A 55918-nucleotide genomic window follows, 5' to 3' on the forward strand; every position below is an offset into this window, starting at 1 on the left:
CTGGTGCGGCGAGACGATCGTGCGGAACTGCACCTCGATCGGCTTCGGCGCGCGCTTCCTGCCCCGGGCGCGGCGGGCGGCCGCCCCGGCTCCGACAGAGATCACGCCTTGTCCTCCCTGGTCAGACGGAGCTGGAAGGCGGCGAAGACGAGCAGCACGAGCATCAGCATCATGCCGAGCGCCCCCGCCGAGCCGTAGTCCTGCAACGTGAAGGCGTTCTGGAACATCAGGTACGCCACCGTGACCGTCGCGTTCTCCGGCCCGCCGCCGGTCAGCATGTACGGCTCGATGAACACCTGCATGGTGGCCACGATCTGCAGCATCAGCATGAGCAGCAGGATCAGCCGGGTCTGCGGGATCGTGACGTGCCTGATCCGCTTCCAGATGCCGGCGCCGTCGAGCTCGGCCGCCTCGTACAGCTCGGGCGGTATGTTCTGCAGCGCGGCCAGGTAGATCAGCGTCGCGCTGCCCATGTTCATCCAGGTCGAGACGATGACCAGGGAGATCAGCGCGGTGGAGGAGCTGTCGAGCCAGGCGAGGCCGGGCAGGCCGAAGAAGTCGAGCACCTGGTTGAACAGCCCGGGCCCCGGGTCGTAGAACCACCGGAACAGCAGCACCGCCACGATCGGCGGCAGCATGACCGGCAGGTAGACCACGAACCGCAGGTAGGCCCGGGCGTGGCGCAGCTCGTTCAGGACGAGCGCGACGACGAACGGCACGGCGTAGCCGCACAGCAGGGCGAGGAGCGTGAACTCCAGGGTGTTGAGCCAGGCTTCGCCGAAGGCCGGATCGAGGAAGGCCGTCGTGAAGTTCTGCAGCCCGACCCAGATCGGCTCGTTGATCAGGTCGGTCTTCTGGAAGCTCAGGATGAACTCCCTGACCATGGGATACCAGGCGAACACCGTGAAGCAGAACAGCGCCGCGCACAAGAACCCGTAGGCCGTCAGGTTGCGCCTCAAGATCTGCATGGAGGTCAACCCTTGGCCGCCAGCAGCGAGTTCACCTTCGACTCGGCGTCGGCGAGCAGCTGGTCGATGTCGGCGTCCTTACGGCTGAGCACGCCCGACATCGGCACGTCGAGGACGGCGTACAGCTCCTGGGCGTGCGCCGGCTCGGCCTTGGGCGGGACGGTGCCGGCGGCCTTGACGTAGGAGTCGTAGTTGGCGACCGGCAGGGTCGCGTTCTTCACCCGGTCCTCCTGGAGCGCCTGGCCGGTGGGCGAGTCGCCGTACACCGCGTTGTCGGGCACGCCGACCGGGTTGCCGATGCTCTTGCCGCGGGCGAAGTCGAAGCGGCCCTTGCCGACGGTGTTGTAGCGGAAGTCGAGCCACTCGAGCGCGGCCTTGGCCTCCTCAGGGGTCGCCTTCGGGTTGATCATGAACGCCTCGCCGCCGCTCAGCGACGCCTTGGCCTCGGGGAAGCCGGTGATGCCGTAGTCGTCGACGTTGCCCTTGAACTTGGTGACGACGTCGGTCACGACGTCGGGGGCGCCGAGCATCATGCCGACCTTGCCGCTGCCCATGGCGACCATCAGCGACTCCCAGCCGACCAGGAGCCTGGTGCCCATGCTGTCGTCCGCCCAGCGCATGTCGTGCAGCGTCTGCAGCACGGCCTTGCCCTCGGGCGAGTTGAAGGCGGCGCTCTTGCCGTCGGGGGTCAGGACGTCGCCGCCGCGGCCGTAGAGCGCCTGGGTGAAGTGCCAGCCGCCGGTGTTGCCGCCGGAGTACTCGCCGTAGCCGATGTGGCCGGCGCCCAGCCCGGCGATCTTCTTCGCGGCCTCGCGCACCTCGGCCCAGGTCTGGGGCGGGGCGTCGGGGTCGAGCCCGGCCTTGGTGAACAGCGCGCGGTTGTAGACCAGGCCCACGCTGTAGTGCACGTTGGGGACGCCGTAGACCTTGCCGTCCTTGGTGAGCAGCTCCTTGTGGTCGGCGCGCAGGTCGTTCCAGTTCTTGATCAGGCTCGTGTACGGCGTGATGTCGAGCGCCTGGCCCTTGGAGATCACGTCGGCGTAGTTCGTCATCGGCACCATGAACGCCGTCTCCATCTGGCCGCCCGCCAGCTTGGGTCCGAACGTCTTGGGGTCGAAGCACGGCTGCTGGTCCGTGCTCTTGACCGTCACGCCGGGGTGTTCCTTCATGAACGTCGCCACGTCGTCGTCCCACGCCTGGCGTTCCTTGGGCGCGGACTTCGCCGGCTGGCAGGCCACCGTGATCGACACGGCCTTGGCGCCGCCGGCGGACGGGGTGGCGGGCTCGCCGCCGGAGCCGCATGCGGTGGCCGTGAGGCTCAGCGCGGTTACGAGCAGGAGTCCGGTGGATCTCTGCATGGTCTGACCCTTCTTGATGCGAGGTGCCCACACCATAGGTTCCTCGACCGAAGGGCGCAAGATTTCGACTTCAAGTTGCAAGATAACGACTGCATCACATGGCAGGTCAGTCCTTGGCGCGGGCCGTGGAGGCGCGGACGACCAGCTCGGGCTCGAACAGCAGCTCGTCGGCCGGGACGACGGCCTTGTCGATCTGCGCGACCAGCAGGTCCACCGCCGCCCGCCCCATGGCGTCGATGGGCTGACGGACGGTGGTGAGCGGCGGCTCTGTGCAGTTCATCAGGGCCGAGTCGTCGAAGCCGATGACCGAGATGTCGGCGGGCACGGCGAGCCCCGCACGGCGCGCGGCGCGTACGGTGCCGAGCGCGAGCAGGTCGCTGGCGCAGACGACGCCGGTGACGCCGCGCCTGACCAGCCGCGCGGCGGCGGCGTGCCCGCCTTCGAGCGAGAACATGGTGTGCTCGACCAGCTCGGCGTCGCCGCCGGACGCGAGGAACGTCTCCAGCTTGCGCCGCGACGGCATGTGGTCCTTCGGCCCGAGCACCATGCCGATGCGCTCGTGGCCGAGGGCTCGCAGGTGGGCGACGGCCATCTCGGCGGCCACCACGTCGTCGCAGGAGACCTGGGGGAAGTCGAGGCGCTCGACGGCGGCGTTGACCAGCACGGTGGGCAGCTTGCGCTCGTGCAGCAGCTCGTAGTGACCGTGGGAGGCGTCGGCCTGGGCGTACAGGCCGCCGGCGAAGACGACGCCGCTGACCTGCTGCTGGAGCAGGAGATCGACGTAGTCGGCCTCGGAGACGCCGCCGACCGTGCGGGTGCACAGCACCGAGGTGAACCCCTGCTGGGCCAGCGCCCCGCCGACGACCTCGGCGAAGGCGGGGAAGATCGGGTTCTGCAGCTCGGGGAGCACCAGGCCGACCAGCCTGGCGCGGTCGCCGCGCAGCTGGGTGGGGCGTTCGTAGCCGAGCACGTCGAGCGCCGTCAGCACCGCCTCGCGGGTCGCGTCGGACACCCCGGGCTTGCCGTTGAGCACGCGGCTCACGGTCGCCTCGCTCACTCCGACTTTCTTGGCCACCTCTGCGAGTCGTCGAGTCATGCGCAAACTATACGGCCTTCAGCGCAAGCGCTTGCAACGGCTTACGTAGACCGTACGTCGTGCGTTGCGCGGCCCTCACGGCGGCTTCACGCCTGTGCTGGTGCGCTGACCAGCGCGGCTTGGCGGAATTCGACAGCGTGAGTCAGTCCATCGTTTGCGCAATGTCGTCGAAATATTGCGGCCACCTGCTCGACATCTTATGGTTCGGCCATCCGCCCCACCCTCGAAGGGCCACCCCTCATGAGAGCACTGTTAGCCGCCCTCACGTTACTCACCGGGCTCCTCGTCGTCCCCCATCCGGCCGCTCAAGCCGCTTCTGAGAGCAACCTCGCCGCCGGCCGGCCCGCCACCGCCAGCAGCCACACCGACGTCTACCGGCCCGCCAACGTCACCGACGGCGACCAGGCCACCTACTGGGAGTCGGCCGGAAACGCCTTCCCCCAGTGGATCCAGGTCGACCTCGGCGCCACGGCCGCCCTCTCCCGCCTGGTGCTCAAGCTCCCCGGCGGCTGGCCGAACCGTACGCAGACGCTCGCCGTCCAGACCGGCACGAACGGCACCACCTTCACCACCGTCGTGCCCCAGACGACCTACGCCGTCAACCCCGCCACCACGATCACCCTCCCCGCCGGCACGACCGCCCGCCACGTGCGGCTGCACATCACGGCCAACAGCGGCTGGCCCGCCGGGCAGCTCTCCGAGCTGGAGGTCTGGGGCACCGCTCCCGACACCCCGCAGGACGGCGCCAACCTCGCGCTCGGCAAGCCGATGACCGCGTCGTCGCACACGCACACGTACGCCGCCGCGAACGCAGGCGACGACAACCTCAGCACCTACTGGGAGAGCGCCGCCTACCCGGCCACCCTCACCGCCCAGCTCGGCGCCGACGCCACGCTGACCTCCGTCACCCTCAAGCTCAACCCCGACGCCGTCTGGGCCCGCCGCACCCAGACGCTCACCGTCCAGGGCCGCGTCCAGGGCGCCACCGCCTTCACCACCCTCGTCCCCCAGGCCGCCTACACCTTCGACCCGGCCACCGGCAACAGCGTCACGATCCCGGTGAGCGGACGGGCGGCCGACGTCCGCCTCCAGGTCACGGCCAACACGGGCGCGCCCGGCGGGCAGATCGCCGAGTTCCAGATCTTCGGCACGCCCGCGCCCAACCCCGACCTCACCATCACCGGCCTGACCTCCTCGCCCGCCTCGCCGGTCGAGACCGACGACGTGCGGCTGTCGGCGACGGTCAGGAACGCGGGCAGCACCGGCTCCGCCGCGACCTCCGTGACCTTCTACGCGGGCGACACCAAGGTCGGCACCGCCGCCGTGGGCGCGCTGGCCGCCGGGGCCTCCGCGACCGTGTCGGCGGACATCGGCGCGCGGGAAGCGGGGACGTACGAGCTGTCGGCCAAGGTGGACGAGGACGGCGAGGTCCCCGAGCAGAACGAGGCCAACAACACCGCCACAGGCACCCTCACGGTCCGGCCGGTCGACACGGCCGACCTCATCGCCTCCCCCGTCTCCTGGACGCCGGGCAACCCGGCGGCGGGCGGCACGGTGACGTTCTCGGTCGCCGTCAAGAACCAGGGCACCGTCGCCTCCGGCGGCGGCTCCCACGGCATCACGCTCACCGTCGCCGACGCGTCGGGCACCGTCGTCAGGACGCTGACCGGCTCCGTGAGCGGCACGATCGCCCCCGGCGCCACCACGAGCCCCGTCAACCTGGGCACGTGGACGGCGGCCGACGGCAGGTACACGGTCAGGACCGTGCTCGCCGCCGACGCCAACGAGCTGCCGGTCAAGCGGGACAACAACACCAGCACGCTGCCGCTGTTCGTCGGGCGGGGGGCGAACATGCCGTACGACACGTACGAGGCCGAGGACGCGGCCATCGGCGGCGGCGCCATCCGCGTCGGCCCCAGCAGGGAGATCGGCACGATCGCCGGCGAGGCGTCGGGACGACGGGCGGTGACGCTCGGCCAGACCGGCGCGTACGTCGAGTTCACCGCGAAGGCCCCGACGAACACCCTGGTCACCCGCTTCTCGATCCCCGACGCGCCGGGCGGAGGCGGCATCGACACCACGCTCAACGTCTACGTGGACGGCACGTTCCGCAAGGCCATCCCCCTGACCTCGCGTCACGCCTGGTTGTACGGCCCCGAGGACAGCCCGACCAACAACCCGGGCGCCGGCCCGCCCCGCCACATCTACGACGAGGCGAACCTGATGCTCGGCACGACCGTCCCGGCGGGGAGCAAGATCAGGTTGCAGAAGGACGCGGCCAACTCCTCGACGTACGCGATCGACTTCGTGGACTTCGAGCAGGTCGCGCAGGTGCCCAACCCGGATCCGGCGAAGTACGCCGTACCGGCCGGCTTCACCCACCAGGACGTGCAGAACGCGCTGGACCGCGCCCGCATGGACACCGACCTCACCGGCGTCTACCTCCCCGCGGGCGACTACCAGACGAGCAGCAAGTTCCAGGTGTACGGCAAGGCGATCAAGGTCGTCGGGGCGGGACCGTGGTTCACCCGCTTCCACGCGCCCGCCGGGCAGCAGAACACCGACGTCGGCTTCCGCGCGGACGCCACCGCGAACGGCTCGTCGTTCACCGGCTTCGCCTACTTCGGCAACTACGTGGACCGCATCAACGGCCCCGGCAAGGTCTTCGACCTCACCAACGTCGCGAACCTCACCATCGACGACATCTGGGTCGAGCATCAGGTCTGCCTGTTGTGGGGCACGAACGTGGACAACCTGACCATCAAGAACTCCAGGATCAGGAACGTGTTCGCCGACGGCCTGAACCTCACCAACGGCAGCACCGGCAACCGCGTCAGCAACATCGAGACCAGGTCCACGGGCGACGACAGCTTCGCGCTGTTCTCGGCCACCGACAACAACCCGGGTGAGCAGTTCGGCAACGTCTACGAGAACCTGACCTCGCTGCTGACCTGGCGGGCGGCCGGCCTCGCGGTGTACGGCGGCTACGACAACACCTTCAGGAACATTTACGTGGCGGACACGCTCGTGTACTCCGGCGTCACGATCTCCTCGCTGGACTTCGGCTACCCGATGCACGGCTTCGGCGCCGGCCCGCCCACGCGGTTCGACAACATCTCGCTGGTCAGGGCGGGCGGTCACTTCTGGGGGCAGCAGACGTTCCCGGCGATGTGGCTGTTCTCCTCCTCGAAGGTGTTCCAGGGCATCCGCGTCAGCAACCTGGACATCGTGGACCCGACGTACAGCGGGATCATGTTCCAGACCGGCTACCAGAACCCGAGCACGCCGCTCAACCCCGTGCAGGACACGGTCTTCACGAACGTGTCGATCAGCGGGGCCAGGAAGAGCGGTGACGCCTTCGACGCCAAGTCCGGCTTCGGGATCTGGGTGAACGAGCTGCCCGAGCCCGGTCAGGGCCCGGCGATCGGGTCGGCCACCTTCAACAACCTGCGCTTCAGCGACAACCACCAGAACGTCAGGAACACGACCTCGACGTTCACCCTCACCATCGACTAGAGCTCGGCCCTGGTGGGCATGCCCTGCCAGTCGCTCACGCTGGTCACCGCGGCGGCGCTCAGCAGCGCCCCGCGGTGCAGGCGTTCCTGCGGGGTGAGGCCGTCGAGCGCGGCGCTGATGTAGCCGGCGGCGAACGCCTCGCCCGCGCCACAGGTGTCCACGATCGGCACCTGCCAGCCCTGGACGTCGTAGCGCATGCGGTCGGCGCGCACGCTCGCGCCCTTCGCGCCCCGGTCCACGATGACCTCGCGCTCGGGGGTGAGCGCGGGCTTGACCAGGTCCAGCTCGTCCTGGCGGAGGAAGAGCAGGTGGGAGGCGCGGGCCAGCTCGCCGAGCACCTCTTCCGCCTCGCGTACGGACGGCCACAGCTCGGGGACGTACTCGACGGCGAAGGAGATCATCACCCCGGCGTTGCGCGCCGCGTTGACGGCCGTGCGCACGGCTTCGAGCGGGTCCCTGCCCAGAGCGGCGGTGATGCCGGTCACGTGCACCATCTTCGCGGCGCCGATCCGGTCGATCGGGACGTTGCCCGGCGCGAGCAGCGAGCCCGCCGAGCCCGCGCGGTAGTGGGAGACGCCTGTCGGCCTGGCCACGCGGGTGTCGCGGAGCAGCATCCCCGTACGCGTGCCGGCCACCACCCGCGTGTCGGCGACGTCCACGCCCTCGCCCCGCAGCACGGTCAGCGCCCTGGCGCCCAGCTCGTCCTCGCCGACCTTGCCCAGGTAGGCGCAGTCGTGGCCGAGCCTGGCGAGTGCGACGGCGAGGGTGAACTCGGGACCGCAGACGTCCAGCCTGGCCTCGCTCTCATGGCGGACTCTGCCGCTGGAGACGACGCCCAGTGGCTCTCCCAGGGTGTAGACGTCCGTCATGGCGCCAGAGCGTAGTCGATCACGTGTCCTAAATCCCATTTTTCCGCATAAGTCCTGGTTAAACCTTGATCGAATTTTTTTCGGAACTTTGGCCCAACCTTTTCCCGATCCCGTGCCTCAAAGTAGTAGAGGGAGCGCGGCACCCCCAGGCCACGCTCTGAAGTCAATACGGGGAGAGGAATCAGCACCCTCATGAGGAAGATCGCAGTAGGCATCCTGACCGCCATGGTCGGCGGCACCATGTTGGTTTCGGGCGCGGGCGTCGCTTCGGCGTCCACCGCCGCGAGGCCCCACACCAAGCTCCACATCCGGGACATCAGCCCGAACCCGGTCCTGGTGAAGAAGGGCTCCGAGACCACGGCGCACTTCAACGTCCTCGCCAGCCGCAACGTCGAGCGCGTCGAGCTCAGCGTGGCCCCCGCGGGCGTGCGCACGCTCGCCGCCAAGGACGTCAAGGGTCTTGAGGGCTGGCGCTTCGCCGTCGCCTTCAACGACAACGACGCCCAGGGCAAGTGGAAGGCCACCGCCGTGGCCTTCGACCGCCGCGGCAACAAGATCGCCACGGACTCGGCCTACTTCTACGTGAAGCAGGTGAAGAGCAAGGACGACACCCGCATCTCGCGCTTCTACGCCAGCCCCGGCAAGGTGCGCAAGGGCAAGACGATCACCTTCACCGGTCGTCTCGAGGCTCGCGACGGCCGTGACTGGGACGGCGTCCGCAACGAGCGGGTGAACATCTACTACAAGGCCTTCGGCTCCAGCACCTGGAAGTACGTCGCCTCCGACCGTACGTCGTGGGGCGGCAAGTTCTACGCCAAGACCCGCGCGTACAAGAGCGGCTCCTTCCGCGCCGTCTTCAGCGGCGACCGCCGTCTTGAGGACACCACGAGCCGTACCGACTACGTGCGCGTCTACACCTGGCACCGTCACTGACCACCTGGGCAGGGCCTGGTGAAGGTCCCGCTCATGTGATCCAGGCCGAGAAGCCCGGTCCCCCTCGTGGGGCCGGGCTTCCGGCTTTTTTTACCGTCCGGGAGGTTTAGCGATCTTGATATCGCCGCATGGGACCACCCATTGCGACGGCCGACCCCTGAAGGAGCTCCCCGGATGCCGCACTCCGTGATCGCCCTCGTCCTGAGCATCACGAGCGCCCTGGGAGCGGCACCCTCACCCGAGGTGTCCGTACGCTACGAGCAGCCCTCCTCCAACAGCGCCGAGCAGGCAGAACGGCTGCTGAAGAAGAGCGAGGCACTCAAGACCGACATCATGCCGCCGCGCGACGTGAAGGTCGTCGCCCGAGACTGCGACTCCCCCGAGGCCACCTGGAGCTCCGGCAAGCGCCGCATCACCATCTGCTACTCGCTGGTCGACAAGGTGCACCGCACGATCAAGGGCATCTCCGAGACCGAGGAGGCCGACGCTAAGGCCACCGGCGCCCGCACCGACGGCGCCCTCGCCATGCTCTTCCACCGCCAGCTCGGCCACGCGCTCACCACGCTTAACGGCCTGCCCGACAGCGTCGCACAGGCCGACCAGTTCGCCGCGCTCACGCTGCTCGCCGACGACCCCGAGCACGTCGTGGCCGCCTCCGAGGCCCGCCACCTGCTCGCCGGCCACGACGGCGCCGAGCACCTGAAGGAGTCCGCCGCGTTCGCCTGCCTGCTCTACGGCTCCGACCCGGCCAGGTACGCCTCCATCGCCAAGGGCGGCTGGGTGCCGCCCGAGCGGGCGCCCTCCTGCCCCGCCGAGTACGAGCGGGTCAGGTCGGCCATCGGGGGCGCCGTCCGTACCGGGCCGTGAATCGTCGGATCTGACGGGTAGCGTCCCCGGTATGTCCGAGGACCTGCTCAAAGACTTCAACCCGTTCGACATCTTCGACGCCGAGGCCGCCAGGCTCGACCGCTTCTTCTCCGGCCTCGACGAGGCCGGCTGGGCGCGGCCGTCGCGCTGCTCCGGCTGGTCGGTCCGCGACGTGCTCGCGCACCTCGCGGGCGAGGAGCTCTACAACCACGCCTGCCTCGACGGGACTGTCCCGGACCTCATGGCGCGGCTGGCCACCGAGGGCGTGAGCGACTACAACGACTTCAACGAGCTGTCCGTACGCCAGCGCAGGAACCTGCCGATCGGGCAGGTGCTGGAGGAGTGGCGCACCAAGAACGGCGAGACCCGGGCGCGCATGCGGGCACTGGGCTACGACGGCACCCTCGACACCCTGGCCGGGCCCTACCCGGTGGGGCACCAGACCTTCCACTACGACTCCGAGTACGCCACCCACGCCGACGACGTGGGCGCGCCCGTCTCGTCCGACGAGGCCGCCGGGCGGACGGCGTGGCGGGTGGCGGTGAGCCGCTTCGTCCTGGCCGAGCAGGAGGCCAAGGTGCGGGTGGAGCCTGCTGACGGGCAGGTCAGGGCGTCCCTGAACGGGGTCAGCGCGACGCTTTCCTCCTCGGACTTCGTGGAGGCCACCGTGGGCCGGCTCCCCACCGGCCACGACCTCGACCCACGGCTGGCGGCCGCCCTGCGCTGCCTGGCCTGAACCCTCACTCGGAGAGGACGGATCCCCATGTGGCTGCGTGATCGCGAGGGCACCGAGCCGGTGACGGCCCGCAGCGCGCTGGGCGTGCGGCGGGTGCTGTCGATCATCGCCTTGGTGCTGGGGGTGGTGGCCGCGGTGTTCTTCACCGTCCAAGCCATGCGGACGGGCGAGCAGGTGTGGGTGTGGGAGGCGGCGATCGCCGCCGCAGTGGCCGTAGTCGCCGCCATCGACCTCCTGATCATCCGCCACCGCCGAGCTTCCCGCCGCCCGAAGACCCACCAACACCGCTGACCAACGCCTCAGAGACCACCCGCCCCCACGCGGGCACACCCCATAACGCCGCCCGTCCCAGAACGCGGCAACTCTGCACGGCGCCGCGCCCCCGCCCACGCCACCCATCCGCGGGAACAGCGCACCCCAGGACGCCCGCCCTTACCAAGTCTCGCGTCCCACCACATCGCCCCTCCCGCTACGCCGCGCGCCCGCCCACGCCACCCATCCCGTCCTCCTAAACCCGTCCTCCGCCGCGCGTCCCACCACGCGCGTCCCTGCGATGCCGCCTGAAGCGTCACAGGCCGTCTCAGGCGGCCGCCCGCCCCGCGCGGACCCCTCCACGCGTGTCCCACGACACCGCGCGTCCCACCACGCGCGTCCCTGCGATGCCGCCTGAAGCGTCACACGTCGTCTCAGGCGGCCGCCCGCCCCGCGCGGACCCCTCCAGGCGCGCCACATCCTCCCCTCCCCCCGAACGCAGTGCGCCCGCGCGTCCTGGGTGTGGCCCAGGGCGCGCGGGCGCCATCACGATTTCTTCGGATATTTCAGGACGTGGCGCGGCCATAGCGCTGCTTGAAGCGCTCGACGCGGCCGGCCGTGTCGAGGATGCGGCCCTTGCCCGTGTAGAAGGGGTGGCTCGCGGACGACACGTCCACGTCGATGACGGGGTAGGTCCTGCCGTCCTCCCACTCGACCGTCCTGTCGCTGGTCAGCGTGGAGCGGGTGAGGAAGGCGTAACCGGCGCTCGGGTCGCGGAAGACGACCGGGCGGTACGCGGGGTGCAGGTTCTTCTTCATGCCCCCTGCAACCCATTGGCAACGGTTTTCATTCCCGAGCTTCAGGGTCGAGCCCCAGCACCGTACGACCCCCGTCCACCGGCACCGTCACCCCGTTGACGAAGGACGCGTCGGGCGAGAGCAGATACGCCACGACCGACGCCACCTCTGCCGGCGTGGCGACCCGCCCCAGCGGATGCAGCCGAGCCAGCTCGGCCTCCACGGCCGCAGCCCCCTCGGGACTCTGCTCCGCCAGGAACCGCTCATACCGTTCGGTCGCCACCGAGCCGGGCGCCACCGCGTTCACCCGGATGCCACGCCGGCCGTACTCCACGGCCAGCGCCCTGGTCAGCCCCTCCGTGGCGGCCTTGGCCGTCGCGTACGGCAGACTGCCGGGCACGGGCCTGGCGGCCTGGTGCGAAGTGACGTTCACGATGGCGCCGGGGGTGCCGGCGGCCAGGAAGTGGCGTACGGCGGTCGCGCACCCCACCACCGCCAGATCGAGATTGGCCGCGATCAAGGCCCTGACCTCGGCGATCGGCGACGAGTCCACGGAGGCGTCACGGAAGATCGCCGCGTTGTTGACCCACCCCGCCAGCGTGCCCGACTCCTGCGCCAGGTCGGCGGCCCACGCGGCGACCTCCTCGTCGGCCGCGTCCCCGATGACCGGCACGATCCGCCGGCCGTCCGCCCAGGACAGCGCCTCCTCGTCACGTTCGACGGCGATCACGGTGGCCTCCTCGTCGCGCAGGAGCCGCTCGGCCACGGCCCTGCCGATGCCTCGTCCGCCACCGGTCACTACGTAGGAAATGCTCATAATGCTTACGCTATGCGGCCATTCGATCATTTGTAGTGCGCGAAGTGACACGCGTCACGCCATTCCCGCAATTCCCGCGAGAATGGCCGGAAACGCACTAGTTCGCGATCACCGGTGGGACGTTCCACAAACGATTGATCGGCACACCGGCGGTCACTCGGACGGCCGGCTACGGCGCGCTCAATCGCATGCATCGACCGGCGCAGGGCGTACGGGAGAGGCGACCGCCTGAGTACGGTAGACGTGCAGCACGATCCCTCGGCCACCCCCGGTCGACAGGTGGGGCCGTACCGCCCCTCGTGACGGTCTCGGCCTCTGGGGAGGTCGAGACCCCCGTATTTGGGCGGTTTCGTAGGCTGCTGCCCGGCTCCGCCGTCGGCGGAACCGGCCATCCGCCCGCCACCGAACACGTAAGGTAGCCGCATGGATACCCCCACCGACGTCCTGCACCGCGTGTTCGGCTACGACTCCTTCCGCGAGGGCCAGCAGGAGATCATCGACCACGTGGTCGCCGGGGGTGACGCGCTCGTCCTGATGCCCACCGGCGGCGGCAAGTCGTTGTGCTACCAGATCCCCGCCCTGGTGCGCCGAGGCGTCGGCGTGGTCATCTCCCCCTTGATCGCCCTGATGCAGGACCAGGTGGACGCGCTCAGAGCGCTGGGCGTACGCGCCGGGTTCCTCAACTCGACGCAGGACTTCGACGAACGCCAGCTCGTCGAGTCGGAGTTCCTGGCCGGCGAGCTCGACCTGCTCTACCTCGCCCCCGAGCGGCTGCGCGTCGAGGCGACGCAGCGGCTGCTGGCCAAGGGCGACATCTCGGTGTTCGCGATCGACGAGGCGCACTGCGTGGCGCAGTGGGGCCACGACTTCCGTCCCGACTATCTGGAGCTTTCCCGGCTGCACGAGCTGTGGCCGGAGGTGCCGCGCATCGCGCTCACCGCCACCGCCACGCCGGCCACCCACCGCGAGATCTCCTCCCGGCTCAACCTCGACCAGGCCCGCCACTTCGTGGCCAGCTTCGACCGCCCCAACATCCACTACCGCATCACCGCCAAGAACGACCCCAAGCGGCAGCTGCTGGAGTTCCTGCGCACCGAGCACGACGGCGACTCCGGCATCGTCTACTGCCTGTCCCGCTCGTCCGTGGAGAAGATCGCGGAGTTCCTGGCCGACAACGGCATCGCCGCCGTCCCCTACCACGCGGGCCTCGACGCGCGCACGCGCGCCCACCACCAGGCTCGCTTCCTGCGCGAAGACGGGCTCGTGGTGGTGGCCACGATCGCGTTCGGCATGGGCATCGACAAGCCTGACGTGCGGTTCGTGGCCCACCTCGACCTGCCGAAGTCGGTGGAGGGCTACTACCAGGAGACCGGGCGGGCGGGGCGCGACGGGCTGCCGGCGACGGCGTGGATGGCGTACGGGCTGCAAGACGTCGTCCAGCACCGGCGCATGGCCATGGAAGGCGACGACGCCCACCGCCGCCGCCAGGTGCTCCACCTCGACGCGATGCTCGCGCTGTGCGAGACGGTCGGCTGCCGCCGCACGATGCTGCTCGACTACTTCGGCCAGGATGGCTCGCAGCCCTGCGGCAACTGCGACACCTGCCAGGCCCCGCCCGAGTCGTGGGACGGCACGGTCCCCGCCCAGAAGGTGCTGTCCACCGTGCTGCGGCTGGCACGTGAACGGCGGCAGAAGTTCGGGGTGGGGCAGGTGGTCGACATCCTGCTCGGCAAGAAGACCGCCAAGGTGATCCAGCACGACCACGACACGCTGACGGTCTTCGGCGTGGGCACCGACCTGGGCAACGCGGAGTGGCACGGCGTCGTACGCCAGCTCCTCGCCCAAGGTCTGCTGGCGGTGGAGTCCGACTACGGCGCCCTGGTGCTCACCGACGCCAGCGCCGACGTGCTGCGCGGCCAGCGCGAGGTGCGGCTGCGCCGCGACACCCTCCGCCCGGCCCGCGCCAAGGTGGCCGGCTCGGCGAAGTCCGCGAAGGCGGCCGTCGAGCTGTCCGCCGAAGCCGCCCCCCTCTTCGAACGCCTCCGCGCATGGCGCGGCGCCACCGCCAAGGAGCAGGGCGTCCCCGCCTACGTCATCTTCCACGACGCGACCCTCCGCGAGATCGCCACCGCCCGTCCCACGTCCCTGGCAGAGTTGAGCAAGGTCAACGGCGTAGGCGAGAACAAACTCGCGAAGTACGGCGAACAAGTCCTGGAAGTCCTGCAGGAGGACACCCCCGCTCCGTAACCGCGAGCGTCCGGAAGCCACGCGGCCACAACACTCGGGGGCCGAGCCCCTAGGCCGACCACCAGCGCATCGCCCAACCAACCGACCCCACCACGGACAGTGACGTGAGGAGCGTTCAGCCACCGGAACCCGGCTGCACAACACCACCCCACACGTCGTACGATCACTTTGTACGGAAATGTCAAACCGCACACCGTGACGCGGCTCTTGGTAGAACCCGACGACGTTCCGACCGATACGGTGAGAAGATCGGTTAAGGTATCCAGCCACGGCTGGAAGGCCACCCAAGCCACACCGTGCCGGAGGGACGGTAACCCGTCCGGTCTGAGTCCGCGAGGCGACCCCTTCGTCCACCGCGGACCGGCCGGCCAACGTGGTGGCGACGACCGTTCTTCGTGCGGCCGTCGCCACCACCACGAGCCCCCTCACCACCCACCGCGCCACAGTCTTCTCGAACGCCCAGCCAGCAAAAACCCGCCACCTTTGGCCCTTCGGAGCAGAGCCCACAAGCGGAACCTTCGGCCCAAACCCGCGCTCTCCAAGCCCGTGGACGAAGCCACTGACGAAGACGCCGCAGCCACGACGGAGACCCTGTGCGCAGGTGGCGAAGGGCTTCGGCGCAGGTGGCAGAGAACGCAGGTGGCGGAGGGCTTCGGCGCAGGTGGTCAGCGGAAAGGGGTCCAGGTGGGGTCGCGGCCGAGGTAGGCGAGGAGGTGGTCCTGGGCGGGGGCGTGCGGAGGGACGGGGAGGGGTAGGGCGAAGCGGGCCGGGCGCTCCTGAGCGGTGACGAACAGCCGGGCCAGGTCGAGCAGTTCTTCGGCCAGGAGAGGCGGAAGCGGGTGGCGTTCACCGCACGCCATGGCCACGTCCCAGCCGTGGACGGCGATCTCGATCGCGCCCACCGCCGCCACCATCGGACGGGTCAACCTGCGGTCGCCGACGGTGATGAGGGCGTCCCCCGACAGAGCGACCCACCGCCCGAGCACCTCGGTGGCGCTGTCCCTCAGCAGCAGAGCCGGGTTGCGAGACCCGGGCGGACATTCATCCCCAAGCCTGTCTCCAGGCTCCAATCCCTGCGCAAACCTGTCTCCAGGCTCCAGTCCCTGCGCAAGCCTGTCTCCAGACTCCTGTCCGTGCGCAAGCCCTGGGCCTTGGCCAGGCCCGGGCTCATAGCCGTGCACGACGCCCAACCCGCGCCCCTCTTCAGGCCCGGCTTGGTGCACAGGGTCAGAGCTGCGACCGGCCCTCGGCCCGTATCCATGCGCTCGACCGAACCCGCGTCCGTCCCCAGGCCCACGCCTGTGCCCGTTCCCGGATGTAGGGCCGGCTCCGAGCCCCGGCCCGAGCTTGGGGCCGAAGCCGGGGGCGGGGAGTGGGGTTGGGCGGTGGGGGGTGGGGGTCAGGGGTGGGCGTTCGTGTTCCTTGCTCTGGGGTGTGAGCGAGACAGAGGTGCCTGCGGCTTCGGCGAGGGTTTGGAAGGAGTCCGTCAGGTGGGTCAGTAGGTGGTGCAGGGTCCAACCTGTGCAGGGGGTGGGGCGGCAGAGGGTGGCCGGGGTGACCAGGCGCAGGCTGCCGAGGGCGTACGTGATGGCTCTTTCCAGCAGTGCCACCCCTGCTTTCAGCGCCTGCTCATGCTCGCTCATATCGCCTCCTCGTAGAGGGAGACCCGTGGCGAGGCCAGAACTCATCGGGGACCGGTCAGGGCGGGTCGTGAGCTCGGCCGGGGCTGGAACCTTGTGGCGGGATTCGGAGTAGTGGGGGTGGTACGAACGACACGGACAGCGAGTAGAGGAGGGCCCAGTGAGAGTGTGGTGCGGGGTTGTGGGCGTTGCGGTCGCCATGGTGGCGGGTGGGTGTGCGGGGCAGGGTCTTGATCCGAAGGGTGAGGTTGGTGGTGGCCCTCCGGCTACGGGGGTGATGGCGGAGGACGGGGAGTCGGAGCGGGTGGTGGCCAGTCCGGCGCGGACTGGGGTGGGGTGTCAGGGGACGCCGGTGTTCCTCGGTAAGGGGTATCCGGAGGTGCGAGGGACCGCTCAGGAGGCTGAGTTGTGGGGGTTGTTGTTCGTGGCCAAGACTCCGTTGAAGCGTGGGGGCGAAGTCAAGATCGTGTGGCGGATGACCGGGGAGGGGCCACTGGAGGTTCGGGCCGGCCTGGGCGACGGTACTCACGCCAAGCTGGTCTGGGGGCCTGAGGAGCATGGCGGGTCCACTTGGCGCAGGCCGGGGCAGGAGTGGGGCACCGGGTTCGTGTTCCCGAAGGCGGGGTGTTGGAAGATCGAGCTCAGCCGCACGCGTGGCTCAGGACATGTCTGGCTTCCGGTGGAATGACACCCCGGCTCCGCCATGCCCGATCGCCTCCGTGTGCCGGCGTGGAGCGGCGCCCCTGGCGTGATGGTGACTGTTCGTACTGGATGTTGATGGTGTTATGACAGGGACTGGTCGATGAATGCGGTGACGTCGTCCAGCACCTCGTCCTTGTTCGTTTCGTTGAAGATCTCGTGGCGGGCGCCTGGGTAGATGCGTTCGGTCAGGTTCGTGCCGCGGATGGCGGTCATGCCGGTGCGGGTGCCTTCCAGGGGGACTAGCTGGTCGTCCTCGCCGTGGGCCCAGAGGGTGGGGAGGTGGCCGAGGGGGGCCGGTCTTGGTGATGACGTCGAGGGTCGTGGCGAGGGCTTCGAGCGTGGCCCGCTTGAACGGGCCGTGCCAGACCAGCGGGTCGGCCGCGTACGCCTCCCCCACCGCCGGGTCGCGGGACAGCGTGGCCGGGTCGATGGGTGTGTCGGGCGGCTCCGGGTAGGCCAGCAACTGCGGCACGACTGCCCACTCCCCGAGCACCGGCCCCGACAGGACGAGCGCGGCCAGGCCGGTGCCGTAGCGCTGGGCGTAGCGGGCCGCGATGAGGCCGCCCATGGAGTGGCCGATCATCACCACCGGTACGTCCGGATGCGCCGCCCTGGCCTGCTCCTCGAGGGTGTGCACGTCGGCCACCACGTCCTCGTAGTCCGCGATGAGCACCCGGTCGCCCTCGGACCTGCCGTGGCCCATGTGGTCGAGCCCGTAGACGGCGGCGCCGTGGCGGACGAGCCGGTCGGCCACGTACTCGTACCGTCCGATGTGCTCGCCGTAGCCGTGCACGAGGAGGGCGACGTAGCGCGGCCGGTCATGGGGCCATTCGCGGACGTGGTTGACGACTCGGGTGCCGGTGAAGGTGTACTCGCGCGACGCGGCCATGCCTACTCCCTGGGTGTTCACTCCTGGGTCCGGAGTGCGGTGAGCGTACGACGTCCGGCCCCCGCGATCAAATAGCCGGGCGCGAGGTCCGAAAACTGCCGAGTTCCGGCGTCGCGGCGGTGTTGGGAAAGGCATGGACATCGTGACGGACGAGCGGCTGGCGCGCGAGCTCGACGCGTACGGCTGCGCGCTGACCCCGCAGGTGCTCACTCCGGAGGAGTGCGAGCAGATCGCCGGCCTGTACGACGAACGCGGGCACTTCCGCGCCACCATCGACATGGAACGGCACCGCTTCGGCGCCGGACAGTACCGATATTTCGGTCACCCGATCCCTCCTGTGATCGCACGGCTGAGGGCCGCGTTCTACGCCCGCTTGCTGCCGATCGCCCGGGATTGGGCGGCCCGGCTGGGGCAGCCCGCGCCCTGGCCAGACGATTTCGGTGAATGGCTGGACATGTGCCACCGCGCTGGGCAGACCAGGCCGACCCCGATCCTGCTCCGCTACCGCGAGAACGACTGGAACGCCCTGCACCGCGACCTCTACGGCGACCTGGTGTTCCCGCTGCAGGTGGTGATCGGGCTCGACCGGCCCGGTCACGACTACACGGGTGGCGAGTTCCTGCTGGTGGAGCAGCGGCCGCGGGCGCAGTCGCGGGGCACGGTGACGCTGCTGCCCCAGGGTCACGGGCTGGTCTTCACCACGCGCGACCGGCCGGTGCGGTCGTCGCGCGGCTGGTCGGCCGCGCCGGTTCGGCACGGCGTCAGCACCGTACGCTCCGGCCTGCGCCACACTCTCGGCCTCGTCCTCCACGACGCCACATAAGCCCCCGTCACGCCTCACGCCAATGGGACGGGCCCCACGAGGCCGAGCGGGTTGCATAGGGCGTCCTCGGGAGAATGGGGGCATGTGGTGCACGAGCCCCCACCGAGTTACGACCCCAGATCAGGAAATATCGTGATCCCGCTGCCGTTCCGAGAGATCGCCCCGGGCGCGGTGCACGTGCCCGGCTGGCTCAGCCTCGACCAGCAACGCCACCTCGTCCAAGCATGCCGGGAATGGGCGAAGGGCCCTGTGCCGATCCGGCACACCGTGCTGCCCGGCGGCGGCGTCATGTCCGTGCGGACGGTCTGCGTCGGCTGGCACTGGCAGCCCTACCGCTACACCCGCCTGGCCCACGACGTGAACGGCCGACGGGTGGCGGAGTTCCCGGCGTGGCTCAAGGAGCTGGGCCGGCGGGCCCTGGCCGACGCGTACGGGAAGGAGATGCCGTACGACCCCGACACCGCCCTGATCAACTTCTACGACGGTCAGGCGCGGATGGGTATGCACCAGGACAAGGACGAGCGCGCGGACGCCCCCGTGGTCTCGCTCAGCGTCGGCGACGCCTGCCTGTTCCGGTTCGGCAACACCGAGACGCGCGGCAAGCCCTACACCGACGTGCGCCTCGAATCGGGTGACCTGTTCGTGTTCGGCGGGCCGTCGCGGCTGGCCTATCACGGGGTGCCGAAGGTCTATCCGGGCACCGGCGACCCGGCCACGGGCCTGGCCGCCGGCCGGCTCAACCTCACGATGCGCGTCACCGGCCTGGGCTGACGCGCCTGGATCACTGGCTCGCCGGGACGTAGCCGAACTCGTCGTCGGAGAAGCGGCGCCGCAGCGTGCGCAGCACCTTCGCGGTGTCGTCGTCGGGGCCCTCGACGTAGAACGGCCTGCCGTCGCGGCCGAACGTGATCGCCGGCTCCTCCTCCCACTTGCCCAGCACGTCGGCGCCGAGCGAGAACAGGTCGTTGGGCTCGAAGCCGAGCGACTGGGCGTAGTCGATGGAGCCGAACACCAGGTGCCTGGCCAGCTCGATCGGGGCCTCCTGCCAGCCGGCGTATTCGCCGAAGAAGTATTCGCGGAAGCGCGCGAGGTCGCGGTCGTCGAGCACGTCGGGGCCGATGACGGCTTTGACGCCCTGGCAGTAGACGTCGGCCAGGTAGCCGCAGACCGTCAGGCGGTCCCAGTTGTAGCGCCGGGCGACCAGCACGCACACGTTGCCGCCACCGCCGGAGCCGGGGGCCTCGTCGACCCACCCGCGGGCCGGGTCGACGCCAAGCCCCTCGCTCCAGCCGACGTTGATCCAGCAGCCCATCACCTCGGCCTCGCCGGGGCCGGTGGCCTGAGCGGTCTCCTCGGCGATGGCGCGCACCAGCGGCGCGACGACCGACGGCGAGACCTTGAGCGCCCGCGCGATCTGCTTGGGCGACATGCCCTGCTCGCGCAGCTCGCGTACCTGGTCCTTCAGTTCCATTGCGGCAGCCTACTGGACCTCGTCTGCGGTGAGGCGGCGGGCGAGCCAGGCAAGGGCAAGTGGATAGCGGTATTCGATGCCCCCGTGACCTGCGTCGAAGAGCTCGAAGGCGACCCGGTCGGCAGGCACGCCCGCCGCCTCGACCGCGCGGCGGAAGGCCACGGCGCCGAAGTCGAGGAAGTATTCGTCGCGGCGGCCCGCGTCGATCCAGATCGCCCGCTGGGAGCGCAGCGCCTCGGCGTGGCGCGGCTCGCCGGCCATCACGACCGGGTCGTGGGTGAGCCAGCGCTGCCACACCTCGGGCACGACCGCGCCGGTGTCGTCGAACGGCAGCCGCACGGTGCCGTCGTCGTCGGCGGAGTAGGCGGCCGCGTAGGCGTACATCTCCAGCAGCTCCAGGTCGCCCTCCTTCGTGCCGGCCGGCCGGCCGCGGAAGTCGGTGAGGAAGGCGTCGTAGGAGCCGTCGTACATGTCGCGCAGCCGCCGCGCCAGCACCGGGAACGTGCGCCGCATGCTGACCTCGAACAGCGCGTCGCCGGCGTGGGTGGCCAGCGCGCCGAACACGTCGGGCGCCAGCATGGCGGTCACCATCGCGCCGTAGCCGCCGCTGGATTTGCCGGTGATCGCGCGGTGGTCGCGGTCGGCGAGCGTGCGGTAATGGGCGTCGACGTAGGGGACGATCTCGTCGCGCAGGTAGGAGTGGTAGCGGCCGGTGGCGGGCGAGTCGAGATATTGGCTGCCGCCGAGCGAGGTCCAGGCGTCGACGTAGACGACGATCGCGGGCGGCACGTCGCCCGCCGCGAACAGGGCGTCGGTCAGCTCGGGGTAGGGCTGGCGGAACGGGGTCCTGTTGAACCACATCGCGACGTGGCCGGTGTAGCCGAGCAGGACGTAGATGGTCGGGTAGCGGCGGTCGGGCGCGTCGTCGTAGCCGGGCGGGACGTAGACGACCAGCGGCCGCTCGTGCGGGTCGCCGAGGGGATTGTCGCGCAGCAGCGCGCTGTCGACGACGTGGTGGTCGAGACGACCGGCGAGGTCGGCGGACCAGGGCAGCATGCGGGCTCTCCTCGGGGAACGTGTGGTGAGATCAGGATGCCGTACGGCACCGACAGTTCAGCCGACCGACAAGGTGGTGGTGTCGACGCCCGCCTGGGTCACGGACCGGCCCGAGACCAGCACGAGCGAGAGGTTGCGCAGGTCGGCGATGCGTTCGAGGGGGTCGCCTGCGACCGCGATGAGGTCGGCCCGCTTGCCGGGGTCGAGGCTGCCGGCCACCTCGCCCACCCCGCAGGCGTCGGCGGCCAGCACGGTGGCCAGCTCGATGATCTCGGCGTTGCGGTAGCCGGCCATCGCGAACACCTCGAGCCCGCCCACGTACCCGTCGGTCGGGTTGGCCACCTCGCCCACCGCGAACCCGGCGTCGGTGCCCGCGATCTGCCGCACCCCCGCCTCCCGCATGCGGGCGACGCCCGACAGCCAGGCGTCGAGCGTCTCCTCCCCGTGCACCCGCCTGAGGCGGTCGAAGACGCCGTGCACGGTCGGGCAGACGTACGTGCCGCTGGCCGCCACCAGCTCCACCAGCTTCGGGTCGTAGCGGTGGCCCGACGGGGTGAAGAACGTGCAGTGCTCGATCGTGGTGACGCCGGCCTCGACCGCGCTGCGGATGGCGGCGTGCGCGTGGGCGTGGGCGGCGACGCCCTTGCCGCGCGTGGCGGCCTCCTCGACGACGGCGCGGAGCTGCTCGGTGCCGTACTGCGGGACCCAGCTCGGCGGCGCGCCCGGCGTCATCTGGCCGCCGGAGGCCATCACCTTGAGGCAGTCGGCGCCGGCCCGCAGATTCTCCCTGGCCACGCGGCGGATGGCGGCCTCGTCGTCGGCCTCGCCGCCCATGTACCAGCAGTGGCCGCCGGTGATGGTGATCGGCCTGGTGGCGGCCACGATGTGCGGGCCGACGGCCAGGCCCTCCTCGACGGCGTCGCGCAGCGCCAGGTCGAGGAAGCCGCGCGCGCCGAGGTCGCGGGCGGTGGTGACGCCGGCGGAGACGAGCTTGCGCGCGTTCTCGGCCATGCGCAGCAGCAGGTGGGCGTCGCTCTCGGCGCTGCGCCGCGTCACCGGGTCGACCTGGGGGTCGAAGCCCAGGTGCACGTGCGCGTCGACCAGTCCTGGCAGGACGGTGTGTCCCGGCAGGTCGAGCACCTCGCCTGCCTCTCCGGCGCTGCCGCGTGGCCCCACGGAGACGATGCGGGGCCCGTCGATGAGGATCTCGCCGTTCTCGATCACCTCTCCTGGACGTCCGGTGAGCACCTTCGCCGCCCGAATGATCCGCATGCGTCCCAGCGTGCCACGGGCCTGAAGGCGGCGAGAAGGGGATCGTAAGAACGGCGTCGCACTCTGGGAGCATCGTCACCTCCGGAGGGCAGAGCGCATGTCCGTGACCGTCGCCTACGACCTCGTCCATCTCCTCGGCGCGCCACGCCCGCTGGTGTGGGCCGCCTGGACCGAGCCCGAGCGGTTCTGCCGCTGGTTCGGGCCCGCCTGGATGGCCACGCCGCTGGGGCGGGTCACCCTCGACGTGCGGGCGGGCGGGGCGTGGGGGGTGACGCTGGTCGGCGAGGAGGGGTTCGAGATGGCGGTGGGCGGGCGCTATCGGGAGGTGGTGGCGCCGGAGCGGCTGGTGTTCACGACCGGTGCGGGCGATCGGGCCGCGTCCGTGGTGACGGTGGTGTTCGTCGCGGCGGGCGCGGGGACCGAGCTGCGGGTACGCGAGATCGGCGTGGGCGTCGGGCGTGAGGGGTGGGAGGAGTTCTGTGCACGGCTGGCCGCGTACCTAGAGCCCTAGCAGGGTGAGTGCGTCTTCCAGCTTGTACGTCTCCCCCTCCGCGTACGCCGCCGCGTACGCCTCCTCCCCCAACGCCTCCCGCGCCCGCGCGGCCGTCCTGCCGACGTCCTCCTGCTCGGCCGGCCACGCGGCCAGCTGGTGGTGCCGGCGGGCGGCGGCGGCCAGCCCCAGCAGCCGCGCCCCCTGCTCAGTGGGCCCGGCCGCGGACGCGGCGGCCTCCACCGCGTTCACCGCCGTCCGCGGGTCACCGATCCTGCGGATCGCGGCCAGCGCCTCGGCGTGCAGCTCCAGCGCCCCCGCCCGGTCGCCGCGCAGCTCCAGCAGCCGGCCCAGCTCGACGAGGACGTCGGGCAGGTGCATCGCGGGCTCGGCGGACGGGTCTCTGGACACGCCGTCGAGCAGGTGGCGCAGGTGCCGCTCGGCCAGGTCGAGCCGGCCCGACCGGCGCGCGGCGAAGGCCAGGCCCATCTCGGCCATCGTCGCGCCCTTGCTGTATCCCTGGGCGGTGGCCTGGGCGAGCGCGCGCTCGCTCAGCTCGATGGCGCGCTCGTACGCGCCGCTCTCCAGCGCGGTCCAGCCCAGCCAGGCGATGTACGTGACCACCTCGGGCCACAGCTCAAGCTCCTCGGCCATCCGCAGGTTCGCGCCGAACAGCCGGTCGGCCTCCTCGGTGTCGTGCTCCATCTGCGCCAGCGAGGCCAGCCACTCGGTGGCGCGCAGCAGCCCCCACCGGTCGCCCAGCTCGGTGAACAGCCGGGCGCTCTCCCCCGCGACGCGCCGCAGCGCCTCGGTGTCGCGCAGGGTGAAGGCGTCCATGGCCTGCCTGGTGAGCGCGGTGGCGACGCCCCAGCGGTCGCCGACCTCCCTGAACGTGGCCAGCGCCCGCTCCCCCAGCTCCTGCCCCGTCGTCATGTCTCCGACGTGCAGGGACATGAACAGCTCCGCCCTGGCCCGCGCCCCGGGGTCGGCGATGGCCGCCACGACCGGCTGCCAGTCGGGCTCCTCGCCCATCATGAGCGCGAAGCCCGCCTCCCAGGCCGCCGCCCTGGCCCGCTCGTCCCCCTGCTCGTCCCCCTGCCCGCCGCCCGGCACGGCGAGCGCCGTCGCCAGGGCCCGCCTGCCCTCGGTGAGCCGGCCGCGCAGGAACCAGTACCAGGTCAGCGCGTTGACCAGCCGGGCCGCGCCGTCCGCGTCGCCCGCCGCCGCGGCGGTGTCGAGCGCCGCGCGCAGGTTGGCCGACTCCGCGTCGAGGCGCAGCAGCCATTCGCGCTGGTCGTGGCCGTACAGCTCGGGCTCGGCGCGCAGGGCCAGCTCCAGGTAGTGGCGCAGGTGCGCCTGGCGTACCCCGTCCAGCTCGCCCGCGTCGGCCAGCCTGGCCAGGCAGTACGCCGACACCGACTCCAGCAGCCGGTAGCGCACCCCGCCGGGGGCGTCCACGACCGTCACCAGCGAGCGGTCGACCAGCCTGGCCAGCAGGTCCAGCACGTCGAGCGGGTCCAGCCCGCAGACGGACTCGGCGGCCTCCAGCGTGCAGCCGTCGGCGTGGACGGCCAGGCGGCGCAGGACCACGCGCTCGTCCTCCGACAGCAGGTCCCAGCTCCAGTCGATGACCGCGGTGAGCGTCTGCTGGCGGGCGGGGGCGCCGCGCTGCCCCGAGGCCAGCAGCCTGAACCGGTCGTCGAGCCTCGCCACCACGCCGTGGACGCCGAGCGCGCGCACCCGGGTGGCGGCCAGCTCCAGCGCCAGTGGGATGCCGTCGAGCCTGCGGCACAGCTGCGCGATGGCGGGGGCGTTGCCGGCGTCGAGGACGAACCCGCGGGCGGAGGCGGCGGCCCTGGTCACGAAGAGGCGTACGGCGTCGGAGCGGGCCATGGCCGCGAGGTCCTCCCCGGTGGGCACGCCGAGCGGCGGCACATTCCACAGCACCTCGCCCTCGACCGCCAGCGGCTCCCTGCTGGTGGCCAGGATCCGCAGGTCGGGGCAGGAGCGCAGCAGCGACTCCGCCAGCTCGGCCACCTGCTCGACCAGGTGCTCGCAGTTGTCCAGCACCAGCAGCGTGCGCCGCTGCCGCAGCACCGTGGCGAGCCTGGCGGGCGCGGCCTCGGGGCCGGCGTCCTCCCTGATGTCCAGCGCGGCCATCACCGCCTCGGCCGGGGTGCGGGACGCCTGGTCGAGCGCCACCAGCCAGGCGCCGCCCGCGAACTCCTCCGCCAGCCGGTTCGCCACCTCAAGCGCGAGCCTGGTCTTGCCGACGCCGCCGCTGCCGGTGAGCGTCACCAGGCGTTCCTCGCCCAGCAGGGCGCCGATCTCGGCCAGCGCCGCGTCACGTCCGATGAGCTTGCTGACCGGGGCGGGCAGGTTGGTGGACGGCCGCTCGGCCGGCACGCTCAGCGCCGGGTCCTGCCGCAGGATCGCCTGGTGCAGCGCCACCAGCTCAGGGCCGGGGTCGAGGCCCAGCTCGTCGGCCAGCCGGTCGCGCAGCTCGGCGTAACCGGCCAGGGCCTCGCTCTGCCTGCCGGCGCGGTACAGGGCCCGCAGGTGCACGGCGCGCAGCCGCTCGCGCAGGGGATGGCGGCGTACGAGGTCGCTCAACTCGCCCACGAGCAGCCCGTGCTCTCCCAGCTCCAGCCGGGCCTCGGCGTGCTGCTCCAGCGCGGACAGCCGCTGCTCCTCCAGGCGGTGCACGGCCGCCCTGGTGAACTCCTCGTCGGCGAAGTCCGCGTACGCCGGGCCGCGCCACAGCGCCAGCGCGTCGGCCAGCAGCCCCGCTTTGGTTTTGGGGCTGTCGGCGGCCTCGGCCCTGGCCAGTAACTCAGCGAACCGTACGGCGTCCACCGCCCCCTCGTCGGCGCGCAGCAGGTAGCCGGGCGCGCGGGAGACGACGAGGTTCTTGCCGCCGCTCTCGGCGTCCTCGAACGCCTTGCGCAGCTGCGACACGCGCACCTGCAGCGCGCCCGCCGGGTTGGCGGGCGGGTCCTCGCCCCACAGGTCGTCGACCAGCCGGTCGACCGACACGGGATGCCCCTCGTGGACCAGCAGGTCCGCGAGGAGCGCGCGTACCTTGAGCCCGGGGATCGTGACGCTCTGCCCGGCATCCGTCCACACGGCCAGCGGGCCGAGCACGCCGAATCGCATGCCCGTCACCCTATGCGGGAGCGGGGGCCGTCAGGTCGTGTCCCCGGGGTCGCGTGACTGCCCGCATCCGTGCGTCTTGGCGGTGGGGTGGCACTCGCGTACCGCCTTGATCTCCTCGCCCGCCTCGACGGTCATGAGCCAGATCGCGCGGCCCTGGGCGTCGTGGTCGGTGGCGTCGGAGGAGAAGGCCACCGCGCCCGTCGCACCGTCGAAGCTGAGGCCGCGCAGGTTGTAGTGCACGCCGGCGCGTACGGCGAGGGCGTCGGGGCTCTGGTCGCGGTAGGTGTTGAACGCCATGGCGACGGCCTGGACGGCGTCGTAGGCGAAGGCGGCGTGCACGTACGAGAAGGTCTTCGACGTCTTGTCCGCCCATCGCCACAGCACCTCCTGGCTCTGGTTGTCGGAGGGGTTCCTGGCGTCGGTCAGGGAGACGAACGACATGGTCACGGTGTGCTTGCCGGGGTTGCTGTGCACGTCGTTCGCGATCGCGCCGGTCACGTCGTCGGACGCCAGCAGCCGTACGCCGCGCCGCTGGCACGCCGTGCCCCAACTGCGCTGGACTATGGCCAGGAAATCGGCTCTGCCGGTGTAGTAGAGCACCTTCGCCTTGGTGCGGCACGCCTTGCGCACCGCCGCTTCGAGCGAGGCGTCGTCGGTGAAGGAGTGCTCGGTCTTCTCCCCCTGGTACGCCGCCCAGAACAGGTCCCGCAGGTCCTTGCTGTAGAGCTCGCCGGGCTGGTTCTGCCAGACGACGGCCACTTCGGGTCTCGTGCCCACCTCAGGGTCGAGCCCGATCTGCTCCAGCCAGTGGACGGTGGCCTTCACCTGCAGCGTGTCCACGACCGCCAGCCGGTAGAAGTAGGGCGAGCGCCTTCCCTTGTCGTCGACCGCGATCTGGTGCACGGTGCTGACCGTGCCGACCATCGGCATGTCGACCTTCGTCAGCCGCGTGATGGCCCGCCGCACCTCGTCCCTGCTCCAGGCGAACCCGACGACGGCTGCCAGGGAGGGATCGTTCTTCGCGTGCCCGGCGATCTCGCCGGCCGCGAGCTCGGCGCCGAGGAAGTCCTGGCCGGTGTTGGCGAACAGCACCTTCATCTTCCAGTCGGACTTGCTCTTGTTGAACTCCGCCTGGTACGCCCCGAGCCCGGTCAGCTCGCCCGCGACCGCCGTCATCTGGCCGTCCTTGAACTGGGCGCCCGGCTGCGTCGTCAGCGGGCCTAGATAGGCGACCTTGATGACCTTGGCGCCGAAGGGGATGGCGGCGTTCTGCTGCTCGATCTTCTCCGTCACCGGCCGCAGGGTCGCGTGCGGGGTGATCTTGTCCAGCGAGCCCAGGCCCACGCACTGGTCGGCCAGCTCGTGCAGGCCGGAGCCACAGCCCAGCGCGTTCGCCGCCGTCACCATCACCGGGGCGGCCACCAGCGTCAGCACGAACGCCCAGAACACCATCGCCCTGACGGGACGCAGCCGCCGTTCGGGACGCCGCCGCACCGTCCCCGGCTCCACCGGACGCGTCGTGTCGATCACGAGGTACGGGCTGGGCTGGAACCGGCGCATGGCCCTGCCCCATTCGGCGTACAGCTCGGCCGGGGCGTCGATGCCCCCGCCGTCGAAGCGGGCATGGTGGGCGGGCGGCGGCACCGACGTGGAGACGACCAGCAGCAGCGGGCCCCGCTGGCCCGTGCCGACCCTGATCTCCTCGACCAGCTCGACGAACCGGCGCCCCGCCGTGCCGGGGTCGGCGTGCTTGATGCCCACCACGGGATAGGTGTGGCGGCCCCAGCCCGGCCACGCCCACGGGAACAGGCGGCGCCGGTAGGCCTGGCGGAGGTCCTCCAGCAGCGCGGCGACGAGCAGGCGTTCTGCCTGCTCCCCGTGCTCGTCCTCGTGCCCAGGCGGGAGCTCGGTGCCCGCGATGCGCATCGCGTAGTCGATGAGCGGCTCGCCCGCCCGGCGCGGCAGGTAGGGCGCCCGGCGGAACCAGCGGTAGGAGAGCAGGCCCCTGACCAGCAGCGTGGCGTGCAGCAGGGCGAGGACGACGGCGACGGCCGGGCTGATCAGCCAGAGCAGCAGATTGACGCCGTCCATGAACTGCTGCAGCCCGAAGGCCGTCAGCCCCGAGGCGGGCAGCCACGTGGTCATGGTGCGGCTGACGTAGTCGGCCCAGCTGCGCAGCGCGGGCCCGGTGAACGTCTCCGCCTTTCGCCACGCGGCATGGGAGCGCGCGTAGTCTTCGCGGGTCGGCGTTTCCCGGTGTTCTCCGCTCGCCGCTGGGTGCGCTTCCCGCCAGGCCCAGAGAATGAATCGGGTCAGCAGAAAACGGGGCGGCGGAAGCAGCGTGCCCCCGACCCACCGTGTCAAAAGGCCGTCGCGAAAGGTCAGCTTCTCGATGACGCCCGCGACGTCGGAGGCGGCCGTCGCCTCTATGCGCGCATGGGGCGCCCAGCGGCCGACTTTGTCGACGTCGTCAACGGCCTCGTCGGCCGCGCGCAGGTCGCCGGTGAAGACCAGGATCGGGCGGCCGTCTTCTCTGGCCAGTGGGGAGGGGCGGCGTACGGCGTCTACTATCAGGGGATATGCGGGGGCATATGCCATGAGCGATCAATCCTCCCCATTGATGCTCGCCTGCGCGACTCGGTGGAACGAGGCTACTCAAGTCGCGCCTCCGCATGTCGCAGCCTTGACGATCGAATATGACTGTCGCACTTATGTGGTCGAGCCTATAGCGCCAAGGTCAGATATATGCCGTAAAAATACCCGTTGGCATAATTGCTCCGTTGGAAGGCAATTCCGGACGGTCACGGACCGCTCGGTGGCGCTTTTCTGGCCGAGCCGCGGTAACGCTCGGCGTCGTAGCGGCGGTCGTTGTCCTCCAGCTTGGCCTGCGCCGCCGCCATCAGATCGACGCCCAGCACGTCGGCCAGGCGTACGAGATAGAGGGTGACGTCGGCCAGCTCCGTACGCATGCGGTCGAGCGTCTCCCGATCGGGGCTCGCCGACTCCTCCGCCGTCAGCCACTGGAACTCGGCCACCAGCTCGCCGACCTCGCCGGCCAGCGCCATCGCGAGGTTCTTCGGCGTGTGGAACTGCTCCCACTCCCTGACCCGGGCGAACTCGCGCAACCGCGCGGCAAGGCACTCCAACTCGCTCGTCACGTCTCAGGACCCTACCGAGCCGTACCTGTATGTTGCTGAGCGTGAATGGGGTGGAATTGTTCCTGTTGGGCCGGGCACTGATGAAGATCGGCGAAGAGGCGATGCCGACGGAGGGGATCGGTGATCAGCCGACGAGCATGCGTACGGTGCTGATCGTGGTGAGCGATCTGCGGGCGCACCCGGACACGACGGTGGGCGAGATCGCCGCGCGTACGGGCCTGCCGCAGAGTGCCGTCTCGGCCGCGATCGCCCGGCTGCGCACGGCGGGCGCCGTGACGACCGCCACCGACCCCCGCGACCGCCGGCGCACGATCATCCGCGAGGCCCCCGAGGTCTCGGAGCGCGTGACCCGGGTCCGCGACACCCCCATCGACCACGCGCTGGCGGCGGCCCTGCGGACGGACGACCCCGAACGCGTGCGCAAGACGGTCGCCACCCTGGAAGCCCTCGCCGACGACCTCATCCCCGACCGCCGCACCTGAGCCCCCGGCCGATCCCCGACCGCCGCACCCGACCTCCGGCCGATCCCCGACCGCCGCGCTGCGCCGGTCGGCACCGCCCGCCCTGGTCGCCTACTGCGTCGCCGCTCGCAGCAGGTCGCGCAGGTGGGCGATCAGCTGCACGTCGCCTGAAACGTTCAGCGAAGAGGCGTCGCCGCGCCCCCACAGCCACAGCAGCGTCTCCTGCGGAGCGCCCGTGACCGACGCCTGCGCCTCCCCGTCGCCCTGGGCGACCTCGACGCCGGACGGAGCCATGCGGACCACCCACCGCCGCCCGCCCGCCTCGATCGCCACCGACCGGCCGTCGACGGCCTTGAGCGCGTCGCCCAGCTCCTCGGGCCAGGAGGCCGAGATGTAGGCCAGGAAGGCCACCAGCACCTCGTCGATGCCGTCGAGCGCCAGGTCGTCGGGGACCGGCGTGACGGGGCCGCCCGCCGCCAGCTCGGCGTCCACCCGGTGCACGACCACCTCCTGCGCCATCCTGCGGATCCAGAACCCGACCGTCTGGTCAGGGTTGTACCAGGTAGGCGTGGCATCCTCGGGCTTGCGCGCGGCGAACTCCGCCTTCAGCTCCCGCACGGCGCGGTCGAAGTATCCGGCGGGCTCGGCGGGGTCGGGCTCCGGCGGCCACGGGTCGGGCCAGGCGCCGGTCCGCATGACCTCGATCTTGTGCAGGAACACCTCCCCCGTGTGGAAGAGCACGTCGGAGGTCGTCCATCCGGGGCAGCACGGCACGGGCGCGGCGAGATCACGCACGGCGGCGGCCCGCAGGAGAGCGCAGTCGGCGTCGAGCAACTCGAGGTATCGCGGGAAGTCCATGCGGAGAATTCAAACACATGATCGAGTCAGCGCGCGACGCTCTCCGCGACACCCGGAAACGGGACTACCCGTGGCGGGCCGTGCTCTCCCTGACGATCAGCTCCGTGGCGAGTTCGACCCGCTTGGTCTCCGGCACCTCTCCATGACCCATGGCGAGCACCGTCTTGGTGGCCAGCGCGGCCATCTCCTGGAGCGGCTGGCGGACGGTGGTGAGCGGCGGCCAGGCGGACTTGGCCAGCGGCAGGTCGTCGAAGCCGACGACGCTCAGGTCTTCGGGGACGCGCAACCCGCGCTGCCGGGCGGCCTCGAAGACGCCGAAGGCCATTAAATCGCTGGCGGCGAAGATGGCGGTGGGCGGCTCGGACAGCGACAGCAGGGCGTGGCCCTCGTCGTGGCCGGACTCGACGAGGAAGGTGCCGCGCCTGATCAGCTCGGGCTCGACGGGCAGCCCGGCGGTCTCGAGCGCGGCGCGGTAGCCGTCGATGCGGGCCTGGCTGCACAGCATGTCGGACGGCCCGCTGATCATGCCGATGCGGCGGTGGCCCAGCTCGATGAGGTGGCGGGTGGCGGCGAGCCCGCCGTTCCAGTTGGTGGCGCCGACGGAGACGACGCCGGGCGCGGGCTCGCCCTCGGGATCGACGACGGCGAACGGCAGCGACCGGGCGCTGAGCTGGGCCTGGATGCCGGTGGACAGCCGGGAGGCGACGATGACGACGCCGTCGGTCCGCCGGGCGGCGAGCCGTTCGAGCCAGTCGCGCCCTGGACCGGCATGGGTGTGCAGAACGGAGATGACGACGCTGGCGCCGGCGTCGTGTGCGGCGCTCTCGGCCCCGCGGACGATCTCCATGGCCCACGGCGACTCGATCTCGGCGAAGACGAGGTCGACCAGGCCGGCCGGGGTGTCGTCCTGGCTGATGCGCCGCTGGTAGCCGTGCTCCTGCAGCAGGCGTTCGACACGATGGCGGGTCGCCGGAGCGACCTCCGGGCGCCCGTTGATGACCTTGGAGACCGTGGGGATGGATACGCCGGCCTCTTCCGCGATCAGTGCGATCGTGACCCGCCTCTTCGCTGACACAAATCGGGAGTGTATCCGAAAGTTTCGGTTTGGGATCGCTCCCAAAGGGGGTGTTGACGCTTTACCTGGCGTTTACCTACGATCACGGCAGCGAAACTATCGGGGGGTTCTCGAAACTTTCAACAGTCAGCTGAGGAAGGAACCCCATGAAACGCAGTCTGGTGGTGATCGCAACCGCCGTGCTCGTGGCCGGTTGCGGTAGCGGTGGAGGGGAGTCCGCTCCTCAGGAGAGTGGCGGAGCTCCCCAGAAGGTGACGCTTGAGTGGTGGCACCTGTCGACGGCCGACCCGCTCAAGACCCTGTGGGCCAAGCGGGCCAAGGAGTTCGAGGCGGCGAACCCGCACGTCACGATCAAGGCGACGGTCCTGGAGAACGAGGCGTACAAGGCCAAGCTCACCACGATCACGCAGTCGGGCAAGGCGCCCGACATCTTCGCCTCCTGGGGCGGTGGCGTGCTCAAGCAGCAGATCGACGCCGGTCTGGTCAAGGACATCTCGGCCGACGTCGCCGACGTCCTGCCGAACTTCACCCCCGCGTCGCTGAGCGCGTACCAGGTGGACGGCAAGACGTACGGGCTGCCGACCGACATCGGCCTGGTCGGCTTCTGGTACAACAAAAAGCATTTCGAGCAGGCGGGCATCACGGAGCCGCCCGCCACCTGGTCGGCGTTCCTTGACGCCGTCAAGAAGCTGAAGGCGGCCGGGATCACCCCGATCGCCCTCGCGGGCAAGGAGAAGTGGCCGGGCCACTACTACTGGGCCTACCTCGCGCTGCGCATCGCCGGCATCGAAGGGCTCAAGCAGGCGGAGACCGACCATGACTTCACCAAGCCCGACTTCATCGCCGCGGGCCAGCAGGCGAAGGCGCTGGCCGACCTGCAGCCGTTCCAGAAGGGCTTCCTCGGCGCGGCCTACTCGACCCCCGACGGCCAGGCCGCGCTGGTCAGCAACGGCAAGGCGGCCATGGAGCTGATGGGCCAGTGGGCGCCCGTCACCCAGGCGGACGCGGGCAAGGGCCTCGGCGACGACCTCGGCTTCTTCCCGTTCCCCGCCGTCGAGGGCGGTAAGGGCTCGATCGACGACGCGTTCGGCGGCGGCGGCGGGCTGGCCGTGGGCGCGGACGCCCCGAAGGAGGCCGTGGACTTCGTCAAGTTCATGACCCAGATGGACAAGCACTCCGAGGCCGTGGAGTCCGGCGCCGTGCTGCCGGTGCTCAAGGGCGAGGAGAGCGCGGTCAAGGACGCGAACCTCAAGGAGGTGGCGACGCAGCTGGCCAGCGCCACCGGCTACCAGCTCTACCTGGACCAGGCTTACCCGCCGGCCGTCGGACAGCAGGTCAATGACAGCGTGGCCGAGCTGTTCGCCGGGACGAAGACACCGGAAGAGGTCGGCGCCGCCATCACCGAAGTGGCCAAGAGCGAAGGATGACGACACTCACGAGAGGGCCGGAAGCGGTCAAGCTTCCGGCCCCCGCCCCTGTCGGGAGGCGCCGCGGGCGCTGGGTGGGCATCATGCTGTTCCTGCTCCCCGCGCTCGTGCTGTTCTTGATGCTGGTCGTGACCCCGATGCTGGTGGCCCTGTACGCCAGCGTCTTCAAGTGGAACGGCTTCGGCGGCCTGCCGACCGACTTCATCGGGCTGGACAACTTCACCCGGCTGCTCACCAGCGAGATCTTCGCCCAGGACCTGTGGCACCTGCTGGTCCTGGTGCTCTTCTCGATCCTCGTCCAGCTGCCGTTCTCGCTGGCCATCGCCATGCTGCTGAACCAGCGCATCCGTGGCAGGGCGCTCTACCGGGTGCTGTTCTTCGCCCCGTACGTGCTCAGCGAGGTCATCACCGGCGTGCTGTTCTCGCTGATCCTCTCGCCCGGCTCGGGCATGGCGAACCAGATCCTGGGACTGGTCGGGCTGGAGTCGGAGTTCCTGGCCAACCCCGACACCGTCATGCCGTCGTTGTTCGTGGTCATGACGTGGAAGTACTTCGGCTTCCACATGATGATCTACCTCGCGGGGCGGCAGAACATCCCGAACGAGCTGATCGAGGCCGCCCAGATCGACGGCGCCACGGGCTGGAAGACCTTCAGGTACGTGACGCTGCCGCTGCTCGGCCCGACGATCAGGATCAGCGTCTTCCTGTCGGTCATCTACACGATCCAGCTGTTCGACCTGGTCTGGATCCTGACCGGCGGCGGCCCGTCGCACTCCTCGGAGACGATGGCGGTCACCATGATGGAGTGGGGCTTCAAGCGTTCCCAGGTCGGCTACGCCAGCGCGATCAGCGTCGTGATGTTCGCGCTCAGCCTCATCTTCGCCCTTCTCTACCAGCGCTTCGTGATGCGCCGTGACCTGGAGGGCGCGACGACCTCGATGGGAGGCCGGCGATGAACCACAGGACCCGCAGACCGCTCAAACGGCGCCGCAACACGCTGCCCCTGCACGTGATCGCGGTGATCGTGGGCGCCTTCATGGTGGCCCCGGTCATCTACGCGCTGCTCGGCGGCTTCAAGGACAACAGCGAGCTGTCGGAGAACCCGTTCGGCCTGCCCGAGGCGTGGATCACCGCGAACTACACCGACGTGCTCGCCTCGGGCGCGTTCTGGCGGCAGGTGTGGAACAGCACGTTCATCGCGGTCGCCACGACCGTGCTGACCGTGGCGGTGTCGGCGCTGGCGGGGTTCGTCTTCGCCCGGTTCGCCTTCCGCGGCAGGGAGCTGTTCTTCATGCTGTTCACGGCGGGGCTGATGTTCCCGTTCGCGGTGGCGATCCTGCCGATCTTCGTCCTGCTGCGCACGCTCGGGCTGCTGGACAGCCCGCTCGGCGTCATCCTCACGCAGGCGGCCTTCGGCCTGCCGCTGACGATCATCATCCTGCGCGGCTTCTTCCGCAGCATCCCGGGTGAGATCGAGGAGGCCGCCACGATCGACGGATGCTCGCCGTTCGGGTTCTTCTGGCGCATCCTGCTGCCGATGGCCAGGCCCGCCATCGCCACCGTCTCCGTGCTGGCCATCGTGGGGAGCTGGAACAACTTCATGCTCCCGCTGGTGGTGTTCAGCGAGGAGGCGAGCTGGACGCTGCCGCTCGGCATCCAGCAGTTCCAGGGCCAGTACGCCTCCGACACCGCGCGCATCCTGGCCTTCCTGATCCTGGCCATGGTGCCCGCGCTCGGTTTCTACGCCATTGCCGAACGACACCTGGTCGGTGGGCTCACCGCCGGCGCGACTAAGGGGTGAGTCCATGCTGCATGTGTCCGGAACCCAGCTCGTCACCGAGGACGACGCACCGGTACGACTGCGGGGGGTGGGTCTCGGGGGCTGGATGAACATGGAGAACTTCATCACCGGCTACCCGGCGAACGAGTCCGCCATGCGGCAGGCCGTGCGCGGCGTGCTCGGCGACGACCGGGCGGAGCTGTTCTTCGACCGGCTGCTGACCTCGTTCTTCACCGAGCGCGACGCCGACCTGCTGGCCGAACTCGGCATGAACTGCGTGCGCATCCCGGTCAACTACCGCCACTGGGAGTCCGACGACCGGCCGATGGAGATCGATCCGCGCGGCTTCCGCCATCTCGACCGGGTGATCGGGCTGCTCGGCGAGCGCGGCATCTACAGCGTGATCGACCTGCACGCACTGCCGGGCTCGCAGAACCAGCACTGGCACAGCGACAATCCCACCCACGTCGCCGCGTTCTGGCAGCACCGGCACTTCCAGGACCGGGCGGTGCATCTGTGGGAGGTCATCGCCGACCACTACCGCGAGAATCCGTGGGTCGCCGGATACAACCCGGTCAACGAGCCGGGTGACGTGTCGGGGAAGGTGATCGGGCCCTTCTACGACCGGCTGGTGAAGGCGATCAGGGCGGCGGATCCGAAGCACGTGCTGTTCCTGGACGGCAACACGTACGCCACCGATTTCTCGATATTTCGGGAGGTGTACGAGAACACGGTTTTCGTCCTGCACGACTACGCGCTGGCCGGCTTCGCGCACGGCGGCCCGTACCCCGGCTACACGCGCGGCGAGTGGTGCGACCGCGACGAGCTGGAGCGCACCTTCGCCAAGCGCTCCCGCTTCCAGCGGGAGACCGGGACGCCGCTGTGGGTGGGCGAGTTCGGGCCGGTCTACACCGGCGACCCCGAGGTGGACGGGCAGCGCTACCAGATCCTGCGCGACCAGCTCGCGATCTACGACGCGCAGGACGTGGGCTGGTCGCTGTGGACGTACAAGGACGTCGGCCTGCAGGGCCTGGTACACGCCTCGGGGGCGTACCTGGACCGGTTCGGCGACGTCATCGCCAAGAAGCGGCGGCTCGGCGTGGACCGCTGGGGCTCCACCATGGAGGAGGCGGCCGACGTGCTGGCTCCGCTGCACACGCTCATCGAGGGCGAGTTCTCCGGCTGGGACCCCTACCCGTGGGGCGCCCGCTACCAGACGGACGACCTGATCAGGCACATCCTGATGGCGCAGGCGCTGCTGCCGGAGTACGCCGAGCGCTTCCGCGGGCTGAGCGACGACGAGCTGGCCGAGCTGGCCGACTCGTTCCTGCTGGAGCGGTGCGTACGCAGGGAGCCGCTGCTCGACCTGCTGTCCGCGAACCTCCAGGGCTGAGCCGATGCGGAATTGTCGGGTGGATCTAGTAGAACAGGAGCCGCTGCATCCCCCCGACATCTAGGACCGTCCGTGACCTTCGACGACCAGCCCAGCCACTACGACACCTACCACGACTCCTACGCCGGGCTGCCGGTGTTCACCGTGCTGTGCGAGGAGAGCGAGGTCGAGGCGCCGCCCCCTGACCCGGGGGCGGTCGCCTGGAAGCTCGAGGCGAGCGAGTGGAACGACGACGCCCCCGAGGAGATCGCCGCGAGTGTCCAGTGGTTCTTCGAGCACGTCGACACCACGAAGGTCACGGCGATCGTCCTCGGCGAGTGGGAGGACAACTACGAGGACAGCTGCGAGCCGGTCATCGCGGCGCTCGCCGGCAACGCCGACCGGCTGCCCGAGCTGCGCTCGGTGTTCCTCGGCGCGATGTCGCCCGAGCAGTCCGAGATCTCCTGGATCCAGCAGGCCGACGTCACCCCGCTGCTGGCCGCCTTCCCCCGGCTGGAGCGGCTGGAGGTGCGCGGCGGTACGGGGCTGGAGTTCCCGGCGGTGCGCCACCAGTCGCTGAGCGTGCTCAGGTTCGAGACCGGCGGGCTGCCCGCCGAGGTCGTCCGCGGGGTCGGCGCCTCCGACCTGCCCGCGCTGGAGCACCTGGAGCTCTGGTTCGGCGTCGACAGATACGGCGGCGACTCGACGGTGGCCGACGTCGCGGGCATCCTCAGCGGTGAGCGCCTGCCTGCTCTGCGTCACCTCGGCCTGCAGAACTGCCCCTACGCCGACGAGCTGGCCGGCGCCGTGGCGGCCGCCCCCGTCGTGGCCCGGCTCCAGACGCTGAGCCTGTCGATGGGCTCGCTCGGCGACGAGGGCGCGACGGCCCTGCTCAGCGGCCAGCCCCTCACCCACCTGCGCCGCCTCGACCTGCACCACAACTACCTGAGCGAAAGCATGGCCGCCCGCCTGCCGGCGGCGCTGCCGGGCGTCGAGCTCCGCCTCGACGACCGCCGCAGCCGCGAAGAGGACTGGCATTACGTCGCGGTGAGCGAGTAACCCCACGTGACCACCGATCCCACCCCCATCACTCCGGGGGCCACATCCCCCACCGCCACGCCCACCGGCCCTGGCCGCACCTCCTCCGGCGGCACGGCCACCGATCCGGGCGTCACCTCCCCCACCGACCCGGGGGCGAGCTTTCTCGCCGATCCCGACCTCTACGGGGGCGATCGGTTCGCCGGTCTGCCGGTCGAGCAGGTGGGTGAGACCGTCCCCTTGTCCCCCGAGCTGGTCGCCTGGGATGTCACCGACTCCGTCGAGCCAGGCGAGCGGGGTGAGAGCGCCCTGCCCGGTGAGCTCGACGCGCTGCTCGACCGCGTGGGGCCCGAGCGTGTGCGGGCCCTGGCGGTGAGCGGCTGCAGCGTGTCCCACGCGCCGGAGATCCTCGCCCGCTACGCCGACCGGTTGCCCGCGCTGCGCGCCGTCTTCCTGGGGTTCACGCCCACCGAGCGGTGGGAGATCTCCTGGATCGGCCACGGTGACATCACGCCGGTCCTGGAGGCGTACCCGCTGCTGGAGCGCCTGGAGGTGCGCGGCTCCGACGAGCTGGCGCTGCGGCCGGTCGCCCACGACCGCCTCAGGGTGCTGCGCTTCGAGAGCGGCGGCCTGCCCGGCGCCGTGGTGAGGGCGGTGGGCGCGAGCTCGTTCCCCGCGCTGGAACACCTGGAGATGTGGCTCGGCACCCCCGCCTACTTCGGCGACAACACCATCGGCGACCTCGACGAGCCGCTGTCCGGCGCCCGGCTGCCCGCGCTCAGGCGGCTCGGCCTGCGCAACAGCGAATACCAGGACGACATCGCCGCCGCCGTCGCCGCCGCGCCCGTGGTGGCCGGGCTCGACGAGCTCAGCCTGGGCCGGGGCGCGCTCACCGACCACGGCATGGAGGCACTGCTCAGCGGGCAGCCGCTGACCCACCTGCGGGTGCTCGACCTGCACCACCACTTCCTCAGCGACCCCATGGTGGCGCGGGTGCGCCGGGCGCTCCCCGGCGTGACCCTCGATCTGACACGCCCACCCGGCGCCCTCGACCAGCCCTACATCGCGGAGTGGGAATGACGGCGCACGTCGCCCTCGCCGGCACGCCAGACGACCGACGGCGGGACACCCTCCACCTCGCGGAGCGGGCATGACGGTGCGCTTTGCCGTGGTCGGCACGCCGGGCGATCGGCGGGTCACGTTGTTTCGTGACGCGGTCGTGGCGCGGGGGCTTGCGGAGCCGCACGTCGTGCCGTGGCAGGACGTGCTTGCCGGGCGGGAGATCAGCGTGCCCGAGGGGACGCTGCTGCGCATCGACTCGCCAGGGGAGGACGCGCGGGCGGACGAGCTGCTGCGCGGCCCCGGCGATCCGGCGCGGGCAGGAGGTGGCGCGGCCTGGTACGCGTCGTTCTGTGCCGGGCTCGATCGGGTCGCGGCGATCCCCGGCGTGCGGCTGCTGGGAGACGTGGGCGAGATCAAGGTGATGTTCGACAAGCGGCGCTGCCACGCGGTGCTGGCGGCGGCCGGGGTGCCGGTGCCGGAGGCGTTCGAGGCCCGCTCGTACGACGGGCTGCGGGAGGAGATGGCGCGGCGGGGCTGGCAGCGGGTGTTCGTCAAGCCCGCCCACGGCTCGTCGGCGTCAGGCGTGATCGCCTTTCAGACCCATGGCAGCCGGGTCCACGCCGTCACCTCGGCCGTCTGGCTGGACGGTGTGCTGTGCAACTCCCTCCAGGTCAGGACCGTGACCGAGGAGGCCGAGGTGCGGCGGCTGGTGAACGTGCTGGCGCCCGGCGGGCTGCACGTCGAACGGTGGTTTCCGAAGGCGATGACCGGCGGGCGGGCGTTCGACCTGCGGGTGGTGACGGTGGCGGGCCGTCCGACGCACGCCGTCGTCCGCACGAGCCGCTTCCCCATGACGAACCTGCACCTCGGGGGCGCGCGGGGCGACCTCGATGTCGTACGCCGGAGGGCCGGGCTGTGGGAGCGGGTGCTGGAGGTGTGCGCCGCTGCGGCACGGTGCTTTCCGCGGAGTTTGAGTACGGGGGTCGACGTGATGGTGGGGACCGATTGGCGGTCCGTGGTGGTGGCGGAGGTCAACGCGTTCGGCGACCTTCTCCCGAGGCTGGGGGATATTTCCGGACATGGTCGCGACACGTACGCCGAACAGGTCGAGGCGGTCCTGAATGACCACCACTGACCGCGGCGGGCACCTTGCCACCGGCATCGACATGAACGCCGTCGTGGGGACGCACGATCTGCTCATGGTCACCCTCGACACGCTGCGCTACGACGTGGCCGTTGCGCAGGCAGAGGCTGGGCTGTTGCCCGATCTGCTGCCGGACGGTGTGCGGTGGGAGCGGCGGCACAGTCCGGGGAGCTTCACCTATGCGGCCCACGCCGCCATGTTCGCCGGGTTTCTGCCCACGCCGGTCACGCCGGGGCCGCATCCGCGGTTGTTCGCGGCCACCTTCCCCGGGAGCGAGACGACCGGGAAGGGCACGTGGGTGTTCGATGCGCCCGATCTGCCCACCGGGCTGGCGCGGGCGGGCTATCACACCGTCTGCATCGGCGGGGTCGGGTTCTTCAACAAGCTGACCCCGCTCGGGTCGGCGCTGCCCGGCCTGTTCGCGGAGAGTCACTGGGAGCCGGAGTTCGGCGTGACGAACCCCGAGTCGCTGGAGCGCCAGATCGACCGCGCCGCCGAGGTGCTGGCCCGTGTGCCCGGCCCGGTCATGCTCTTTCTCAACGTCTCGGCCCTGCACCAGCCCAACCACTTCTACCTGCCCGGCGCCGGGGAAGACTCCCTCGACAGCCACGCCGCCGCCCTGCGCCACGTCGACCGCCACATCGGCCGCCTCTACGCCCTCATGCGCCGCCGCCGTCCCTGCCTGGCCATCGTCTGCTCCGACCACGGCACCGCGTACGGCGAGGACGGGCACACCGGTCACCGCATCGGCCACGAGGTCGTCTGGACCGTCCCCTACACCCACTTCGTCCTGGAGAGTCATGCGGCCGTATGAGGGCTACGTCTACGCCTACCCGCACAAGACCGCCTACCGCCCCCTCGACCCGCGCCCGCACCTCAAGGAGGTCTGGGCCGGCGAGCGCCCCGGCGCCCTCTACGTGCACATCCCGTTCTGCGAGATGCGCTGCGGCTTCTGCAACTTGTTCACCCGCACCGGCGCCCCCGAGGAGCTGGTGACCGCCTACCTCGACACGCTCGAACGCCAGGCCCGCCAGGTGCGCGAGTGCCTGGAGGAGACCGCGTTCGGCACGGCGGCCTTCGGCGGCGGCACCCCCACCTACCTCAGCGCCCGCGAGCTGACCCGGCTGTTCGACCTGACCGAGCAGGCGATGGGCGTGGACCTGGCGCGGGTGCCGCTGTCGGTCGAGACGTCGCCCGGCACCGCCACCCCTGACCGCCTGTCGGTGCTGGCGGAGCGCGGCACCGCGCGGGTCTCGATCGGCGTGCAGAGCTTTGTACCGGAGGAGGCGCGCTCGGCCGTACGCCCGCAGAAACGGGCCGAGGTGGACGCCGCCCTCGACGCGATCAGGGCCTCCGGCGTGCCCGTCCTGAACATCGACCTCATCTACGGCATCGACCGACAGACGCCGCGATCGTGGCGGTACTCGCTCGACACGGCGCTCGGCTGGCGTCCCGAGGAGATCTACCTCTACCCGCTCTACGTGCGACCGCTGACCGGGCTGGGCAGGCAGGGCCGCGCCTGGGACGACCAGCGGCTGGAGCTCTATCGGGAGGGCCGCGACCACCTCATGGCCGCCGGGTACGAGCAGGTCTCGATGCGCATGTTCCGCCTGCCCGGCACCCCGTCCGCCGGCACCGGCTACTGCTGCCAGACCGACGGCATGGTCGGCCTCGGCTGCGGCGCCCGCTCGTACACCAGTGGCCTGCACTACTCCTTCGAGTACGCCGTCGGCGCCCGCCACGTCCGCTCGATCATCGACGACTACGTGACCAGGACCGACTTCGACGTCGCGAACGTCGGCTTCGCCCTCACTCCCGACGAGCGCAGGCGGCGGCACCTCATCCAGTCGCTGCTGCGCGCCGAGGGCATGTCGCGCCCCCAGTACGCCGCCCGCTTCGGCACCGACGTGCTCGACGACTTCCCGCTCGACGCGTTCGCCTCCTGGCTGACGATCACCGGCGAGACGATCACGCTCACCCCCGAAGGGCTCGCCCACTCCGACGCGATCGGCCCCGCCCTGTTCTCGCCGCGCGTGCGGGCCCTCATGGAGGCGTACGAGGCATGCTGACCATCCTCTATCGCGGTCCCCTGGCCAGCTGCGACTATGACTGCGCCTACTGCCCGTTCGCCAAGCGCCGCGACACCCCCGAGCAGCTGCGCGCCGACCGGGCCGCGCTCGAACGCTTCACCCGCTGGGCGGCCGGGCACGACGGCGAGCTGTCGGTCCTGTTCACGCCGTGGGGCGAGGGGCTGGTCAGGTCGTGGTACCGGCGGGCGCTCGTCGAGCTGTCGTGGCTGCCCAACGTCGCCAGGGTCGCCATCCAGACGAACCTGAGCTGCCGTACCGAGTGGCTGGCCGAGGCGTCGGAGCGGGCCGCGCTGTGGGTGACGTATCACCCGACGCAGGTGCCGTACGAGCGTTTCCTGGCCAAGGTGCGCTCACTCCCGGTGCGCCACAGCGTGGGCATCGTCGGCGACCCCGCCCACCTGCCGGACGCCCGGCGGCTGCGAGCCGACCTGCCGACGGAGACGTACCTGTGGGTCAACGCCGAGGAGGGCCGCCACTACACCGACGAGGAGGCCGCCGACTGGACGGCCATCGACCCCCTCTTCCGCCACAGCCGCTTCCCCCACGCCAGCGCCGGCCTTCCCTGCCGCACCGGCGACACGGTGATCTCGGTGAACGGTGACGGCACCGTCCGCCGCTGCCACTTCGTCCCGGACGTCTTGGGCAACCTGTACGACGACTCATACCGCGCCGCCTTACGCCCCCGCCCCTGCCCCGCGGCCCTGTGCGACTGCCACATCGGCTATGTGCACCTGGAACCGCTGGGCCTGTACGACGTCTTCACGGGCGGCGTCCTCGAACGCATTCCTCACGCCTGGTGAGGATGGTCAGGTCTCTCGTTCGGGGTGGTAGTCGTCCTCGGCGACGCCGAAGGTCCAGGCGACGCCCTGCCGGGCCCGCTCGGTCCACGGCGGGACGCGGAGGAAGTAGGTGCGGCGGGTGCCGTCGGGCTCGGGAGTGGAGTTGACCACCTCGACCATGGTCAGCGGCTCGTCGCCCGCCAGCTCGACCCGCCACAGCACGCCCGTCTCGTCGGAGTGGAGCGGCTCGGCGCCGGACTCGGCGAGGTAGCGTTCGGGGCCGAAGTGCTCCAGCATGGCGCGGCGCAGCTCGGCGTTGGGCTCGGCGCGGATGCGCTCGGGGGTGAGCGCGGTCATCGCGGCGCCGAAGCCGGCCGGCACGGGCATGCCGTGCCAGGCGTGCAGGGCGAACCCGTCGGCGAACGCCAGGGCCGGGCCCTCGGCGCGGTGCAGCCGTCCGAGGTCGTCGAGGTGCAGCTCCACGGGACGCTCGGTGACGACGGCCACCCGTTCGTACGGCCACCACCATCCCGCCTGCTCGGCCACCCGCTTCAGCCCGTCGAGCCCGTCGAGCCCGTCGTGCCCGTCGAAGGCCGACAACCAGGGCGCGTCGTGCTGCCCGAACACGGCGTCGAGCGTCACCTCACGCAACACCGCCCCAAGCTCCCGCCCGCCCTCGCCCTGGGCCGCGCCGTCCTGCTCGCCATGCCCGCTCAGCTCGCCGATCGCGCGGCGAATGTCGTTGATCAGGCGTTGGGCCTGGGGCCAGAGGCGGCCGCCCGTGTCGGCCCAGAGGGCTGCCCAGCCGGCCGGGCCACACTCGGCGTAGACCGCCGCTCTGGCACGCGCCCACGGCTGGGTGCGGAGGTCGTCGCGCACCGAACGTCCGGGGCCGTCGGGCAGCAGGGCGGGCAGGTCCGGGATCGGAAAGGCCCCCGCAGGACTCTCCGGCCCCAGCCCCGCCACAGTGCCGGGTTGAGCACCGGCCCGGCTCGACGGCCCCAGCCCCGCCGCAGTGCCAAGTTGAGCACCGGCCCGGCTCGACGGCCCCAGCCCTGCCGCGGCGAGCGCCGCGCGAGCCTGCGGGTCGCCCGTCAGCCAGGCCGCCGTGACCGCGCCCGCCGCCGGGGACGGCAGCACCAGGATCAGCTCGGGCTCGGCCAGCCCTGCCTCCCTGTACGCCTGACGCACCGCCGCCTCGGCCCCGTCGCCCGGCCCGGTGGCGAGCGCGACCTGCTCCCATGTCAGCGTGGCCATCAGTCGGCCACCACCCGGTAGGAGCCGGGCACGTATTCGCGCTGCCTGACCACGCGGTACCAGCCCTTGGGCAGCGAGATCGCCGCGTGCTCCTCGTGCTCGAGCCGCCCGCCGTCGGGCAGGTGCAGAAACCCGTGGGACAGCGTGCCAGGACCGGGGATGGCGTGCGCGTGCCCGGTCGCCTCGCCGTAGGCCAGCACCAGCCGCCCGCGCGCGTCACGCGGCTCGGGACGCGTCTTGGCGGGCGCGGACGCCTCTGGCACGGGGACGAGCAGGATGTCGCCCTGTCGGTACATCGACCAACCTCCATCGTTCGGGGGGATGATCGAAAACTAGCGGGCCCCACCGACAAAACCCGGGACCCCTCAGGGCATCACGTAGGGGGTGGTGCTGGTGTGGCCGGCCTCGTTCGTGGCGGTGACCGGCGTCCAGGGGGACGTGGGCTCGTAGGGGGCCCAGGCCGTCTCCAGGCGGGAGCGGGCGTACCACTCCTGCTGCACCGACGTCTCACCGAAGGTCAGCGTGCCGCCCCGCAGGTTGTAGCCCTCCACCTGCACGCCTGGCCGCCCGTTCACGGCCTTCCGGTACGCCGCCACGATGATCGGCTGCTGCCACCCGGCCGCGATGTCGTCGGCCAGCGAGGGCGTGTCGTGGCGGGCCTGGCAGGTGAAGAACGGGTCCCAGCCGTACGAGATGATCTTGGCGGGGTGCCGCCCGGCGGCCATGACCTGCTGGTCGAGCCGGGCCTTCGTGGTACGCCCGCGCAGCGGCAGCGGGTCCACCCGGCCGCACTCCCCCGCGGCGGGCGTGGGCTCGAAGCCTTCCACGTTCACCCACAGCTCGACCCCCTCGGGCACCTCGCGGGCCGCCGCCTCCACGTAGGAGGCCGTGGACCCGTAATAGGCCTGCCCATTGCGCACCGCGCCGACGACGGGCACCAGCCGCGCGGCCACCGCGGCCTCGGCCTCGTGCGGGCCGTGCACCGGCACCTTGCCCGTGCCGCGCCCGTCCTGGACGGCGATCGCCATGGGCAGCCCGTGCCGGGTGCCCGCGATGTCCGCGATGCCCTCAGGCACCTGCGACGGCGGGAACCCGCGCCCGCGCCGCGCGTCGATGTACGGGCTGACCACGATCTTCTTGCCCGGCAGCGCATCGGCGACGACGGCGTGCTGGGCGGCGTACAGGGAGATGATCGGATCACGGTCGGACCGGGCCCGCGCGGCCAGCTCGAACGACTGGTACACCCCGCCGAACGCGGCCCCGAACCGCGTCCGGTAGTCGGCGAGCACGCGCGCGGTGAACGCGTTGAGCGCGGCGGTGTGGGCGAGGTCGGGCTCCCACGGCTTGCCCGCGCGCTGCGGCGCGGCGGGCAGCCCGGGGAAGACGGTCATCCCGTACGCGGCCGCCTCCCGCATCAGGTTGCCGAGCCCGTCGCCGTCGGTGGCGACCAGCACCAGGTCGTGCGCGGGAGCGGCGCACGAGCCGGCCAGCGTCAGCCGGTAGAAGATCCGCCCGTCGCTCTCCACCCGCCGGTCGAGGCCGGGGCAGCGCAGCAGCCCTTCGCCGAACTCCTCGCTGGTGACGTACGTGTAGACGCGCCGCACCCCGGGCACCTCGGCGCACGGCCGCCCGTCCACCCGGCAGGCGGCGAAGTCGGGATCGGGCGGCCCGGCCGCGAACCTGGGCCCGAACGTGATCAGCGTGTCGCCCCCGATGGCGTGGATCGCCTCGACCATCCGCCGCGTGACGCACGGGTCGGCGCGCGGCATCACCCAGTAGCCGGTCACCGCGTAGGGGGCGGACACCCGCAGGTCGCGCGGCGGGCACGCGTCGTCCTTCCGCACCGGTTCGTCGGGCACGACCAGGCCGGCCACGAAGGCGGCCGCCACCACCAGCCACAGGATCCGGTGCACCCACACCCCTTCCACGCACCCTCCAGACTACGCAGCACCCCCGCATGCGGGCGATCACCGGCGATCACGGAGAATGGCCGGCAAGGGGGTACACCACAGTGCGCATCGATCTCACAGGCAAAACCGCTCTCGTCACCGGTTCGACCCAGGGCATCGGGGCGGCCATCGCCACCGGGCTCGTGCGGGCCGGCGCCCGCGTAGGGATCAACGGCCGCGGCGAGGGCTCGGTGGCGGCGGCCATCGAACGGATGGACGACGAGCGCATCGACGCCGGGCGCGAAGCCGGCGAGCACCTGCGCTACGACCTGGTGGCCGCGCCGGGCGACGTCTCGACCGACGAGGGCTGCGAGCAGGTGCTGCGGATGCTGCCGCACGTCGACATCCTGGTCAACAACCTCGGCATCTTCGGCGCCAAGCCGCCGCTGGAGATCGAGGACGACGAGTGGCGGCGCTATTTCGAGGTGAACGTGCTGGCCGCGGTCCGGCTGACCCGGGCGTACCTGCCCGGCATGAGGGAGCGGGGCTGGGGCCGCATCCAGTACATCGCGAGCGACTCCGCCGTCGTCATCCCGGCCGAGATGATCCACTACGGCATGTCGAAGACGGCGCTGCTGGCCGTCTCCCGGGGCTTCGCCAAGGAGGCGGCGGGCAGCGGGGTCACGATCAACTCGGTGATCGCGGGGCCGACCCACACCGGCGGCGTCGAGGACTTCGTCTACCAGCTCGTGGACCGCGACCTGCCGTGGGAGGAGGCGCAGCGCGAGTTCATGCGGCTGCACCGGCCGCAGTCGCTGCTCCAGCGCCTGATCGAGCCCGAGGAGATCGCGAACCTGGTCGTCTATCTCAGCTCGCCCTTCGCCTCGGCCACGACGGGGGCGGCCGTGCGGGTGGACGGCGGCTACGTGGACTCGATCATTCCCTGACGATCTCAGTACGACTGCAGCTCGATGAGGGTGCCTTCCGGGTCGCGCAGGTGCGCGGTGCGCAAGGTGGGGCCCCAAGCCGGGCGGTCCTGGGGCGGGGCGGCCACGGTGGCGCCGTGCCGCTCCAGGCAGCCGGCCGCCGTGTCCACGTCGTCCACCTTCATGACCAGCATGGCCCGGTCGCCGTCGCCGTCCGTGAGCACGTCCAGCCGGCTCCTGTCGAACAGGACCAGTCCGGCCTCTCCTGAGATGTCCCAGTTGGCGTAGCCGGGCAGGACCTTGACCGGCTCGACGCCGTGCAGGTCGCGCAGGACGGCCTGGTAGAAGGCGAGGCTCGTGTCGAAGTCGCGGACCAGGAGCCGGGGGTAGAGGGCGTCCATGGGGATCCTCCCGTCTAAATAGTTGGTGAGAACCAATGATTGGTAGAACCCTACACTTGGCCCCATGGACTTTCCTCCCACCCTCATGGCGGCCACGACGTTCGTGCTGCACAAGGTCGGGACGAGCAGCCGGCGGGCGCTGGCCGGGCGGCTGTCGGACGAGGCGGGGGTGAGCTTGTGGGAGTTCGCGGTCCTCGCGGTGCTCGCCGACTTCGGCGCCTCGGCGCAGCGCGAGGTGGGTGACCGGCTGGGGCTCGACCCGAGCGACATGGTGCGGCTGATGGACGGGCTGATCGCGGCGGGGCTGGCCGTACGTGACCGCGACCCCGCCGACCGCCGCCGCTACCGCCTCACCCTCACCCCCGCCGGCCGCGACGCCCTCACCCGGGCACGCGCTCTGGTGACGGAAGTGGAACGCGAGACCCTCGCCCCCCTGACGGACGCGGAACGCCGGCAGCTGCACGCCCTGGTCACCAAGGTCCTCACCCAGTGACAGCGGCGGGGGTCAGCGGCGGGGGTCAGCGGCGGTCGAGGCCGGACAGTTGCCAGGCGAGGCGGCGGCGGACCGCCGGAAGGTGGCCGGCCAGGGCGAGGACGGCGTTGCGCAGGGGGCGGGCGGCGGCGCGGGCGGTGGCCAGCCGGGTAAGGCGGGAGGCCAGGGCGACCACCTTCTCCGCGACCGGGCGCCTGGCCGCCGCGTAGGCGTCGAGCAGTTCGTCCGGGGCGCCGTCCAGAACCTCTGAGAGCGCCTCGCCCACCTGGACGGCGTCCTCGATGCCCAGGTTCATGCCCTGCCCGCCGGCCGGTGAGTGCACGTGGGCCGCGTCGCCGGCGAGCAGGACGCGGCGGTCGCGGTAGGTGCCGGCGATGCGGTGGTGGACGCGGAAGCGGGAGCCCCAGACGATCTCCTCGACGACGGCGGGCTCGGACTCCGGCCCGCGCGTGTCGAGCAGCCGCTGCACGAACGCGACGTCGGGCTCGCGCGGCGCCTCGTCCACGGTGGCGACGATCCGGTACATGCCGTCGGGCAGCGGCGCGACGACCACCAGGCCGTCGGGCGAGAAGTACAGGATGACCTCGCCCTTGGGCACCCCGCCGTGCAGCCGCACGTCGGCGAGGACGAACGACTCGGCGTACGTGCCGCCGGCGAAGCCGATCCCGGCCTGCTCGCGGGCGGTGCTGTGCATCCCGTCGGCCCCGACCAGGTAGGAAGCGCGCAGCGTGCGCCCGTCATCGAGGGTGGCGGTGACGCCGGAGTCGTCCTGGGCGACGGCGGTGACGCGGGCCGGCCGCAGCACCCGCCCGCCCAGCTCCTCGAACCGGGCCAGCAGGTACGCCTCGGTGTCGGCCTGGGAGATCATCAGCGTGTACGGATACCGCGTCGGCAGCCCCTCGAACGGCACCGGCACCAGCACCCGGTCCCGGTCGCGGACGGTGAAGCGCGGCGTGGGCACCCCCCGCGTGACCAGGTCGCCGGTCACCCCGTACGGCTCCAGCAGCTCCAGCGTGCGCGAGTGCACGACGGCGGCGCGCGAGGTGTTCGCACCCTCGGCCTGCCCGTCCACGATGACGACGCGGTGCCCGCGCTGGGTGAGGACCAGAGCGGCGGTGAGCCCGACGGGGCCGGCGCCGACGACGATCACGTCCGTGGCATTCATGTCTCCTCCTCGGAACGTTGCCAACACTTGTTGGCCAACACCTGTTGACACTACGCCGCCACTCCGGGGTGGTCAACACCTGTAGGCCAACACATGTTGGCAACGGCGAAGGCCGATCCTCCGCGCCCCTATGACCACATGTCCCGAGATTTCCTCCGCCGCCGACAATGACCAGCGCAGAAGTCGCCACCGCGATAGAACTTCCCGTTCACCATTTCCGGGAGCTTGACAATGAACAGAAAACCCGAGTAACAGCAGCCTCACAAACCACGACAACAACCTTTGCAGGCCCATTCAGATCATGTTAGAAGGGAGGGAAGCAGAGAGGACCGGGCACCGTGACGGTGATTCTCGACGGCGTCTCCGTGCGTTCGCACGGCGAGGTCTGGCTGGCCGACGTCAACCTCGAATTATCCCCTGGAATGACCACCCTGATCGGCCCGATGACGGCGGGAAAGACGACGTTGATGCGGGTCGCAGCCGGTTTGCTGACCCCCGACGCGGGCCGCGTGCTGGTCAACGGTAAAGACCTCACACGAATGTCGGTGCGCAAACGTTCGGTGGCCTTCGTCTACCAGCAATTCATCAATTATCCGTCGCTCACCGTCTACGAGAACATCGCCTCACCGCTCCGCCTCGACCCCCGTTTCCGGCGCGACGGCGTGGACCGCCGGGTGCGCGAGGTGGCCGAGCTGATGGGCATCGAGAACCTGCTACGGCGCAGGCCCGCCGAGCTGTCGGGCGGCCAGCAGCAGCGCACCGCCATCGCCCGCGCCCTGGCCCGCCCCGTCGACCTGCTGCTGCTCGACGAGCCGCTGGCCAATCTGGACTTCAAGCTGCGCGAGCAGTTGCGCGCCGACCTGAAGAGCATGTTCGCCGGCTCGCCCGGCGTCGTGCTCTACGCCACCGCCGACCCGGCCGAGGCGCTGACGTTCGCCGCGCCGACCGTGGTGCTCGGCGAGGGCAGGGTGCGGCACGTCGGCGACGTCGCCGACATGTACGCCCGCCCGCCCACGCTGGCCGTGGCCGCCACGCTCAGCGACCCGCCGCTCAACGTGCTGCCAGGCGTCGTCAGGGACGGCCGCGTCGAGGTGCTCGGCACCGGCGGCGAGCAGGAGGTCGTGCTCGGCGTACGCCCCCACCAGGTGACGATCGGCCGGGGCCGGCCCGGCGCGCTGGAACTGCCCGCCGAGATCAGGCTCGCCGAGGTGACGGGCAGCGCGACGTTCCTGCACCTGCTTCTCCAGGGCGGCCGCCACCTGGTCGCCCACCTGCCGGGCACCCAGCGGTTCACGCCCGGCGAGACCACGCGCGCCTACATCGATCCGGCCCACGTCCTCGTCTTCGACAAGGACGGCCGGCTGGCCGGCACGAGCACGGCGGAGGTGGGCCGGCATGGCTGACATCCGGCTCGACGGCGTGGGCCACAGCTATGACGGCGGGAAGACCTGGGCGCTGAAGCCGATGACCTGGACGTGGCGCGACGCGCGGGCGTACGCGCTGCTCGGCCCGAGCGGCTGCGGCAAGACGACGCTGCTGAACATCATCTCCGGCCTCATCACCCCCACGGTGGGCCGCGTCTACTTCGACGAGCGCGACGTCACGGGCGTGCCGACGGCTGGCCGCGACATCGCGCAGGTCTTCCAGTTCCCCGTCCTGTACGAGGAGATGTCGGTCTACGACAACCTGGCCTTCCCGCTGCGCAACCGCAAGGTGCCGAAGCAGGAGGTGGACCGGCGGGTCCGGCAGGTCTCGCAGCTGCTCGGCCTCGACCAGGTGCTGGGCCGCAGGTCGCGCCGGCTCGACCCGGGCCGGCAGCAGATCGTCAGCCTGGGCAGGGGCCTCGTCCGCGCCCAGGTGGCCGCGGTGCTGCTGGACGAGCCGCTGACGGTGGTGGACCCGGCGCTGAAGTGGACGCTGCGCAGCAAGCTGAAGGAGATCCACCGCGACACCGGCCACACGCTCATCTACGTCACCCACGACCAGACCGAGGCGCTGACGTTCGCCGACGAGGTGGTGGTGGTCAACGACGGCGAGATCGTGCAGGCCGGGGAGCCGGCGGAGCTGTTCCTGTCGCCGGCGCACGAGTTCGTCGGGCACTTCATCGGCTCGCCCGGCATGAACGTCGTGCCGGCCGAGATCGCCGGCGGCGTGGTCCGCGTGAACGGCGGCGACGTGGGCGCGGCGGACGACGGCCTGCCGCCCGGGCCGGTGCGGATCGGGGTGCGGCCGGAGTTCGTGGAGATCGGCGGGCCTGAGACGTCGCCGGGCGTGCCGGCCAGGGTGACCGAAGTGGACAGGATGGGCGCGTACGACCTCGTCCACACGGTGGCCGGTGAGCACCGCGTAATCGTCAAGACCGAGGCGGGCGCGCCCTACCGGCCGGACGACGGCGTCCACCTGCATTTTCCCGCCGAACGCACATTCCTGTTCAGGGACCAGGTCAGGTGCGGCTCGCTCGCACCCCTGCATGAGAGGGGCCTGGCGTGAGCGAACAGGCGGCGGTCGCGACGGAGGTGGCGGACGAGCCGCGCGTCACCCCCAAGCGCCGCGACAACCGGGCCTGGTGGCTGGTGCTGCCGGTGGTGGTGTCGGTGGCGTTCACGGCGGTGATCCCGCTGATGACCGTGGTCAACTTCTCCGTGCAGGACGTCTTCGGCCCGCACGACCGGGTGTTCGTCGGCCTGGAGTGGTTCCGGTCGATCGCGCGTGACCCGGAGGTGCGCGGGGCGCTGCTGCGCACGCTGCTGTTCTCCGCGCAGGTGCTGCTGCTGGAGATCCCGCTCGGCGTGGCGCTGGCCGTGGTGATGCCGCGCAGGGGCGTCGGCGTGTCGGTGGCGCTGGTGCTGGTCGCGCTGCCGCTGCTCATCCCGTGGAACGTGGTGGGCACGATCTGGCAGATCTTCGCCCGCGGCGACATCGGGCTGGGCGGCTGGGCGGTCAACAACGTGCTCGGCGTCAACTTCAACTACACGCTCGACTCGACCGACGCCTGGATCACGGTGCTGGTCATGGACGTGTGGCACTGGACGCCGCTGGTGGCGCTGCTGGCGTACGCGGGGCTGCGCTCGATCCCCGAGCCGTACTTCCAGGCCGCGCAGATCGACGCGGCCTCGGCGTGGGCCACGTTCCGGCACATCCAGCTTCCCCGGCTGCGCGGGGTGCTGACGATCGCGATCCTGCTCAGGTTCATGGACAGCTTCATGATCTACACCGAGCCGTTCGTGGTGACCGGCGGCGGCCCGGGCAACGCGACGTCGTTCCTCAGCATCCTGCTGTCGAAGATCGCGGTCGGCCAGTTCGACCTGGGCCCCGCGGGCGCGTTCTCGCTGCTCTATTTCCTCATCGTGCAGGTCTTCTGTTACGTCTTCTTCACCGTGCTCACCAGGTCGGGGAGGTGAGGCGAATGGCGCGGACCACCGGCCGGCGGCTCCCCTGGGCGCGCACGGTCTTCTGGTTGTACGTGGCCACGCTCATGCTGCCGCTGCTGTGGATGTTCGGCATGTCGATCAGGCCCAACGAGGACATCCTCGGCAGTTTCTCGCTCATTCCGCAGCGGGTGACGTTCGACAATTACGCCGCCTTCTTCGGCGACCCGGCGTGGTATTCGAGCTACCTCAACTCGATCATCTACACCTCGCTGAACGCGGTGCTGTCGCTGCTGGTGGCGCTGCCCGCGGCGTACGCGTTCTCGCGGTTCCGCTTCGCCGGCGACAAGCATCTGTTCTTCTGGCTGCTGACCAATCGCATGGCGCCGCCGGCGGTTTTCCTGCTGCCGTTCTTCCAGATCTACCAGAGCGTCGGCCTGTTCGACACGCATCTCGGCGTGGCCATCGCGCACATGCTGTTCAACGTCCCGCTGGCGGTGTGGATCCTGGAGGGATTCATGTCCGGAATTCCACGGGAAATAGACGAGACCGCGGCCGTCGACGGTTATTCGCTGCCGCGTTTCTTCATCAGGATCTTCCTGCCGATGATCCGCTCGGCGATCGGCGTCACGCTGTTCTTCTGCTTCATGTTCAGCTGGGTCGAGCTGCTGATCGCGCGGACGATCACCTCGGTCGACGCCAAGCCCATCGCGGCGACGATGACCCGCACGGTGAGCGCGGCCGGCGTGGACTGGGCGCTGCTGGCCGCGGCCGGGGTGCTCACCATCGTGCCGGGCGCGGTCGTCATCTGGTTCGTGCGCAACTACATCGCCAAGGGCTTCGCGCTGGGGAGGGTCTAGATGCTCGAGTGGATGGTCTGGACCGTCCCGACCGCCCTGGTGTTCGCCGGGCTGGCCCTGCTGCTGGTCGTCATGGCGGTGTGGGCGCGCATCTCGCCGCCCGTCGCGAGGCGGGGGTTCCTGCGCATCGAGACCGATCGCGGTGACCGGCTCTACATCGGCCTGATCAGCGCCGCCGTCGTGCTGGCCGGCTGGATCGCGATCACCGACCTGTCCATGTGGCTCGCGCTCGGCTGCGCGGTGCTGGTGGCGGTCGTGATCGGCATATGGGGATGACAGAGAAGGAGCCGAACGATGAGGCATCGGGCAGGCAGGTCGGCGATCGCAGGTCTCACCGCGATGGTGGTGATGGCGGCCGGCTGCACGCAGGGCGCCGAGCGGCCGGCCTCCGACTACACGGAGGCCGGCGGTGAGGCGGCGGCCGAGCGGTGGGTGTCGCAGGAGTTCACCCCCAGCACGCTGAGCAAGGAGCAGCAGCTCGCGGAGATGGACTGGTTCATCAAGGCCGCGGCGCCGTACCGGGGGATGCAGATCAACGTGGTCTCCGAGACGATCACCACCCACGAGTACGAGTCGCGCCGGCTCGCGAAGGCGTTCACCGAGATCACCGGCATCCGCATCAAGCACGACCTGATCCAGGAAGGCGACGTCGTCGAGAAGCTGCAGACCCAGATCCAGGGTGAGCAGAACATCTACGACGCCTACGTCAACGACTCCGACCTGATCGGCACCCACTCGCGCGGCGACTACGTGGTGCCGCTGTCGGACTACATGGCCGGCGAGGGCAGGACCGTCACCTCCCCCACGCTCGACCTCGACGACTTCATCGGCATCAGCTTCACGACCGGCCCGGACAAGAAGATCTACCAGCTGCCCGACCAGCAGTTCGCCAACCTCTACTGGTTCCGCTACGACTGGTTCACCGACCCGGCGATCAAGAAGCAGTTCAAGGACGCCTACGGCTACGACCTGGGCGTCCCGGTCAACTGGGCGGCCTACGAGGACATCGCCGAGTTCTTCACCACCAAGGTCAACGGCAACGGCACGATCGACGGCCAGAAGGTCTACGGCCACATGGACTACGGCCGCAAGGACCCGTCGCTGGGCTGGCGCTTCACCGACGCGTGGCTGTCGATGGCGGGCAACGGCGACCCCGGCATCCCCAACGGCCTGCCGGTGGACGACTGGGGCATCCGGGTGGAGAACTGCCGCCCGGTCGGTTCCTCGGTCACCCGGGGCGGCGACACCAACGGCCCGGCCGCCGTCTACGCGCTCACCAAATACGTGGACTGGCTGAAGAAGTACGCGCCGCGCGAGGCGGCCGGCATGAACTTCAGCGAGGCGGGCCCGGTGCCGGCCCAGGGCAACGTCGCCCAGCAGATCTTCTGGTACACCTCGTTCACCGCCGACATGACCAAGCCGGGCCTGCCGGTGGTCAACGAGGACGGCACGCCGAAGTGGCGCATCGCGCCGAGCCCGCACGGGGCGTACTGGAAGGACGGCCACAAGCTGGGCTACCAGGACGCCGGCTCCTGGACGCTGCTCAAGAGCACCCCGCAGGACCGCCGCGCCGCGGCCTGGCTGTACGCGCAGTTCGTCACCTCGAAGACGGTGTCGCTGAAGAAGTCGATCGTCGGGCTGACCTTCATCCGCGAGTCGGACATCAAGAGCGACTACTTCGCCGACAACGCCGACAAGTACGGCGGCCTGATCGAGTTCTACGGCTCACCGGCCCGCGTGCAGTGGACGCCGACCGGCACGAACGTGCCCGACTACCCGAAGCTGGCGCAGCTGTGGTGGCAGAACGTGGCGACGGCGGTGACCGGCGAGACCACACCGCAGCAGTCGATGGACAACCTGGCCAAGCAGCAGGACGACATCATGGCCCGGCTGGAGCGGCTCTCGCGCGAGCGGGAGGGATACGGCGGCCAGTGCGCGCCCAAGCTGAACCCGGAGCAGCCGGCCCAGTACTGGTTCGACCAGCCCGGCGCGCCCGCGCCGAAGCTGGCCGACGAGCGGGGCAAGCCGGAGACCGTGGACTACGACAAGCTCATCGCGACGTGGAAGCAGGGGAACTAGCGAGGTTGGCGGCCAGCCAGTCGAAGGCCCGCTCCTGCATGGGCACGTCGAAGCTGTGCGGCACGTCGGCGAAGACGGCCTCGTACGCGCCGGGCGCGTCGCGGTAGCGCTCGGCGATGACGGCGTGCGCCCTCCTGATGCCCTGCTCGGGGAAGAGGCGGTCGCGCATGGCGTACTGGACCATGAGCGGCGCGGGCGCGCGGGCGGCCACCAGGTCGGGGTAGTCGCCGAGGCGCGGCAGTCCGGGCGGCCACAACATCCAGGTGTGCTTCTCGACGTGCCCGCCGAGCATGTCGCGGAAGGAGGAGGCCATCGCGGCGACCACGACCGCGCGCATCTCCGGGTCGAACGCGCCGAGCAGCGCGGCCCGCAGCCCGCCGCCCGACAGGCCGGCGCAGCCGACCTCGGTCACGTCGGGGCGCGAGCGCAGGTAGGCGGCCGCCGCGAGGTCCTCGCCCGCGACGACGCCGGTGAACGAGGTGCCGAGCGCGGCGCAGTGCTTGGCCACGACGTGCTCGTGGTCGCGGGCGGCCAGGTCGTAGCGGTCGGCCTCGCTCAGCCCGGCCGCCTCGGGCAGCTCCAGGGGGAAGCGGCGGCTGCCCCACACGAACACGTCGTGGGCCAGCACCGCGAAGCCGCGCCTGGCCAGCTCGTCGGCGAAGGCCCGGCCGCCGTAGAGCTCGTCGCGCAGGCGGCGGACCTCGGGGGCCGGCTCCTCGGGGCCGTCGGCGATCTTGTCCTTGCCCGCCCACTTCATGCCGGCGTGGCAGTGCAGCGCCACCACCCCCGGCAGCGGGCCTTCGGCCTTCGCAGGGCGCAGCAGGTACGCCCGCGTGCGCGGGCCGAAGCCCAACGACCAGGACAGCTCCTCGCCGTACAGGTCGCCCGAGTTCCAGGTGCGCTCGACGCGGACGTCGTCCGCCGTGAGGTCGAGCACGCCGATGGCGTCGCGGGCCGCCGCGCGCAGCTCGGGCCCCGGCAGCGCCGGGTAGAGCCCGCGCTGCGCGGCGGCGATGGGGGCCAGCTCAGAGAACACGAGGTGCCTCGCCGATGCGGGCCGGCCCAGCGAGATCCCTGCGGGCCGGCTCAGAGAACACGGGTGCCCTCGTCCCCGAGCAGGACCGGGGCGCCGGTCCTGGCGGAGACGTTGGCGGCGTGGCCGGTCAGCACGCTGCGGATGCCGTCGCGGTAGCCGGCCTGCCGGGCCAGCGGGTCGTCGCCCGGGCCGCGGAAGACGTCGTTCAGCAGCAGGCGGTCGCCGCCGCCGTGGCCGCCCGCGCC

At 70.9% G+C, this 55918-nt stretch carries 51 protein-coding genes and 2 pseudogenes (2 of these 53 running past the window's edge); 28 read left to right on the top strand and 25 right to left on the bottom strand.

Features of this window, described 5'->3' with window-relative positions; translation table 11 throughout:
- The 4 genes from ACFFR3_RS02810 to ACFFR3_RS02825 form a co-directional block, all read right to left on the bottom strand.
- Window positions 1–105, bottom strand: partial view of a carbohydrate ABC transporter permease gene (locus tag ACFFR3_RS02810; protein ID WP_364378994.1) — the 5' end (the start) only. 828 nt of this gene lie to the left of the window's left edge; 105 of the gene's 933 nt are visible here — the first part of the coding sequence; the start codon lies at window positions 103–105; its stop codon lies off the left edge, out of view.
- Window positions 102–968, bottom strand: a complete 867-nt coding sequence (locus ACFFR3_RS02815) for a carbohydrate ABC transporter permease (RefSeq protein WP_364378997.1) — start codon at window positions 966–968, stop codon at window positions 102–104. The genes ACFFR3_RS02810 and ACFFR3_RS02815 overlap by 4 nt, the downstream gene beginning before the upstream one ends.
- Window positions 969–973: 5 nt before the next feature.
- Window positions 974–2326: an ABC transporter substrate-binding protein gene (locus tag ACFFR3_RS02820; RefSeq protein WP_379482535.1), complete on the bottom strand. Its 1353-nt coding sequence runs from the start codon at window positions 2324–2326 to the stop codon at window positions 974–976.
- Between the two features lie 106 nt (window positions 2327–2432).
- A complete protein-coding gene (locus ACFFR3_RS02825; protein WP_345397336.1) occupies window positions 2433–3422 on the bottom strand; it encodes a LacI family DNA-binding transcriptional regulator in 990 nt (329 codons plus the stop codon).
- Between the two features lie 240 nt (window positions 3423–3662).
- Between ACFFR3_RS02825 and ACFFR3_RS02830 the strand changes: the two genes are divergently transcribed.
- Window positions 3663–6938 carry a discoidin domain-containing protein gene (locus ACFFR3_RS02830; protein ID WP_379482536.1) on the top strand — a complete coding sequence of 1092 codons (3276 nt, stop codon included), beginning with the start codon at window positions 3663–3665 and terminating at the stop codon, window positions 6936–6938.
- On the opposite strand, the gene ACFFR3_RS02835 is transcribed toward ACFFR3_RS02830, so the two are convergent.
- On the bottom strand, window positions 6935–7807 hold the full coding sequence (locus tag ACFFR3_RS02835; RefSeq protein ID WP_355411865.1) for a sugar kinase: 873 nt from the start codon (window positions 7805–7807) through the stop codon (window positions 6935–6937). The two genes, ACFFR3_RS02830 and ACFFR3_RS02835, sit on opposite strands and share 4 nt — an antisense overlap.
- A 192-nt stretch (window positions 7808–7999) precedes the next feature.
- On the opposite strand from ACFFR3_RS02835, the gene ACFFR3_RS02840 reads away from it, so the two are divergent.
- From ACFFR3_RS02840 to ACFFR3_RS02855, 4 genes are all read left to right on the top strand, one after another.
- On the top strand, window positions 8000–8740 hold the full coding sequence (locus ACFFR3_RS02840; protein ID WP_379482537.1) for a hypothetical protein: 741 nt from the start codon (window positions 8000–8002) through the stop codon (window positions 8738–8740).
- A 174-nt stretch (window positions 8741–8914) separates the two neighbouring features.
- Complete coding sequence (locus tag ACFFR3_RS02845) at window positions 8915–9607, top strand: DUF4344 domain-containing metallopeptidase (RefSeq protein WP_345397312.1); 693 nt, start codon at window positions 8915–8917, stop codon at window positions 9605–9607.
- A gap of 31 nt (window positions 9608–9638) precedes the next feature.
- Window positions 9639–10343 (top strand): maleylpyruvate isomerase family mycothiol-dependent enzyme, encoded by a 705-nt coding sequence (locus tag ACFFR3_RS02850; protein WP_345397309.1) that lies wholly within the window; start codon window positions 9639–9641, stop codon window positions 10341–10343.
- Between the two features lie 27 nt (window positions 10344–10370).
- Window positions 10371–10634 (top strand): DUF6343 family protein, encoded by a 264-nt coding sequence (locus tag ACFFR3_RS02855; protein WP_364379015.1) that lies wholly within the window; start codon window positions 10371–10373, stop codon window positions 10632–10634.
- Window positions 10635–11161: 527 nt separating this feature from the next.
- Here ACFFR3_RS02855 and ACFFR3_RS02860 read toward each other — a convergent pair.
- Window positions 11162–11413: a type B 50S ribosomal protein L31 gene (locus ACFFR3_RS02860; RefSeq protein WP_345397303.1), complete on the bottom strand. Its 252-nt coding sequence runs from the start codon at window positions 11411–11413 to the stop codon at window positions 11162–11164.
- Between the two features lie 28 nt (window positions 11414–11441).
- Window positions 11442–12209 carry an SDR family NAD(P)-dependent oxidoreductase gene (locus tag ACFFR3_RS02865; RefSeq protein WP_345397300.1) on the bottom strand — a complete coding sequence of 256 codons (768 nt, stop codon included), beginning with the start codon at window positions 12207–12209 and terminating at the stop codon, window positions 11442–11444.
- Window positions 12210–12632: 423 nt separating this feature from the next.
- On the opposite strand from ACFFR3_RS02865, the gene recQ reads away from it, so the two are divergent.
- Window positions 12633–14456 (top strand): DNA helicase RecQ, encoded by a 1824-nt coding sequence (gene recQ, locus ACFFR3_RS02870; RefSeq protein WP_379482538.1) that lies wholly within the window; start codon window positions 12633–12635, stop codon window positions 14454–14456.
- A 665-nt stretch (window positions 14457–15121) separates the two neighbouring features.
- Here recQ and ACFFR3_RS02875 read toward each other — a convergent pair.
- The 3 genes and pseudogenes from ACFFR3_RS02875 to ACFFR3_RS02885 all read right to left on the bottom strand — a co-directional run bounded on the left by ACFFR3_RS02875 (window position 15122) and on the right by ACFFR3_RS02885 (window position 17687).
- Window positions 15122–15442 (bottom strand): DinB family protein, encoded by a 321-nt coding sequence (locus ACFFR3_RS02875; RefSeq protein ID WP_379482723.1) that lies wholly within the window; start codon window positions 15440–15442, stop codon window positions 15122–15124.
- Between the two features lie 453 nt (window positions 15443–15895).
- Window positions 15896–16297, bottom strand: a pseudogene (locus ACFFR3_RS02880) (maleylpyruvate isomerase N-terminal domain-containing protein); the annotation flags it as partial.
- Window positions 16298–16879: 582 nt separating this feature from the next.
- Window positions 16880–17687: pseudogene (locus tag ACFFR3_RS02885) on the bottom strand (alpha/beta hydrolase).
- Between the two features lie 133 nt (window positions 17688–17820).
- On the opposite strand from ACFFR3_RS02885, the gene ACFFR3_RS02890 reads away from it, so the two are divergent.
- Both ACFFR3_RS02890 and ACFFR3_RS02895 read left to right on the top strand, forming a co-directional pair.
- Window positions 17821–18510 carry a 2OG-Fe(II) oxygenase gene (locus ACFFR3_RS02890; RefSeq protein WP_345397294.1) on the top strand — a complete coding sequence of 230 codons (690 nt, stop codon included), beginning with the start codon at window positions 17821–17823 and terminating at the stop codon, window positions 18508–18510.
- A gap of 129 nt (window positions 18511–18639) precedes the next feature.
- Window positions 18640–19281: an alpha-ketoglutarate-dependent dioxygenase AlkB family protein gene (locus ACFFR3_RS02895; protein ID WP_364365878.1), complete on the top strand. Its 642-nt coding sequence runs from the start codon at window positions 18640–18642 to the stop codon at window positions 19279–19281.
- Window positions 19282–19291: 10 nt separating this feature from the next.
- Here the strand turns inward: ACFFR3_RS02895 and ACFFR3_RS02900 are convergent, their stop codons facing one another.
- Genes ACFFR3_RS02900 through ACFFR3_RS02910 form a run of 3 tightly spaced genes read right to left on the bottom strand, consistent with a single transcriptional unit; the run spans window position 19292 to window position 22309 of the window.
- Window positions 19292–19981 carry a helix-turn-helix domain-containing protein gene (locus tag ACFFR3_RS02900; protein WP_345397291.1) on the bottom strand — a complete coding sequence of 230 codons (690 nt, stop codon included), beginning with the start codon at window positions 19979–19981 and terminating at the stop codon, window positions 19292–19294.
- Between the two features lie 9 nt (window positions 19982–19990).
- Window positions 19991–21037, bottom strand: coding sequence for an alpha/beta hydrolase (locus tag ACFFR3_RS02905; protein ID WP_364365835.1), 1047 nt, complete (start codon window positions 21035–21037; stop codon window positions 19991–19993).
- A gap of 57 nt (window positions 21038–21094) precedes the next feature.
- The gene (locus tag ACFFR3_RS02910) at window positions 21095–22309 is read right to left on the bottom strand and encodes an amidohydrolase family protein (RefSeq protein ID WP_379482539.1); all 1215 of its coding nucleotides are present in this window, start codon (window positions 22307–22309) and stop codon (window positions 21095–21097) included.
- 97 nt (window positions 22310–22406) lie between these two features.
- Between ACFFR3_RS02910 and ACFFR3_RS02915 the strand changes: the two genes are divergently transcribed.
- Window positions 22407–22820 (top strand): SRPBCC family protein, encoded by a 414-nt coding sequence (locus ACFFR3_RS02915; RefSeq protein WP_345397282.1) that lies wholly within the window; start codon window positions 22407–22409, stop codon window positions 22818–22820.
- Here the strand turns inward: ACFFR3_RS02915 and ACFFR3_RS02920 are convergent.
- The 3 genes from ACFFR3_RS02920 to ACFFR3_RS02930 form a co-directional block, all read right to left on the bottom strand.
- On the bottom strand, window positions 22809–25955 hold the full coding sequence (locus ACFFR3_RS02920; protein WP_379482540.1) for an AfsR/SARP family transcriptional regulator: 3147 nt from the start codon (window positions 25953–25955) through the stop codon (window positions 22809–22811). The genes ACFFR3_RS02915 and ACFFR3_RS02920 overlap by 12 nt on opposite strands.
- A 30-nt stretch (window positions 25956–25985) precedes the next feature.
- Window positions 25986–28553 carry an ABC transporter substrate-binding protein gene (locus ACFFR3_RS02925; RefSeq protein ID WP_379482541.1) on the bottom strand — a complete coding sequence of 856 codons (2568 nt, stop codon included), beginning with the start codon at window positions 28551–28553 and terminating at the stop codon, window positions 25986–25988.
- A 203-nt stretch (window positions 28554–28756) separates the two neighbouring features.
- Window positions 28757–29113: a nucleotide pyrophosphohydrolase gene (locus ACFFR3_RS02930; protein ID WP_345397267.1), complete on the bottom strand. Its 357-nt coding sequence runs from the start codon at window positions 29111–29113 to the stop codon at window positions 28757–28759.
- A gap of 50 nt (window positions 29114–29163) precedes the next feature.
- On the opposite strand from ACFFR3_RS02930, the gene ACFFR3_RS02935 reads away from it, so the two are divergent.
- On the top strand, window positions 29164–29595 hold the full coding sequence (locus tag ACFFR3_RS02935; RefSeq protein WP_364365820.1) for a MarR family winged helix-turn-helix transcriptional regulator: 432 nt from the start codon (window positions 29164–29166) through the stop codon (window positions 29593–29595).
- 90 nt (window positions 29596–29685) lie between these two features.
- Here the strand turns inward: ACFFR3_RS02935 and ACFFR3_RS02940 are convergent, their stop codons facing one another.
- Together ACFFR3_RS02940 and ACFFR3_RS02945 are read right to left on the bottom strand one after the other, a co-directional pair.
- A complete protein-coding gene (locus ACFFR3_RS02940) occupies window positions 29686–30432 on the bottom strand; it encodes a maleylpyruvate isomerase family mycothiol-dependent enzyme (protein WP_364365817.1) in 747 nt (248 codons plus the stop codon).
- 64 nt (window positions 30433–30496) lie between these two features.
- Window positions 30497–31507, bottom strand: a complete 1011-nt coding sequence (locus ACFFR3_RS02945; protein WP_345397261.1) for a LacI family DNA-binding transcriptional regulator — start codon at window positions 31505–31507, stop codon at window positions 30497–30499.
- A gap of 251 nt (window positions 31508–31758) precedes the next feature.
- Here ACFFR3_RS02945 and ACFFR3_RS02950 point away from each other — a divergent pair, with 251 nt between their 5' ends.
- The 10 genes from ACFFR3_RS02950 (at window position 31759) to ACFFR3_RS02995 (ending at window position 42220) form a co-directional block, all read left to right on the top strand.
- Complete coding sequence (locus tag ACFFR3_RS02950; RefSeq protein WP_364365813.1) at window positions 31759–32934, top strand: extracellular solute-binding protein; 1176 nt, start codon at window positions 31759–31761, stop codon at window positions 32932–32934.
- Window positions 32935–33017: 83 nt separating this feature from the next.
- Window positions 33018–33890: a carbohydrate ABC transporter permease gene (locus ACFFR3_RS02955; RefSeq protein ID WP_345397252.1), complete on the top strand. Its 873-nt coding sequence runs from the start codon at window positions 33018–33020 to the stop codon at window positions 33888–33890.
- Complete coding sequence (locus tag ACFFR3_RS02960; protein WP_345397249.1) at window positions 33887–34735, top strand: carbohydrate ABC transporter permease; 849 nt, start codon at window positions 33887–33889, stop codon at window positions 34733–34735. The genes ACFFR3_RS02955 and ACFFR3_RS02960 overlap by 4 nt, the downstream gene beginning before the upstream one ends.
- Window positions 34736–34739: 4 nt before the next feature.
- Window positions 34740–36107: a glycoside hydrolase family 5 protein gene (locus ACFFR3_RS02965; RefSeq protein WP_364365809.1), complete on the top strand. Its 1368-nt coding sequence runs from the start codon at window positions 34740–34742 to the stop codon at window positions 36105–36107.
- Between the two features lie 72 nt (window positions 36108–36179).
- Window positions 36180–37145, top strand: a complete 966-nt coding sequence (locus ACFFR3_RS02970; protein WP_345397243.1) for an STM4015 family protein — start codon at window positions 36180–36182, stop codon at window positions 37143–37145.
- 6 nt (window positions 37146–37151) lie between these two features.
- Window positions 37152–38204, top strand: a complete 1053-nt coding sequence (locus tag ACFFR3_RS02975; protein ID WP_364365806.1) for an STM4015 family protein — start codon at window positions 37152–37154, stop codon at window positions 38202–38204.
- Window positions 38205–38274: 70 nt separating this feature from the next.
- Window positions 38275–39321 (top strand): STM4014 family protein, encoded by a 1047-nt coding sequence (locus ACFFR3_RS02980; protein ID WP_364365803.1) that lies wholly within the window; start codon window positions 38275–38277, stop codon window positions 39319–39321.
- Entirely contained in the window at window positions 39308–40144 is an 837-nt protein-coding gene (locus tag ACFFR3_RS02985; protein ID WP_345397232.1) for an STM4013/SEN3800 family hydrolase, read from the top strand. The genes ACFFR3_RS02980 and ACFFR3_RS02985 overlap by 14 nt, the downstream gene beginning before the upstream one ends.
- Entirely contained in the window at window positions 40131–41399 is a 1269-nt protein-coding gene (locus ACFFR3_RS02990; RefSeq protein ID WP_379482542.1) for an STM4012 family radical SAM protein, read from the top strand. Before ACFFR3_RS02985 ends, ACFFR3_RS02990 begins: the two co-directional genes overlap by 14 nt.
- On the top strand, window positions 41393–42220 hold the full coding sequence (locus ACFFR3_RS02995) for an STM4011 family radical SAM protein (protein ID WP_379482543.1): 828 nt from the start codon (window positions 41393–41395) through the stop codon (window positions 42218–42220). The genes ACFFR3_RS02990 and ACFFR3_RS02995 overlap by 7 nt, the downstream gene beginning before the upstream one ends.
- A 6-nt stretch (window positions 42221–42226) precedes the next feature.
- Here the strand turns inward: ACFFR3_RS02995 and ACFFR3_RS03000 are convergent, their stop codons facing one another.
- The 3 genes from ACFFR3_RS03000 to ACFFR3_RS03010 all read right to left on the bottom strand — a co-directional run bounded on the left by ACFFR3_RS03000 (window position 42227) and on the right by ACFFR3_RS03010 (window position 45384).
- Complete coding sequence (locus ACFFR3_RS03000) at window positions 42227–43456, bottom strand: DUF6745 domain-containing protein (protein ID WP_379482544.1); 1230 nt, start codon at window positions 43454–43456, stop codon at window positions 42227–42229.
- Window positions 43456–43752, bottom strand: coding sequence for a DUF8820 family protein (locus ACFFR3_RS03005; protein WP_364365791.1), 297 nt, complete (start codon window positions 43750–43752; stop codon window positions 43456–43458). The genes ACFFR3_RS03000 and ACFFR3_RS03005 overlap by 1 nt, the downstream gene beginning before the upstream one ends.
- Before the next feature lie 69 nt (window positions 43753–43821).
- Entirely contained in the window at window positions 43822–45384 is a 1563-nt protein-coding gene (locus tag ACFFR3_RS03010) for a DUF4434 domain-containing protein (protein ID WP_379482545.1), read from the bottom strand.
- 83 nt (window positions 45385–45467) lie between these two features.
- On the opposite strand from ACFFR3_RS03010, the gene ACFFR3_RS03015 reads away from it, so the two are divergent.
- Window positions 45468–46292, top strand: a complete 825-nt coding sequence (locus ACFFR3_RS03015; protein ID WP_379482546.1) for an SDR family NAD(P)-dependent oxidoreductase — start codon at window positions 45468–45470, stop codon at window positions 46290–46292.
- Between the two features lie 5 nt (window positions 46293–46297).
- On the opposite strand, the gene ACFFR3_RS03020 is transcribed toward ACFFR3_RS03015, so the two are convergent.
- The gene (locus ACFFR3_RS03020; protein WP_364365783.1) at window positions 46298–46672 is read right to left on the bottom strand and encodes a VOC family protein; all 375 of its coding nucleotides are present in this window, start codon (window positions 46670–46672) and stop codon (window positions 46298–46300) included.
- 64 nt (window positions 46673–46736) lie between these two features.
- Here ACFFR3_RS03020 and ACFFR3_RS03025 point away from each other — a divergent pair, with 64 nt between their 5' ends.
- Window positions 46737–47165 carry a MarR family winged helix-turn-helix transcriptional regulator gene (locus ACFFR3_RS03025; protein ID WP_379482547.1) on the top strand — a complete coding sequence of 143 codons (429 nt, stop codon included), beginning with the start codon at window positions 46737–46739 and terminating at the stop codon, window positions 47163–47165.
- Window positions 47166–47190: 25 nt separating this feature from the next.
- Here ACFFR3_RS03025 and ACFFR3_RS03030 read toward each other — a convergent pair whose 3' ends face one another.
- Entirely contained in the window at window positions 47191–48330 is a 1140-nt protein-coding gene (locus ACFFR3_RS03030) for an FAD-dependent oxidoreductase (RefSeq protein WP_345397217.1), read from the bottom strand.
- A 338-nt stretch (window positions 48331–48668) separates the two neighbouring features.
- On the opposite strand from ACFFR3_RS03030, the gene ACFFR3_RS03035 reads away from it, so the two are divergent.
- The 6 genes from ACFFR3_RS03035 to ACFFR3_RS03060 are packed head-to-tail and all read left to right on the top strand — an operon-like array spanning window position 48669 to window position 54637.
- On the top strand, window positions 48669–49733 hold the full coding sequence (locus ACFFR3_RS03035; protein ID WP_364365775.1) for an ABC transporter ATP-binding protein: 1065 nt from the start codon (window positions 48669–48671) through the stop codon (window positions 49731–49733).
- Entirely contained in the window at window positions 49726–50820 is a 1095-nt protein-coding gene (locus ACFFR3_RS03040; RefSeq protein WP_379482548.1) for an ABC transporter ATP-binding protein, read from the top strand. Before ACFFR3_RS03035 ends, ACFFR3_RS03040 begins: the two co-directional genes overlap by 8 nt.
- A complete protein-coding gene (locus ACFFR3_RS03045; RefSeq protein ID WP_345397208.1) occupies window positions 50817–51731 on the top strand; it encodes a carbohydrate ABC transporter permease in 915 nt (304 codons plus the stop codon). The genes ACFFR3_RS03040 and ACFFR3_RS03045 overlap by 4 nt, the downstream gene beginning before the upstream one ends.
- 5 nt (window positions 51732–51736) lie before the next feature.
- Window positions 51737–52558 carry a carbohydrate ABC transporter permease gene (locus tag ACFFR3_RS03050; protein ID WP_345397205.1) on the top strand — a complete coding sequence of 274 codons (822 nt, stop codon included), beginning with the start codon at window positions 51737–51739 and terminating at the stop codon, window positions 52556–52558.
- A complete protein-coding gene (locus ACFFR3_RS03055; protein WP_345397202.1) occupies window positions 52559–52834 on the top strand; it encodes a DUF2160 domain-containing protein in 276 nt (91 codons plus the stop codon).
- An 18-nt stretch (window positions 52835–52852) separates the two neighbouring features.
- Window positions 52853–54637 carry an ABC transporter substrate-binding protein gene (locus tag ACFFR3_RS03060; RefSeq protein ID WP_364365766.1) on the top strand — a complete coding sequence of 595 codons (1785 nt, stop codon included), beginning with the start codon at window positions 52853–52855 and terminating at the stop codon, window positions 54635–54637.
- Here ACFFR3_RS03060 and ACFFR3_RS03065 read toward each other — a convergent pair.
- Both ACFFR3_RS03065 and ACFFR3_RS03070 read right to left on the bottom strand, forming a co-directional pair.
- Window positions 54609–55673 (bottom strand): dienelactone hydrolase family protein, encoded by a 1065-nt coding sequence (locus ACFFR3_RS03065; protein WP_379482549.1) that lies wholly within the window; start codon window positions 55671–55673, stop codon window positions 54609–54611. The genes ACFFR3_RS03060 and ACFFR3_RS03065 overlap by 29 nt on opposite strands.
- Before the next feature lie 50 nt (window positions 55674–55723).
- Window positions 55724–55918, bottom strand: the end of a protein-coding gene (locus tag ACFFR3_RS03070) for a Gfo/Idh/MocA family protein (protein ID WP_364365760.1). Its footprint extends 1086 nt past the window's final position; the window shows 195 of its 1281 coding nt (coding positions 1087–1281); its start codon lies off the right edge, out of view — the gene reads right to left on this strand; its stop codon occupies window positions 55724–55726.

It is taken from the genome of Nonomuraea salmonea (assembly GCF_042428605.1).
Lineage (GTDB): Bacteria > Actinomycetota > Actinomycetes > Streptosporangiales > Streptosporangiaceae > Nonomuraea > Nonomuraea salmonea.

Excerpts from the sequence above, each read along its gene's own strand:
- ACFFR3_RS02980 (WP_364365803.1), top strand. The coding sequence starts at position 38,275 with ATGACGGTGCGCTTTGCCGTGGTCGGCACGCCGGGCGATCGGCGGGTC.
- ACFFR3_RS02845 (WP_345397312.1), top strand. The coding sequence starts at position 8,915 with ATGCCGCACTCCGTGATCGCCCTCGTCCTGAGCATCACGAGCGCCCTG.
- ACFFR3_RS03050 (WP_345397205.1), top strand. The coding sequence starts at position 51,737 with ATGGCGCGGACCACCGGCCGGCGGCTCCCCTGGGCGCGCACGGTCTTC.
- ACFFR3_RS02850 (WP_345397309.1), top strand. The coding sequence starts at position 9,639 with ATGTCCGAGGACCTGCTCAAAGACTTCAACCCGTTCGACATCTTCGAC.
- ACFFR3_RS02965 (WP_364365809.1), top strand. The coding sequence starts at position 34,740 with ATGCTGCATGTGTCCGGAACCCAGCTCGTCACCGAGGACGACGCACCG.
- ACFFR3_RS02905 (WP_364365835.1), bottom strand. The coding sequence starts at position 21,037 with ATGCTGCCCTGGTCCGCCGACCTCGCCGGTCGTCTCGACCACCACGTC.
- ACFFR3_RS03055 (WP_345397202.1), top strand. The coding sequence starts at position 52,559 with ATGCTCGAGTGGATGGTCTGGACCGTCCCGACCGCCCTGGTGTTCGCC.
- ACFFR3_RS02920 (WP_379482540.1), bottom strand. The coding sequence starts at position 25,955 with ATGCGATTCGGCGTGCTCGGCCCGCTGGCCGTGTGGACGGATGCCGGG.
- ACFFR3_RS02940 (WP_364365817.1), bottom strand. The coding sequence starts at position 30,432 with ATGGACTTCCCGCGATACCTCGAGTTGCTCGACGCCGACTGCGCTCTC.
- ACFFR3_RS02835 (WP_355411865.1), bottom strand. The coding sequence starts at position 7,807 with ATGACGGACGTCTACACCCTGGGAGAGCCACTGGGCGTCGTCTCCAGC.
- ACFFR3_RS02865 (WP_345397300.1), bottom strand. The coding sequence starts at position 12,209 with ATGAGCATTTCCTACGTAGTGACCGGTGGCGGACGAGGCATCGGCAGG.
- ACFFR3_RS03030 (WP_345397217.1), bottom strand. The coding sequence starts at position 48,330 with ATGAATGCCACGGACGTGATCGTCGTCGGCGCCGGCCCCGTCGGGCTC.
- ACFFR3_RS03040 (WP_379482548.1), top strand. The coding sequence starts at position 49,726 with ATGGCTGACATCCGGCTCGACGGCGTGGGCCACAGCTATGACGGCGGG.
- ACFFR3_RS02955 (WP_345397252.1), top strand. The coding sequence starts at position 33,018 with ATGCTGTTCCTGCTCCCCGCGCTCGTGCTGTTCTTGATGCTGGTCGTG.
- ACFFR3_RS02910 (WP_379482539.1), bottom strand. The coding sequence starts at position 22,309 with ATGCGGATCATTCGGGCGGCGAAGGTGCTCACCGGACGTCCAGGAGAG.
- ACFFR3_RS03000 (WP_379482544.1), bottom strand. The coding sequence starts at position 43,456 with ATGGCCACGCTGACATGGGAGCAGGTCGCGCTCGCCACCGGGCCGGGC.
- ACFFR3_RS03005 (WP_364365791.1), bottom strand. The coding sequence starts at position 43,752 with ATGTACCGACAGGGCGACATCCTGCTCGTCCCCGTGCCAGAGGCGTCC.
- ACFFR3_RS02815 (WP_364378997.1), bottom strand. The coding sequence starts at position 968 with ATGCAGATCTTGAGGCGCAACCTGACGGCCTACGGGTTCTTGTGCGCG.
- ACFFR3_RS02925 (WP_379482541.1), bottom strand. The coding sequence starts at position 28,553 with ATGGCATATGCCCCCGCATATCCCCTGATAGTAGACGCCGTACGCCGC.
- ACFFR3_RS03060 (WP_364365766.1), top strand. The coding sequence starts at position 52,853 with ATGAGGCATCGGGCAGGCAGGTCGGCGATCGCAGGTCTCACCGCGATG.
- ACFFR3_RS02855 (WP_364379015.1), top strand. The coding sequence starts at position 10,371 with ATGTGGCTGCGTGATCGCGAGGGCACCGAGCCGGTGACGGCCCGCAGC.
- ACFFR3_RS02830 (WP_379482536.1), top strand. The coding sequence starts at position 3,663 with ATGAGAGCACTGTTAGCCGCCCTCACGTTACTCACCGGGCTCCTCGTC.
- ACFFR3_RS02820 (WP_379482535.1), bottom strand. The coding sequence starts at position 2,326 with ATGCAGAGATCCACCGGACTCCTGCTCGTAACCGCGCTGAGCCTCACG.
- ACFFR3_RS02990 (WP_379482542.1), top strand. The coding sequence starts at position 40,131 with ATGCGGCCGTATGAGGGCTACGTCTACGCCTACCCGCACAAGACCGCC.
- ACFFR3_RS02840 (WP_379482537.1), top strand. The coding sequence starts at position 8,000 with ATGAGGAAGATCGCAGTAGGCATCCTGACCGCCATGGTCGGCGGCACC.
- ACFFR3_RS03020 (WP_364365783.1), bottom strand. The coding sequence starts at position 46,672 with ATGGACGCCCTCTACCCCCGGCTCCTGGTCCGCGACTTCGACACGAGC.
- ACFFR3_RS02825 (WP_345397336.1), bottom strand. The coding sequence starts at position 3,422 with ATGACTCGACGACTCGCAGAGGTGGCCAAGAAAGTCGGAGTGAGCGAG.
- ACFFR3_RS02995 (WP_379482543.1), top strand. The coding sequence starts at position 41,393 with ATGCTGACCATCCTCTATCGCGGTCCCCTGGCCAGCTGCGACTATGAC.
- recQ (WP_379482538.1), top strand. The coding sequence starts at position 12,633 with ATGGATACCCCCACCGACGTCCTGCACCGCGTGTTCGGCTACGACTCC.
- ACFFR3_RS03025 (WP_379482547.1), top strand. The coding sequence starts at position 46,737 with ATGGACTTTCCTCCCACCCTCATGGCGGCCACGACGTTCGTGCTGCAC.
- ACFFR3_RS02860 (WP_345397303.1), bottom strand. The coding sequence starts at position 11,413 with ATGAAGAAGAACCTGCACCCCGCGTACCGCCCGGTCGTCTTCCGCGAC.
- ACFFR3_RS02960 (WP_345397249.1), top strand. The coding sequence starts at position 33,887 with ATGAACCACAGGACCCGCAGACCGCTCAAACGGCGCCGCAACACGCTG.
- ACFFR3_RS02915 (WP_345397282.1), top strand. The coding sequence starts at position 22,407 with ATGTCCGTGACCGTCGCCTACGACCTCGTCCATCTCCTCGGCGCGCCA.
- ACFFR3_RS02985 (WP_345397232.1), top strand. The coding sequence starts at position 39,308 with ATGACCACCACTGACCGCGGCGGGCACCTTGCCACCGGCATCGACATG.
- ACFFR3_RS02890 (WP_345397294.1), top strand. The coding sequence starts at position 17,821 with ATGGACATCGTGACGGACGAGCGGCTGGCGCGCGAGCTCGACGCGTAC.
- ACFFR3_RS02900 (WP_345397291.1), bottom strand. The coding sequence starts at position 19,981 with ATGGAACTGAAGGACCAGGTACGCGAGCTGCGCGAGCAGGGCATGTCG.